The organism is Cobetia sp. 5-25-4-2 (genome assembly GCF_013374075.1).
GTDB classification, from domain to species: Bacteria; Pseudomonadota; Gammaproteobacteria; order Pseudomonadales; family Halomonadaceae; genus Cobetia; species Cobetia marina.
In genome coordinates this window covers 1-57671 of record NZ_BLWK01000011.1, presented here as the reverse complement: position 1 = coordinate 57671, position 57671 = coordinate 1, and the positions used below count along the sequence as shown (strand labels likewise).

The following is a 57671-nucleotide window of genomic DNA, read 5'->3' as shown; positions in this document are numbered from 1 at the left end:
TGGGATGACCCGAGGAAATGCAATGGTGAGGGCGCAAGGCACAAGTGGCACACGGCGTTGCGTGCGGCGTAGCATGACCCTGTGGCACCCGAGCCACTCCGCCTGATCACGCCGCGCGGCGTGCACAGGCGGAGTGAACAGGCAGAGTTGTCCATGCAGAGCAGAGCGCAGTGCTGGAGAGAGCGATACTGAAGAGAGCAATGCCAGAGAGAGCAATGCTGGAAAGAGCGCAATACTGGATGGGGCAATACTGGAGAGCGCGCAATGCTGGGGAGAACGAAAATGCTGAAGAGGATGGGGATGCAATGGCCGATCATTCAGGCCCCGATGGCAGGCGTCTCTACGCCTCGTCTGGCAGCCGAGGTCTCGAAGGCAGGCGGGCTGGGCTCGATCGGCGTCGGTGCCACGGATGCCGACGGCGCCCGCAGGATGATCACAGAACTGCAAGCGATGACCGACAGGCCCTTCAACGTCAATGTCTTCGTGCACCCGGCCCCGACACATGACGCTGCTCGCGAGAGCGCCTGGCGGGAGTGGCTGACGCCGCACTTCCAGGCCTTCGAGGCAACGCCCCCCGCCAGACTCGACACGCTCTATACCAGCGTCGCCGATGACCCCGACATGCAGGCGATGTTGCTGGAGACTCGCCCACCCGTCGTCAGCTTTCACTTCGGCCTGCCCTCACGCGATTTCATCCGCGCCTTGAAGGAGGCAGGCATCTGGCTCATGGCGACAGCGACCCACCAGGGGGAAGCCCGCGCCATCGAGCGGGCCGGCCCGGACGCCATCGTGGCGCAGGGATTCGAAGCGGGAGGCCATCGCGGAATGTTTGATCCAAAAGCCGCGGATACCCAGCTGAGCACTGCCGCCCTGACCAGGCAGCTGGTAGACGCCACGCACCTGCCGATCATTGCCGCAGGAGGCATCATGAATGGTGAGGCCATTGCCGCCGCTCTCGCGAATGGCGCCGTGGCAGCCCAACTCGGAACCGCCTTCATCGCCTGCCCGGAATCCAGCGCCGATGCCGCCTATCGAGACGCACTCGCAGGACCGGCAGCGCATGACACCCGCATGACCTCGATCGTCTCGGGCCGCCCCGCACGCATTCTCGCCAATCGATTCGTCAGCCTGATGGAAGACCCATCATGCCCCACACCACCGGACTACCCCCTCACCTACGACGCCGGCAAGGCGCTCAACGCCGCCGCCAGATCGCAGGGCGACACCGGTTTCGGGGCACAGTGGGCGGGCCAGGGCGCCCCGCTGGCCAGAGCGATGCCAGCGGGAGAGCTGATGGCAATATTGGGAAAGGAATATCGAATGGCATGTAGGGCAATGTCGTTGCGGAGATAACGGGGCAGAGCAAGGCGCTGCACCTTCCGTGCAGTGCCACTCCTGACAGGCTGCCTCACTCTTCACTCTTCACTCTTCACTCCCCCTCACCTCCTCTTTCCTATCCCGTTCCTCCCCCTACCTCTGTTTGCCCGCCTTCGACCCTCGAACCAACCTGCGCAGTGCACCCAATTGATTCTTTATTTCAAGACGTTAGCGCTAGAAGCCTACCAATTCACATATAAATGAAAAAATACTTAAAAATTTCACTTGCGTGATTTATACCGCCGTCTATTTTCATTTTGACGCGAGAAGATTCATCGAGTGCTGCATCAGCTGCAGCGCATTCACTGACGATGGATGGGGACCTTGCCGCTTCGATGAATGGCGAAGTCCCAGCCCCCGCTCCCATGACAACAATAAAATCTGCTCTCGATATTCCTGTCGGCTTGTCAGGTGTCTGACGAGATCTGGCTGGAGCATCAGGGCCCCTTCCTGGAGGCATCCCAGTGACAGCAACACGCAATCCCGCAGCGGCTGAGCGCGCTGGCAGCAACGGCGTTCCGCGCTCGTCCGGTCTGCTTGGCGACTACGACAAGGGGCTGTTCTGGCCCGTTCTCAGCATCTACACCCTGATCATGATCTACGCCCTGGCGGCACCGGAGCAGACCGGCGCGGCGCTGTCCGGCATACGCGACTTCCTGATCTTCAACTTCGGCTGGAGCTTCGTGCTTGGTGTCGCCGCGACACTGATCTTCAGCTTCTATCTGTTGCTCAGCCCCTTTGGCGGCATCCGGCTGGGGCCGGACGACTCACGCCCTGAATTCAGCTATGTGGCGTGGATCTCGATGATCTTCAGCTGCGGACTGGGCATCGGCTTCGTATTCTTCAGCGTCGCCGAGCCATTGACGCATCTCTACACCTCCTCGCATGTGCAGGACCTCAATCAAGTCGGCCAGCAGGCCGGGGTATCGACCGCGATTCTCGACACCTTGATGGACTGGGGCATGAATGGCTGGGCACTGTTTGCCGTGGCCGCCTGGGCCATCGCCTTTCCGGCCTATCGCCTGGGACAGCCGCTGACAGTCGCCACCGGCCTCTACGATCTTCTGGGAGAGCGTTGCAACAGCAGCCTGTGGGGCAAGCTTGCCAACGGGCTGGGGGTGATCGGCACCATCGGCGGCAATGCCACCATGATCGGCCTGGGCGTCACCTCCATCAGCTATGCCTTGAAGGTGCTGTTCGGGCTCGAGTTCGGTGCCTTCGGTCAGGCCATGGTGATGCTGGTGATCATCATCGCCTACGTGGCATCGGCAGCGACCGGCATCGAGCGCGGCATCAAGTACCTCAGCCTGCTCAACATGGTCATGGCCGGTGCCATATTGCTGGCGCTGCTGGCCTTCGGTCATGCCCCGGCGCAATACCTGCTGAACATGATCACCCAGCAGTTCGGTGACTACTTCGGCTCGGTGTTCGTCACTCAGTTCTGGACCGACGCGGGCAGCTTCGAACAGCGCGAATGGGTGGGCTGGTGGATGATCTTCTACTGGCTCTGGTACATCTCCTACATCCCCTTCTGCGGCGGTTTCATCGCGCGCATCTCCCGCGGCCGCACCCTGCGCGAATTCGTGTTCGGCGTGGTGGTGGTGCCGATGCTGCTGTCGATCGTATGGTTCAGCATCTGGGGTGGCTCGGCCGGCTATGCCGAGGTCAATCAGATCGTGCCGCTATGGGAGAGCGTACAGGGCAATCCGGAATCCGGCATCTACCTGTTGCTGCAGAGCATGCCCGGCGGCTGGTGGCTGTGCCTCGCGGTGCTGTTCAACATCATCGTCTTCGCCGTCACCACCTCGGATTCGGCCTCGTTCTTCTCGGCCATGCAGGTTTCCAATGGCAACGAGAATCCGAAGATCCTGATGCGTCTGCTGTGGGGCGTGATCATCGGTGTCACCGGCATCGTCTTCCAGCTCGCCGGAGGCTTCAACGCCATCAAGAGCCTGGCGATCGTGGTCGGTGCGCCCTTCTTCCTCGTCAGCATCGCCTACATGTTCTCGGTCTATCGCATGCTCAAGGCGACCCACGAGCAGCCTGCCACGGCCATGCAGCCGGCCCCTCAGGCCAGATCGATACCTGCCGAAGCCTCTGAGCCTGAAGCCCCGAGCGCTGCCACACCCGCCACGCCAGCTACCACGTCCAGTACCTCGCCAATTACCACGCCAGGCACCACTGCCACGCCAACCCCGCACGCCCTCCCGGGATCGAGAAGCCAACCCATTCCAGGCGCGACCTGAGCGGCATGATGCGCCTCACGTCGACTCGGGCAGGCAGAGTCCCCAGAGCGCAGCGCGCCTGGACAAGTACCGCCATTGATCACCGACAACAACGATCACCAATGACAACGATCGCCAACAACAACACGGATGGTGACCCACGATGACTGTCAAGCAGCCTTACAACCCTCACTACGACCCTCTCAAGGACACATCACCGGGTGAAGGAGTGGATTATGCGCCGAGCTACTGGCGCTACCACGCCGGCCCGCCTCCCGAGGATGATGGCCCGGTCACTGACGACATGGAGGCAGACGTGGTGCTGATCGGCGCCGGCTTTACCGGCCTTGCCACGGCGATGTTCCTGGCGCGCGAGCACGGCATCAAGGCGGTGGTGCTGGAGGCCAATCAGATCGGCTGGGGCTGCACCAGCCGCAATGGCGGCCAGGGCCATCTGGCCTGGGGACGCCTGAGTCGCAGCCAGTGGGTCAGGAAATGGGGGGTCGACATGGCGCGCCAGCTGCACGCCAACAGTCTCGAGGGTTTCGAGGTCTTCAAGTCCCTGACCCAGGACCCGGAAGTGGACTGCGAGCCTCAACCGCTGGGCAATCTGCTGATCGCCCACAGTCCACAGGCCATGCAGCATCTCGAGGCCGAATCACGCCTGTGCAACAACATCCTCGGTTACCGGACCCGGACACTGGACCGTGCGACGGTCCATCGGGACTTCATGGGCGATCAGGAAAGTCACGGCGCGATGCTGGAGCCCGAGGGCATCGCCGTGCAGCCGCTCAAGCTGGCCTACAGCTATGCGCGTATCGCGCGCCGCCATGGCGCCAGAATCCACACCAGCAGCCCGGTGCAACACTGGACGACAGAGAACGGCATCCACTATCTGCAGACACCGGGAGGCACGGTAAAGGCACGCGCGGCAGGCATCGCCACGGCGGGCTATACCAGCCCCAACCTCCACTCACTGACCGCCTATCGCAACATGCCGATCATGGCCAATTCGGTGTGGACGCGCACGCTGACCGACGATGAGATCGAGGCTTGCGGCCTGCGTTCGACCGTCCTGACCACGGATACCCGCAAGCTGCGCCATTACTATCGGCTGCTGCCCGAGAAACGCCTGCAGATCGGCACGCGCAGCGCCATCAGTGGTGCGGATGCGCAGAATGCTCGTCATCTGGATGTGGTGCATGCCGCCATTGCACGCAAGTTCCCGGCGCTGGCCGGCATCGAGACACCGTGGTTCTCGCATGGCTGGATGGATATCTCCCACGACATGATGCCGCGCATCGTGCAGCCGGACCCCAAGCAGCAGATCTTCTACTCCCAGGGTTACAGCGGCAACGGCGTGTCGTTCTCGGCCTATGCCTCCAGACAACTCGCCGCGCTGATCGCCGGTCAGTCACTGCCCGAGCGCCACCTGCCGATCTTCAACTCCCCGCTGCCCGCCCATCCGCTCAGGCCGATCCGGCGCATGGGGCAGCATCTGCTCTACAAGTATTTCCAGGTGCTGGACAAGGTGAGTTGAGCCACGACTCGCTCTCTACGCTCACCGACCACCGTCTTTCATGTTGCTCAACACGCCGCGGCGCTCCCGAATGACGTCGCGGCACCTCCCACTGGCATGCCACTCGCGGCATGCATGCACCAGAGACCCGTACCATGAACCGTGAACAGATGACCGCCATGTTCGATGCCTTCAATCGCCACGCCATCGATGACGTCATGGAGTACTTCGCCGATGATGTGGTCTTCGACACCGTGTCCGGCGATGAGGCGCACGGCACGCGTATCGTCGGCAAGGCCGCCGTGCGCGATGCCTTCGTGAACACCTGGGCGACCATGCCCGATGTGCAGTGGGCCAAGGGCGAGTTCTTCTTCGCCGATCAGCGCGTCGTCTCCGAATGCACCTTCATGGCGACCCAGCCCGATGGCCTGCGTGTCGAGGCCGATAGCGTGGATCTCTTCACCATCGAGAAGGGCAAGATCACCCGCAAGCAGGCCTTCCGCAAGCAGCGACCGGCCTTTACCCCAGCCGGGTGATTTTCACGCCCAGCGCACACGTAAAAGGCCAGTCATCATGACTGGCCTTTTGCGTCTCAAGCGTTATCTCTAAAGCCGCTATCTCAGAAGCCGTTATCTCATAAACCGCTATCTCAAGCCCTGAACCAACACCAGTCCCGACACGACGATTTGATAACGGCACTGACTTATCTCTCCACGCCGCATGCTGATAATCTTGCTGATGAAAACCACTTCACGCATTTCATCTACATGAAATGGCCCTCATTGCCTGACAGCCCCCATTGCCAAGAGGAAACCGGATGATCACGGAGACAGACTCCTCACAGGCATCAGCCGGCAGCACCGCACTCAGCAATGCAGAACAGGAAGACCGTCGTATCGGCAGACAGCTGCGCGACCTGCGCAAGTCCCGTCAGATGACACTCAGCCAACTGGCGAAGCGCGTCGGAAAATCCGTCGGCTATCTGAGCCAGGTGGAGCGCGGCGTCTCCTCCCTCCCCATCGGGGTACTACAGGCCCTGAGTGATGCCCTCGGTGTGCGCGTCAGCTGGTTCTTCCAGCCGGGCGGGAGTGACTCGGCGGCCGAACAGGAAACTATCGTGCGCGCGGATCAACGCCGTGCCATGAATCTCAGCGCCATCGGTGCACGGGAAGAACTGCTCTCTCCCCGCCTGAGCGGTCAGCTCATCCTGATCATGACACGCCTGCAGCCCGGCGGCAGCGGCGGTGAGACGCCTCGTGAGCGGCGCGGTGAGGAAGCGGGCTATGTGGAAAGTGGCCAATTGGAGCTGACCATCGGCGAGCAGGTATTCCTGCTCAACCCGGGCGACAGCTTCTCGCTGACCGGGGAGGAACCTCACTGGATTCGCAACCCCGGCGAGACCGAGACCCGCATCGTCTGGGTGATGACGGGCGTGGAGTACTGAGCCCCTCATTTCCATGAGGTACCTTCAACGAGGCATCTTGTCCCGCGTCGTGTAATAGACGCTGTCGATATGCGAGAGCATGGCACGTTCGGCGGCGTCAGGGTCACCGGCGCGCAGCGCTTCGACGATACGTACGTGCTCTTCATAGCTGCGCTTGATCGAGCCATGCTCGGCCATGACCTGGCGACGAATGTTGAGCGCATAGGTATAGAGCTCGTGGGCGTAGCGGATCAGGATCTCGTTGCGCGAATACTCCGCGATCACCTGATGGAAATTCTGATCCGAGAGCTGGAAGTTCACCGGCGAGTCGAAGTGCTGGGACTGGGCGTCCAGCAAGGCATCCAGCTTCTTGAGGCCCGCGGCATCGATGTGCCGTGCTGCGCGGCGGGCGATGGCCGACTCCACCACGATACGGCTCTCGAAGACGCTCTCGATGTCCAGATTGTTGAGCTCGTCGCCCTGCTGACGTGCAGGATGATTGCGGAAGCTGTCGATCACCGCCTCACTGGCACACACCCGTGACTTGCTGCCATGCGAGACATTGAGCAGGCCATAGCCCGTCAACAGCGCCAGCCCCCCGCGCACGGTCTCACGACTCACTTCAAACAACTGCGCCAGCTCACGCTCGCTGGGCAGTTCATCTCCATCGCGCAACAGGCCGGTCAGGATCATCTCGATGAGCTTGTCGGCGAGAATTTCCTTCTTGGTCTGATTCTTCAGCGCTTTCTCGAAGGCGAAAGGCGTCTGGTTCATGCGGCCCCCACTGGTATAGATTTCATACCAGAATAACTGACAACCGAATCAGACGCACCAGAAAACCGACCATAGTCGCAATTTTCGAGAAATCCTTGACCAATCATCGTGCGCTCGGCTAGTTTTCATCTCAACTGGTCCGGTAAACCAACCAGCAGTCCAATAAAGTCGTGATATTTCACAGTCCTGAACCGTCCTGAACTGTCTTGAGAAGGCCCTCACGCCAGAGGCCGGACTGCTGAGCACGCCCGACATCGATATGATCGACAACGGTCGACGACAACGATCTACCACATCGATCGACAACGACAACAACGACGACACCACCAAGAGGCTGACCCCATGTCCGCAACACGCCCTGTCATTGCCCTGACCCTCGGTGATCCCGCCGGTATCGGCCCGGAGCTGATCGCTCGCCTGATCGCGGAACCCGAGCAGTTCGCCGAGACCCACAGCGTGCTGGTCGGGGATCAGTGGCTTTGGGAGCAGGGCCAACGCCAGGCCGGGCTCTTCACCGAGCTGCCACGCGTCACAAGCTTCGCGGAAGCCCGTGAACATGAAGGCCTGTCATTGATGCTGGTGGAGAGCGTGGCACAGCAGGAAGTGACGCTGGCCGAGGAAAGCGCCGCCTGTGGCGCCTCGACCCTCGCGGTGCTATCTCGTTGCCTGGAAGCGGCCCAGAACGAGGAAGTCGACGCCATCTGCTTCGCGCCCCTCAACAAGCTGTCGATGAAGAAAGGCGGCCTGGGTCATGAGGACGAGCTGCACTTCTTCGCCGAGACACTGGGCGTCAAGGGCTACTTCTGCGAGTTCAACACCCTGGGGACGCTGTGGACCTCGCGCATCTCCTCGCATATCCCGCTCAAGGATGCCGCCGAGTACGTCACTCAGGAGCGCATCATCGCCGCCAGCCAGCTGATTCATGACTCGCTGACACTGGCCGGTGTCGAGCGCCCGCGCATCGCCGTGGCCGCCTTCAACCCCCATGGTGGCGAGGGCGGCACCTGCGGGCGTGAGGAGATCGATGTCATCGCGCCGGCCGTGGCCGAGTGCCGCGCCCAGGGCTATCCCGTGGAAGGCCCCTTCCCGGCTGACACCATCTTCCTCAAGGCACGCGACGGCGAGTACGACGCCATCGTGACCATGTACCACGACCAGGGGCAGATCGCGATCAAGCTGCTGGGCTTCAAGTCCGGCGTCACCGTCCAGGGCGGCCTGCCGATCCCCATCACCACGCCGGCCCACGGCACCGCCTTCGATATCGCAGGCCAGGGCAAGGCAGACGTGAACCCGACCCGCAATGCCTTCGCGATCGCCAAGCGCATGGGCACCAACCTGCGCGCGCTGCGCCTCGAGACCGCCTCGGCCTGACGCCTTGCCACTCTTGCTCACCTATCTGCGCCAACGTCATCCACAACAAGGATAATCCGATGAAAATCACCAAGGTCAGAACTCGCGTCTTCGAATGGAAAGGCCACACCGTCCCCCCCACGGCCCACTTCTGCTCCAACGCCATGGATGAACTGTGGGACAAGGGAGACTCGATGGGCACCTTCCGCTTCCACGGCTGGACGGTGGTGGAAATCGAGACCGACAACGGGCTGGTGGGGCTTGGCAACGTGGCACTCGCCCCGCGCATCGCCAAGGCGATCATCGATCAGTACCTCGCGCCGCTGATCATCGGCCAGGACCCCTTCGACTACGAATACCTGTGGCAGCGCATGTATCGCTCCACCCACGCCTGGGGTCGCAAGGGCATCGGCATGGCCGCCATTTCCGGCGTGGATATCGCCATCTGGGACATCATGGGCAAGGCGGTCGGCAAGCCGGTCTTCAAGCTGCTGGGTGGACGCACCAAGGACAAGATCCCCTGCTACGCCTCCAAGCTCTATCGCACCGACCTCAAGGGCATGCAGGAAGAGGCCCAGTCCTATCTGGATCAAGGCTTCACCGCCATGAAGATGCGCTTCGGCTACGGCCCGCGTGACGGCGTCGAGGGCGTGCGTGCCAACCTGGATAGCGTCGCCGCCGTGCGCGAAGTCATCGGCGAGGATGTCGACCTGATGCTCGAGTGCTACATGGGCTGGAACCTGGACTACGCCAAGCGCATGTTGCCGAAGCTCGAGCGCTTCCAGCCGCGCTGGCTGGAAGAGCCGGTGATCGCCGATGACATCGATGGTTACGCCGAACTCAATCAGCTGACCAGCATTCCCATCTCCGGTGGCGAGCACGAATTCACCCACTACGGCTTCCGCCAGCTGCTGGAAAAGCGTGCCGTCTCCGTCATCCAGTACGACACCAACCGGGTCGGTGGCATCACCGCGGCGCGCAAGATCAACGCCCTGGCCGAATCCTTCAGCGTGCCGGTCATCCCGCATGCCGGCCAGATGCACAACTACCACCTGACCATGGCCTCACTGGCCTCCCCGATGAGCGAATACTTCCCGGTGCATGACGTCGAGATCGGCAACGAGCTCTTCTACTACATCTTCAAGGGCGACCCGGAGCCGGTGAACGGCTTCATCGACCTCGACGAAGAGACCCCGGGGCTGGGCCTTGAGCTGAACAGCGACTACTTCGATCAGTTCAACATCATCGAGTGAGGAAGCCATCATGAGACTCGTCCAACTTCGCACCGCCAACGGCCCGCGGGTCGCCGTGGTCGAAAGCCGCGACCAGCTGCGCCTGCTCGACTTCCCGGGCGGCACCTATGAGCTGGCCTCTCGCGCCATCGAGCTGGGCATCGGGCTCAGCGCACTGATCGAGCAGCACTACTCCCACACGCTGGTCGACTACAAGCAGGCGATCGATCTCCGCGAACTGCTGCCGCCGGTCACCCACCCGGATCGCGCGCGCTGCACCGTCACCGGTACCGGCCTGACTCACCTGGGCAGCGCCGATACCCGCGACGCCATGCATGCCGCCGCACAGGCGCAGGATGACGCAAGCCTCACCGACTCGATGCGCATGTTCCGCCTGGGGCTCGAGGGCGGCAAGCCCGCCGAGGGGCAGGTCGGCGCGCAGCCGGAATGGTTCTACAAGGGTGACGGCAGCATCGTGGTGGCACCGGAAACCGCGATCAGCGTGCCGGCCTTCGCCGAAGACGCCGGCGAAGAGCCCGAGCTGGTCGGCCTGTACTTGAACGATGCCAACGGTCAGCCGCATCGCATCGGCTACGCGGTGGGCAACGAGTTCTCCGACCACATCACCGAGCGCGCCAACTACCTGTGGCTGGCCCACTCCAAGCTGCGCGCCTGCAGCTACGGCCCTGAACTGCTGATCGGCGAGCTGCCCCAGCACCTGGAAGGCACCAGCCGCATCACCCGCGACGGCCAGACCCTGTGGGAGAAGCCCTTCCTGACCGGTGAGGCCAACATGGCCCATAGCCTGGCCAATCTGGAACACCACCACTTCAAGTACGCCCAGTTCCGCGCGCCGGGAGATCTGCACGTGCACTTCTTCGGCACCGCCACCCTGAGCTTCGCCGATCAGATCAAGGTGCAGGAAGGCGATCGCTTCGAGATCGAACTACCCGCCTTCGGTCGCGCGCTACGCAACCCGGTCGCGTTCGAGTCCCACGCCAACGACGCTGAGCAGCCATCCGCCATGGCAGTGCTATGAACACTGCCGATCAGCACAAGAAGTAGAGCAAGGATCAGGGTCCTGAGATTTCCGCCATCACACGGCCCTGATCCCGGCAGCACCAGCATCACCAGTAGCAGCAGCAACCACTGCGTCAATAACGTCTGTACGCACAAGAAGCATCACGACAATAACGAGAAAAGGGCTTCGCCATGACACTCTCGACCCGCCACGCCACCGCCTCACTCATCACCGCTGCACTGGCAAGCCTTGCGCTGTCAGGTACGGCCAGTGCGGCAACCTCACTGACCTTCGCCCATGCGCATCCGGTCACCGACTCACAACACCTGGCCGCCGAACGCTTCGCTGAACGTCTGGCAGAACGCAGTGACGGTGAACTGACCGTCAAGATCTTCCCCAACGGCCAGTTGGGCAATGACCAGGCCATGATCTCGGGCGTGCGCAGCGGCACCATCGATATCGAGCTCTCAGGCAACCCCTACTTCAGCGGGCTGGTCGGCGAGCTGAACGTGCTCGACCTGCCCTTCCTGTTCGACACCCGTGAGCAGGCCTATCAGGTGCTGGATGGCGATATCGGCCAGGAGCTGCTGACCGCCATGCAGCCGCAACAGATCGAAGGCCTGGCCTTCTGGGAAATCGGCTTTCGCAACCTGACCAACTCGCGACGTGCGGTCGAGAACGCCGATGACGTCAGCGGTCTGACCCTGCGCACCACCCCGAATCCGGCGCATATCGCCGCCTTTCAGGCACTGGGCGCCAATCCGACCCCGATGCCCTTCGCGGAGCTCTATACCGCGCTGGAAACCCGCACCGTGGATGGCCAGGAGAATCCGGTCAGCCTGATCCGCTCCGCCAACCTGTACTCCGTGCAGGAGCACCTGTCGCTCACCGCACACGCCTACACCGCCGCCCCCTTGATCATGAACAAGCAGACGTTCGACAGCCTCGCGCCCGAACTACAGACGCTGATCAAGGAAGAAGCTCAGGAAGCGGCCCGCTATCAGCGTCAGCTCAATCATGACAATGAGCAGGGCGATCTGGCCTTCCTCGAAGAGCAAGGCATGCAGGTCGTACGTGAGCCCGATACCGCCAGCATGCGTGCCAAGGTCGCCGAGCCGGTGCGCGCCGAGTTCACCGAGAAGCACGGCAGTGAGCTGCTGGATCGCATCGACACCGCCCTCGCGCGCTGATCACGCTCGCCTGACTCGCCCATGCAAGGAGGCACGCCATGCTCTCTGACTCACTCCAATCCCCGGTAAAGCCTGTGCCTCTGGCGGAACTCGGCGAGCAGCGCGCACGTTATCTGGCCACTCGCGAGGAGGAAGATCTGCCGATCATCGATGCCCACATGCATGTCTGGGATCCGACGCAGAACTACCACCCCTGGCTGTGTGATGAGCCGATGATCCCCTTCCGCTACGGCGACTACTCCGCGATCCGTCGCCCCTACCTCCCCGCCGAGCATCTCCAGGCGGCGGGCGAGGCGCACCGGCTGCTGGGGTGTGTCTACATGGAGGCGGAATGGGCGCGGGGCGATGCGCTCAAGGAAGTGCGCTGGATCGAGGAGACTGCCCGCGAGAGCGGCTGGCCCGATGCCATGATCGCCCAGGCCTGGCTGGATCAGGATGACATCGGCGAGCAGCTCGAGAGGCTTTGCATGTCAGGGATGGTCAAGGGTGTCCGTCACAAGCCGGCCGCACTGGAGCGTCACGATCCGAGGCTTGCCACCCACGCCTTGCCCGGCTCGCTGCGCTGCCCGCGTTATCAGTACGGCGTCAGTGAAGTCGCGCGCCGTGGCCTGATCTTCGAGCTGCAGGTGCCTTGGTGGCACCTCGAGGAACTGCTGCCCTTGCTGCAACGCCATCCTGAGATGCCGGTGGTCATCAATCACGCCGGCGTGCCCGGAGATCGTGATCCCGACACTCTGCGCGAATGGTCGCGTGCCCTCGCCAGGGTCGCTGCCTGGCCGCAGGTGATGATCAAGTTCTCCGGTCTCGGCATTGCGGGCCAGCCCTGGCGACAGGAAGACAACCGTGAGGTCTTTGCCATCGTGCTGCGCCATTTCGGGGTCCACCGCGTGATGTTCGCCAGCAACTTCCCGGTCGATGGGCTGGTGACCTCACTCGATACGCTGTTTCAGGGCTTCAAGACACTCAGTCGTTCGCTCAGTCCCGAGCAGCGACTCGCGCTGTTCTGCGACAACGCCGTGCGCTGCTACTCGCTGGACACCAGCGTCCAGTGACCGATCGACACCGCAGCGGTCAACTCAGCAACGATCGCCATCACCACGATTGCCATAACAACAACTCGCAAGGAATTCGCCATGTCCATCCGCCACGCTCTGCTCAACAAAACGCTGCTCAACAAAGCCCAGTCCAACAAAGCGCTGCTCAACAAAGCCCAGCACACGAACGTCCTGCTCAAGACGGTCTCCACCCTGGGGCTGATGCTGACCTTCGCGACCACCGCCCACGCTGAGATCACCGCGCGCATGGGCACCAGCCTGCCGGAGGCACATCCCCAGACACTGGGCGCCAAGAAGTTTGCGGAGCTCGTCGAGGAGAAGTCGGATGGCGAGATCACCATCACGGTGTTCTCCAACGGCATTCTGGGCAATGACGTCAACATGACCTCGATGCTGCAGTCCAACACCCTGGACTTCACCGCGCCCTCCACTGCCACCCTGAGCAGCCTCAACCGTGACTTCAACATCGTCAGCCTGCCCTTCCAGTTCGATGACAGTGAACACGCCGATGCGGTGCTGGATGGCGAGGCCGGCCGTGCCCTGCTCGCAAGCCTCGATGACAAGAAGCTGGTGGCACTCGAGTACTGGGAGAACGGCTTCCGTCACATGACCAACAGCCGCCGTCCCATCGAGACGCTCGAGGACATCGAGGGCCTCAAGATTCGCACCATGCAGAACGCCCTCTACATCGACCTCTTCAACGGACTGAATGCCAACGCCGTGCCCATGTCGGTCAATGAACTGTTCACCGCCATGGAAACCCGCACGGTGGATGGTCAGGAAAACCCTTACACCGTGATCGACGCCAAGCGCTTCTTCGAGGTCCAGACGTACCTGTCGCGTACCGCGCATGCCTATGACGCCCAGGTGCTGGTCGCCTCGGCGGGCTTCATGCAGTCACTCGATGACGCCCAACGCCAGCTGGTCCGCGAGGCCGCTCGTGAAGCCACGCTGTATCAGCGTGAGCAGAGCCGCGCCATGAACGAGGAACTGCTGAGCGAGCTGCAGGACAAGATGACCGTCAACGTGGTGGCGGACAGTGAACGTCAGCGCATGCGCGAGGCACTGGCACCGGTGATCCAGCAGCACACCCAGGCGCTGGACCCGGCGGTGGTGACGCAATTCCAGGCAGCGCTGGCCGACGCCCGTTAGTCAACACAACCAGTCCCGGCGACCAGTCTGAGCAATCCGTTCCGGTGACCAGTCCCAGAAAACGACCCGCGGCAGTGCTGCCACGGCTCGCCACAGCGTCGCACTGTCGCGCCGTCATCGAGATGCTTCCTTCGGGGATAACACCATGAACAAACTGACCCAAGAGATGCCGTTATCCATGTCGATCAAACCGCCCATCGCGCCATCCTCCGAGTCACGGGGAAGCCACGCCACCCCGCTGGCGTCAGCGGCGCCTACCCGCACTGCCACCGGCATCACGACGATCTTCAAGGGACTGGAGAAGGCCCTCACCCTGCTGATGGTGCTGGCACTGGTGGCGATGATCGCGCTGGTCTTCGTCAATGTCGTGCTGCGTTACGGCTTCAACAGCGGCATCTCGATCAGCGTCGAGCTGTCCCGCTTCCTGTTCGTCTGGGTCACCTTCATGGGCGCCGTGACGGCATTGATCCGCCAGGAGCACCTGAGCGTCAACACCTTCGCCGACAAGCTGCCGGCGGCATGTCGCAGGGTGCTGGATCGCATTGTCACCCTGGTGATGCTCGGCTGCTGCCTGATGCTGCTCAAGGGCAGCTTCGACCAGACGGTGCTCAATTGGCGCAATCTCTCTCCCATCAGCGGCATTCCCGTCGGCGTCTTCTATCTCGCCGGCCTGATGGCAGGCGTATTGATGTCGCTGATCCTGCTGTGGCGACTGCTGACGCCCCTTGCCCTGCATGGCATCACGCCACCGAATGCCGCCAGCCCCTCACCTGATCAGCAAGGAGACACGCCATGACCATCGGGCTCTTCCTCGGCTCCCTGCTGGCCGCCATCGGCCTGAGCCTCCCCATCGCCTTTGCCCTGCTGGTCAGTGCCATCGTGCTGATGCTGCACCTGGATCTGTTCAACTCGCAGATCCTGGCCCAGAACCTCGTCAACGGCGCCGACAGCTACACCCTGCTGGCCATTCCCTTCTTCCTGACCGCCGGGGAAGTGATGTCGCGTGGCGGGCTCTCCCAGCGCATCGTCACGCTGGCGATGTCGCTGGTGGGTCACCGCAAGGGCGGACTGGGTTTCGTGGCCATCTTCGCCGCCATCGTCATGGCCAGTCTGTCCGGCTCCGCGGTCGCGGATACCGCTGCGCTGGCCAGCATGCTGCTGCCGATGATGCGCAAGGCAGGCTATCCGCTGGGCCGCTCCTCCGGCCTGATGGCCGCCGGCGGGATCATCGCGCCGATCATCCCGCCCTCGATTCCGTTGATCATCATCGGGGTCGCCGGTGGCATCTCGATCGGCAAGCTGTTCCTCGCCGGGATCGTGCCGGGGCTGATCATGGGCGTGACCCTGGTGGTGATGTGGCTGTTCATGACCCGCAAGGAAGATCTGGTCGTCACCAAGAAGGCCAGCGGGCGTGAGCGCCTCAAGGCACTCAAGGACAGCTTCTGGGCCATGATGCTGCCGGTCATCATCATCGGCGGCATCAAGAGCGGCATCTTCACCCCGACCGAAGCCGGCGTGGTCGCCGCGGTCTACGCCATCTTCGTCGCCACCGTGGTCTACCGCGAACTGGACTTGAGCCAGCTCTACGCCGTCCTCGCCCAGGCCGCGCGCAGCACCGCCATCGTGATGTTCCTGGTGGCCGCCGCGATGGTCGCCTCCTGGCTGATCAGCATCGCCCAGCTGCCGCTGATGGTCGCCGGTCTGCTGCAGCCGCTGGCCGATGATCCGCGCATCCTGATGCTCGCCATCATGGGCATCGTGCTGGTAGTCGGCATGGTGATGGACCTGACCCCGACCATTCTGGTGCTCACGCCGATCCTGATGCCCATCGTCAAGCTGGCCGGTATCGATCCCGTCTACTTCGGGATCATGTTCGTCCTCAACTGCGCCATCGGCCTGATCACCCCGCCGGTCGGCAACGTGCTCAACGTGATCACCAGCGTCGGCAACCTCAAGTTCGAGAAGGCGGTCAGTGGCGTCGCGCCCTTCGCCCTCGCCTATGTGGTGATCCTGCTGCTGTTCGTGGCCTTCCCGCAGATCATCACCGTGCCCCTGTACTGGATGACCGACTGACCCGCAGTTCAGCAGGTCGCCAGCGCCACTCACGACAACCGAGCCATTCACGACAACAGCGCCACTCACGACAACAACGACAAGAGAGCCTTTCCATGACGCCAATGCTCAAGACCTCCCTCGCCAGTCTGCTTCTCCTTGCGCCAATGAGCGCCGCGCATGCAGCCACCGTGCTCAAGCTGGCCCACGCGGCCCCGACCACCGATACCCAGCAACAGGCGGCCGAGCGCTTCGCCGAGCTGGTCAAGGAAGGCACGGATGGCGAGATCACCGTCAACATCTTCGGCAACGGCGTGCTCGGCGGTGACCAGCAGATGATCGCCGGCGTGCGCAGCGGCACCATCGATATCGAGCTGTCCGGCAACCCCAACTTCGCGGGCCTGCAGCCGGCGCTGGGCGCCTTCGATCTGCCCTACATCTTCCCGGACCGCAAGACGGCCTATCAGGTGCTGGACGGCAAGGTCGGCGACGATGCCCTGGCACTGCTCAAGCAGGACAACCTCAAGGGCCTGGCCTTCTGGGAGGTCGGCTTTCGCGCGATGACCAACTCCAAGCACCCGATCAAGACACCCGCCGATGTCGATGGCCTGGTGATGCGCACCAACTCCAACAAGTCACTGATCGAGGCCTTCTCCCTGCTCGGCGCGAACCCGGTACCGATGCCGCTGGGTGAGCTCTACACCGCGATGGAGACCGGCACGGTCGATGCGCAGGACCACCCGATCAGCATCGTCTGGTCGGCAGGCTTCTACGAAGTGCAGGACTACCTGTCGCTGACCAATCAGGCCTATACCTCGCTGTTGATGGTGATGAACGACGACACCTTCGAGAGCCTGTCACCGGAGTATCAGCAGGTGCTGGTGAGCGCAGCACGCGAGGCGGGTGATTATCAGCGCGAACTGAACGCGAAGAACGAGCAGAAGATTCTCACTGAACTGGCCGCCAAGGGCATGAAGATCGAGGCCGACGTCGATACCGCCGCCTTCCAGCAGGTCGTGCTACCCACCTGGGACAGCTATATCGCCGCCAATGGCCGTGACTGGATCGATGCCATTCAGGTCGCCAGTCAGGCCGGTGCCGATGTCGCGACCAACGCCCAGCCGCAAGGCACGCAGAAGACCACGGCCGCCGTGACTCAGTAACGCACAAGCGCTTTTTCGTTTTCCCTATCTGTCACTCCAGCGAGGGCACGGGCCCTTGATAACCAGAGCCTGATATCCAGGCTCTGACAAACAGGCCCTCGCTGATTGGAGAAATGTCATGTCCCGAGATGCTCTGCTGCTCAACCAGAAATGCGCACACACCCTGAGCCTTTACGACGCCACCAGCGGCGAGGAGCTCAACCATCTGCGCCTGCCGGACTACCCGCATGAGTTCGTGGTGGATTCCACCGGCCGCTACGCCTTCGTGGGCCACTACGGCATCCTCGGTGCCGACTGCATCGGCGATCAGGGCGGCTGCTCGGTGTTCGTGGTCGATCTCGAGACCTTCACGCTGGTCAACACGCTCAGCACCTGGCCGTACTACCGCATCCATGGGCTGGGCATCGATGAGCAGGATCGTCTGTATGCGATGAGCGAGGGCCACAACACCCTCCTGATGTTCAACACGCCCCTGACCCAGTCCACGCCGGACCTGGCCGTGTCCTCCGGGGGCTACAAGACCCACCTGTTCGCGCTCACCAAGGCAGGCGACTGGGCCTACGGCATCAACCTGCTCAGCAACACCATCACCAAGTTCAAGCCGCACGATGCCACCTTCGCGCCCATCGCGATGATTCCGGGCCGCAAGCCGGAGGGCAACAGCCTGTCCGCCGATGGCCGCACCCTGTTCATCAGCAATCGCGATGATGACAGCATCGTGGCGGTGGATACCGAATCGATGACCGTGCGCGCCTCGGCGACCACGGGACGTGACCCCAATCGCATCTACCGTGACCCCAGGGGCCGCCTGATCACCACCAACTACGGCGAAAGCTCGCTGTCATTGTTCGATGAAACGCTGGCACCGCTGGGCACCATCCAGCTTGAGGCGATTCCCATCGCGATGAGCTTCCATCCGGATGGCGAGCAGGCCTTTGTCTCGCTCAAGGGGGATCGCATCGCGGTGCTGGATCTGGAGAGCGGTCAGGTACACCGAAGCTTCGCGACGCGCGCCGAGCCGGACGTGTCTTGCTTGCTGGTGCGTGACCACTGAATCAGTGGGCACTTGATACTTCTTGCCAGGACACGAGCCAGTCATGACAGATACCCCAATACAGCGCGAACCTTCACAAAGCCAGCCGCTGATCGATGCGCACCACCATCTCTGGGCGCTGGATGGCCAGGTGGCGTATCCCTGGCTGGAAGACTCGCCGGTGGAGAACTTCTTTCTCGGCGACTATGCCGCGATTCGCCAGCCCTTTCAGGTCACGGATCTCAAGCGTCTGGTGCCTGAGGGCTTCGAGCTGGTCGGCAGCGTGCATTGTGAAGCCGAAGCGTCACGCCCACAGGCTGAGAAAGAGACGCGCTGGATTACCGAGCAAGCAGCCATTCATGGCCTGCCGAGTGCGCATGTCGGCTGGGCGGCCTTTGGTACTCCTGCGTGCGCCGCACAGCTGGACGCGCAATGTGACTCAGCGCTGTTTCGTGGCGTGCGTGCCAAGCCGGTCACCGCCGCCACACCTCAGACCCGCCAGTCGGTAACGGGAGCCAGCGGCAGTCTGCAGGACCCACGCTGGTGCGAGGGACTGGCGCTGCTCAAAGCGCGTGACCTGAGCTGGGACCTGCGCGTGCCCGCCTGGCATCTCGAAGAGGCAGCCACGACGCTTCAGGACTACCCCGGCTTGCGCGTCATTCTCAATCACAGCGGCCTGCCGTGGGATCGCACGCCGGAAGGCCTCGCCCAGTGGCGCGCAGGCATGCGGGCGCTTTCTGAGAACCCGAATGTCGCCGTCAAGCTCTCGGAACTGGGCACACCCTGGCATGCCTGGGATACCAGCGCCAATCACGAACTGCTCTGCAATGTATTGGACATCTTCGGCCCACGTCGTTGTCTGTTCGCCAGCAACTTCCCGGTCTCCGGACTCAAGGTCAGCTATGGCGACTGGCTATCACTGGTGACCGGTGCCATTGCGCAGACGGCGTCTCACGACCAACGCCAGATCGCGTTCGACCAGGTTCTGCACGACAACGCCATTCACTGGTATCGGCTGCCAATTGCCGCTATCACCCACGATGCCAGACCCACCCAACATGCCAGACAGGAGGCACCATGACACTCAACGGCCATCAGCTCATCGGACAGCGCAGCTTTGCCGCCAAGGGCGAGGCGATCCACGCCATCAATCCGGCCACCGGAGAGCGCCTGGCGCCCGGCTACCCGGGGGCCAATGCAGGGGATGTGGAAGACGCCTGCCGACTGGCCGGCCAGGCCTTTGATGCCTATCGCGCCACGACGCCTGAAGAAAGAGCCCTCTTCCTCGAGACCATCGCCGAGGAGATCGAGGCACTCGGTGAGATCCTGACCCAGCGCGGAATGCAGGAAACCGGCCTGCCTGAGGCACGCCTTAACGGTGAACGCGGTCGCACCTGCGGCCAGCTCAAGCTGTTCGCCAGGGTGCTGCGTCGCGGTGAGTGGCAGGATGTGCGCGTCGATCCTGCACTGCCGGAGCGCACTCCCCTGCCGCGGGCAGACCTGCGCCAGCGTCAGATCCCGCTTGGCCCGGTCGCCGTCTTCGGTGCCAGCAACTTCCCATTGGCCTTCTCGGTGGCCGGCGGCGATACCGCCTCCGCACTGGCCGCAGGCTGTCCGGTCGTGGTCAAGGGACACTCGGCCCACCCGGGCACCTCGGAACTGGTCGGTCAGGCCGTCGCGCGCGCCGCCCGGCGTTGTCAGATGCCGGAAGGCGTCTTCTCGTTGCTGTTCGGCCCGGGCAATGAGGTCGGTCAGGCACTGGTCAAGCATCCCGAGATCCAGGCGGTCGGCTTTACCGGCTCGCGCAGTGGGGGCACCGCCCTGCTGACGCTTGCCCAATCGCGTCCGCAGCCGATTCCGGTCTACGCCGAGATGAGCAGCATCAATCCGGTCATCCTGATGCCAGCGGCCCTGGAAGCCCGCGCCGAATTGCTGGGTGAGGCCTTCGTCGGCTCGCTCAACATGGGCGCCGGGCAGTTCTGCACCAACCCGGGACTGGTATTGGCAGTGAAAGGCGCAGCGCTGGAACGCTTCAAGCAGGCGGCCATCCCTGCCATCCAGGCAAGCCCAGTGCAGACCATGCTGACACCCGGCATCCACAAGGCCTATGCCCAAGGCGTCGCGAGCCTGTCCGAACAGCCAGGCATCACCTGTCTGGCCAGCGGTGAAAGCGACTCCCCCGTCGCCAGCCCGTGTCAGACACAGCTGTTCAGCACCCAGGCGAGTGACTTTCTTGCCAATGAGGCCATGCAGGCGGAAGTCTTCGGCTCAAGTTCGCTGATCGTCGAATGCGAGGATCTCGCTCAGCTCAAGCAGGTCTGCAGTGCACTCGAAGGCCAGCTGACCGCCACGCTGCATCTCGATGAAGCAGATCACACCGCGGCCTGCCACTTGCTACCAGTGCTGGAGCGTCGTGCAGGCCGCATCCTGGTGAATGGCTGGCCGACAGGGGTCGAAGTCTGTGACGCCATGGTGCATGGCGGCCCCTGGCCCGCCACCTCCGACAGCCGCACCACCTCGGTCGGCACCGCCGCCATTCACCGCTTCCTGCGTCCGGTCTGCTATCAGGACCTGCCGGATGCCCTGCTCCCGCCGGAGCTCAAGCACGATGCGCCCTCCGACATCAGCCGCTTGGTGGATGGGATGCGCCAGGTCATGAGATGACAAACAAAAAAGCCCGCCAATTTGGCGGGCTTCTGTCATTCATATCCTTGATACCGTCAGCATTCCCACGATGCGAGAAGCCGAATCTTCGCGATCCTCTAACAATAACGATAGACACCGTCTTGCTTGAGGATCATCCCATCGCTTTCCAGTGCAGAGAGGTATTGACGTGCCTTCTCGACATCACCGTCAAGCAGATAGCGATAAATGACCTTGCTCAAGTACGTGATTGAACGCGCAGTTCGAGAATAACGGATATTGGGAGGATCAATACTACAATCGAAACGCGTCACGGGGGTACGCCAATCGCCATAGTTCTCAGTCAAGTAACGATCAGCATCCGCGGCACCTTTGACTACCTGACTGCCCAAGGTGTAGTCAGTCAACGAAAACTCCGAGTTGTCCCACCGGTGGATAGCGGAGCCATGCCAGACGACGCTCCCCTCTTGCACATGAACAAAAAGGTCAGCGACAAGGCCGGTATGGTGCACGAGCTTGACAAGTATCGGCTGAGTCAATCTGGAATATCGCACGGCACGCTCGGATACGACTTCCCGGAAAGTACAATAACTTTCTGACTTTATGAACCAGGTATTGTTGGATCCAGCAACAGCATCTCGAAGTTGCTTGATATCAAAGTCCTTGGCGTCGACACCGATATCAATATCGTAGTCATGTCCCAGGAAATCCTGTTCTCTCACGGCTCCAAGAAGCGTGCCACTGATGACATACCAGGGCCACTCAAGGCTACCCATCAAACTATCGCAATCCTTGATCGTGCGATAGGCATCATTCTTGTCAAACGACTGCGCTGACTTCTGGAACTTATGCGCCACGACAGGCGCTGCTGTCGGATTGTCCATGTCAGCGCTGATGATCGACAATGCATGATTGACGCTGGCGCAGAAAGATTTGTCATATTGCCAGAGTGAGTCTTGCGGAGAGATGACCAGACTGCTGGTAGACGTATCACGATCATTATCACACTCTGAGAAATCGGCTTTTTCCAGCTTCCCACCATGCAGATCAGCCTGCCAGATATGGCGTTCAAAGTCAGTGATGCGCCGGTTGTCAGCCAACCAGGCAATGAGGCAGTCGGCCGCCTTGGTAGACATTTCTTCAGAAATATCGAAAAAGAAATCAGACCTGGTCGACACTGGCAGCCACCCGGTATGCGCAAACCAGATGCCTCGCCGCACGACGATTTTCAGTCCATTGCTTCGCGATGCGAGCTTGATACTGTCTGCCGCTACGGCCAGAGGCGCACCCAGCATCCACACACCAATGCCGGATAACAAGGCCAAAGGATAACGAAGTAATGGGTGGCGTGGTTTATTCAAAAACCGTAGAAGCCGATAGGATTTTTCGACTTCGATATTCATTTCACTTTCACCAATGTTTCAGTACGCATGTTTATGGATCAAACCCTTGAAGAGAGTCAGCATGATGATACGTAAGTCCAGCCATAATGACCAATGCTCTACATACCACAGGTCGCATTCAATTCGCTTGGCCAGGTCCGTATCGCCTCGCCAACCATTGATCTGTGCCCAGCCCGTGATACCGGCCTTGACCATGTGCTTTTGCATATAACCAGGAATTTCGTGACGAAGTTTTTCGACGAAGATCGTGCGTTCCGGACGCGGCCCCACGATTGACATGTCACCTTTGAGCACGTTGAGGAACTGCGGCAACTCATCCAGGCTGGTCTTGCGAAGGAACCTGCCCACAAGGGTAGTTCGTTTCGCCTGGGCATTTCCCCACTGCACCCCACCCTTTTCACTGTCGACTGGCATCGAGCGGAATTTCAGCATCTTGAAAGGCTTTCCGTTCAGCCCGACCCTTTCTTGGGTATAGAACACCGGGCCCGCAGAGGTACATTTCACCAATAGCGCGATAAGCGCCAATAAAGGTGACAGCAGAATCACGATGATCAATGACAGCAGGCGATCCTCGATCCACTTGAGAAGCTTTGCGCCCAGCGACATGCGACTGCAACTCAGATCAAGCATGAACAGACCGGCAACATCTGATACATCATGGTTGATAAGGCGGAAATCACGCATATCGGGCATATAACGCACATTGCAGGTCGTCAGGCTCAACTCTGACTGGATATCACGAACCAGGTTACCTTGCGTCAATGGGAGACAGATCCAGACTTCCTGCTCCTGATGGACGATCTGTTGGTCAGGCTGGTAGCGCTCTGGCTCGATCGCGCTCCACCCCCAATACTCAATCCCCCCAGTCAAGATGACTCGTTCTACATCAAATCCTGCTGTCGGGATCTTGGCTAGCTGACGCACAGCACCAACACAGGTCAAGGCATCACCAATCAAGAGGACACTTTTGCGATTCTTGCCCTTGGCTCGCAAATGATTGAGAACAGGATAAGCAATCGCACGTATCAGGATGGAGTAGGTCGTAGCACTTACCATCCAGTAACCAACCCACAGCCGGGAGAACTTGTCGCCTGTCTTGGTCATGAACATGACCAGCGCCAACAGCCCTCCCAACATCATGTATCCGGCCATGATCTGGAATACCAGACGGAAGCGGACTTGTCCTCTCCAGGAACGATAGATATTGAAATGCGGCAATACCAGAAGAGCTAATATCCCCCCCAGCAACATGCCCCAACCATATCTCTCGGAAACATCCAGTCCCCCAAAATGGAACCAGTGTGCACTGAACCCTGCCAGAAAGATAATACAGAAATCGACCAGGCGTACCAATTCAGTGGTATACATGGTATAGCCACTCAAGACGCGATTTTGAACTTTCATAGCGTTTGTAACATCATCATTATTCAAGATCTCTACGGAGCAATTCCAAGACTTCGAAAGCCTTGATGAGATCTTCATGAGGAATTGACAAGAACCGCTTCAGTGAGCGTTTCAGATCCGTCGTGGATATATCCTTGGTGCGCTCCATATACAGCACTTCACAATATTCCTGCAGGAAGTCGAACTCCCCTTTCCAATCTTCCCCTATTGCGAAAGTATCGACATTATATTCCTTGACGTCGCGTACTTTTTGCTCCCAGTCGTTTTCAGGAATCACGAGATCTACACAATCGATCGCTTCCACGATCTTGGCACGCTGATCGTAGGGAATCAGTGTCTTCTTGCCTTTCAGCAAGTTGAACTCATCAGTTGACACACCGACTATCAGACGATCACCTCTCTCACTGAGACGCTTCAGGAGATTGAGATGCCCGATATGGAACATATCAAACGTGCCATAGGTAATAACCGTTTTCACACTCTCATGTGAAATATCTATTGGGTTATGCTTCATCTAATATAACCTCATCATAGCTTAACCCTATTCAGGCATTATCAAGGTGGAAGCTAATATCCATTCACCCTTATCACATCTGCTTGATATCAAATAATCTTGAGTGAAGTAAGGGCACTAAACAGCCTATCGATATTGTTGCCATCGCTAAACTGATTGATCTCTTTATATCTAAACTCGTGTTCAGTAGTTCGTACATAGGAAAGGTTTATTTTATTGTTAGATATCGCACTATCGATAATTTCATTAAGCCCCTCAATAGAATAACTTCTATAACCGATATATTCATGTTCCTGCGGTACCAAAGGGCCTGTTTCGCGTTCATAATCTACAATATCTGGTTGAAAGAAAATTACACCTGCGCCGCGGTAAAATGAATTATAGCAGACTGAGGAATAGTCAGTGATTAGTAGCTTAGTATCTTTCAGGGCATCAGAAATTTTACCCACCCATAGCTGATCCTTTAAATCTGTGCGACATAAAGCATCATATACTTTCGGATGAGCAACTACTCGAATATTGAGTGCAGGTAACTTTGCTTTTAGCAGATGAGCGACTGCAACAGTATTACGGTAATAACTTGTCGCCGTGAAATCATTCAAATGCTCTTCATATGGTTTCCAAGTCAACATGATAGTCACAACATCATCAGTAAGATCGTTGATACTTGAATACTCAACATCATCAAATGCAGGCATACCAACATTCAATAATCTATCTTCAGGAAGGCGCAACATTTCTGAGACGACTTTTTTTTCTTTTTCACTACTCACTACCATATAAGCTGGCTCTGCTTCTCTATTTTTCGCGTAAACCCCCTTTCTATCGTGGTTCTTCAAATATGTAATTCCATGCTGCAAGAAGACAAACGGTGTTGTTATCAACTTTCTTCTTACATACTTGTTATTACTTCTCAATAAATTTACGTGAGCCGGAGCTTCAGTAGAGATAAAATAATTTGCTCTAAACAAGTGCCAGTAATAGCTATAAGAATACTTCTTCAATACCTTGTCATTATGTTTGATATCAGCATAATCATCTGACTCTTCGTCAATGACATAGTAATTCTTGGAATTTTTACTGTTTGTTGTTTTGCAGAAAAGATTATAAGCACCCTCCTCTGCTTTACAAGCATATTTCTCAAAGTAGATATTATGATTCACATCACTAATGGACCTGGAAAATCTGCCCATATGATACAGCAAGAAGCTAATTGGTCTCGATTCGAATAACCTGAATTTGAAATCATCCTCAATTGCATTTTTTTGGCGTCTTACCAGGGTCGGTGTCCCATTATAAGTACGTCTAAAGTGGACTGCAAAATTTTCAGTGTAGCATGTTGAAACAGGCACACTGTACAATCTTCTGTTTTTTTGTTTATGTATCTTTAGGGTCTGTGAAGGATAGACTGCAGTGTCACCGTCAATATCGAGTGCCATTTTAACTTGGCTATTGATAGGTGGCTCTCCACCTTTCAATAAACTTGGCATTCCAAATTTGGCTATCTTCACCAAACTCAACAATTTAAGCTTGGATTTTACAAATGACTTCCCAACCGGAATCTCCACAGGAAGTACATTATTATCGTCAAGATAGATTCTTGTATTCGAAATATTCAAATTGTATGGGTTTGAAATAAATGCAACGTAAGTCAACGCGACCTTATTCTTACTTACATATAGATTTAGAATCTTAAACTTGACCTTCACAAACTGCTTTAATGGGTGATTACCTTTATTGGCTTTTCTCAGGCAACTCAATGAGTGCTTGTTGGAATAAACGATCAAGATCTCATCAGTAGCAGGCAGCTCCTGTACCAATAATATCTTATTCATCTCATTTTGCTTCAGTCGAACCTTGAATGCTATCTTATCAACCCCCAACAGTTTATCTATATTCAAGGATATAAACCTTGAGTGAGTTCGATCGCTTATGACCAAAACATTACTGTCATAGGTCGCAACAATAATGTCTTCAATATCGTCCATTGCAGAAGCGGGAGAGGATACAGTATACGATACCTGGTTCATTACTTATTCCAGTATGTGAAACTTGACGCTAGAAATGACGTTGCCATCTTATAAAAGATGGTGGCACAATTCGGCTTAACCACTTGCGTTTTTTGATTTAGTTTAGTCGAGATATAATCGCCGATATGAATTATTCATCTCATATTTGAACCTAATAAATCAACATCGATATACATCAACTCTATACAGTAACGCTGAAGTGCTTGGAATAGCATTCGTGATATCAGTAATACGTAAATTGCTACGATTACTCCCATCCCCAAGTACATCACCTGAGTTAGGATGACAACAAATACCAATATAAAATTTGCAGAAGTAGCATATTCTATACATTGCTTCCGATGCAATTTGAAGTAATGAGTCCTGTCAGTATCTTTCATGAATATCGCTATCTTGAACATAGCAGCTATCGTGATTATCATCATCAATAGCAGTATTAATGCAGTAGAGATACTTACCATTAACACCAGCAACATGGATAACGAAATCAAAATGAATTCAGATGCTGCTTTTCCGATGTGTCCATGCATTTTTTTAAGTTTGTTAGCTTTTTTATCTTTAAATGGAATAGCACTATTTTCAATGAAGATAGATTGACTATAGTCGAGGCTTCTTCGACTTATTACCCCACATACTATATACATGATATAGACAATAGGAACAAGGCAGGAAAAAATTACAACAGCTTCGTTCAAACCAAAGTCAAATGGCAATATTTGTATGTAGCTTGGCTTAACATCCGATGAGACCAAGATTAGTATCTTCAATGGTAGGAAAAAAGCAGCCAGTTGAAACAGCCTGGATGTTGCTAAAAAGAATGCACCACCGATAAAGGAAGGAGACTCTTTATTTATTAACGACCATGTTGCAAGCATTATCTTGAAATGAGTAAAAAAATTCATCGCGACAACATCCATACTATAGTAGTGACTTGAACATACTCAAAGGATCATCTGTCCGATCACCCAAGGAAGAAACTCTCAACCTCTGTCTTGATGCTTGGAGTGGATCTTCTCTTTCAATCAGTTGTATGACATCTACAATATTACTTTCAACATTCACAAGGCTAGCTGCCGCAGCAGAAGGATACTCTGAATGCAATTGTTCAAAATCAAGTGATTGGGTATTACAAAGAATGATAGGTTTCCCTGTAACAAGATATTCATTCAATACGCTTGAAATATCACACACCAATATATCGCTTGAGTTCATTGCACAATGCAGTGAGTTATTTTCATCCAGCACTTCAACACCATGATCTTCGCACAACTTCAGGATCTTGCTTAACCAATACTTATGAGTACTGCTTATACTACCAGTATAAGGATGAGGCTTGAATATCAGTGAAAAACCATCATGCTCTATAATTTCTTTACATAACTTGTAACCTAATTCTCCAATGGAGCTGTAATCAACTTTCTTGACATGCCCTTCCCAAGTAGGAGCATACAGAATAGTGTTTATTCTATTTATCTCCTTTTGATATTTCAGTGCCATTTCCGCTTGAGGACGTCCAACATGTAACACCTGCCCTTCTCTCAGCGGAAGCCCTGCAGCTCTCAAACGCTCTTCCGAGAGAGGGCCAGCCACAAACAGATAATCATAGGCCATCAGCAATTTGCTTTGGTTAACGGCTTTATCACTCTCACCATGGTTGATGAAAATATGATCCAGGTGGTGATAACGCAAGGCTTGTACGTTTTTCATTGTATTGGCGGGATATAATACTTTCTTTACGGAGGTAGCCCCCCTCAATATGGCCTCAAGATCGATCTGTGTTCTAGCTGTTACTGTAAGAATATTCGTAGGCAGCATCCCTGAGAAAATATCAGCCTCACGAAGTATGATAATCACTGGCTGATCCAGCTTTTCCAATACAGGAAGCCATTGGTTGATTTGATATGCGACCCCCTTCATTCCAGTTACGTACACGGCGACGGTCGGACGCTCTGTCTCGAGCACCTTCACGGCATGCGCTCTTATCTTTTTTCTATTGAATAATTTGAGGATGATCGGCCATGCGGCAATCAGCGAAGTCACGATATATAGTAGTACTATAGGGAGTACATATAAACCCAGTTGACTTGTCAATAACGGTACAAGTGAGGCAGCAAAATTGATTTTCTGCCCGTATTTACCAACAGGGTTTTCATTGGAAGTCACTTTGACTTCCAAGCCAGACAGATAATACTCTAGCTTTGCTGATTTTCCCGTCAGGAATTGCAATCCGCATACTAGTGCAAATACGGCTATCGTGAATGAAGTAACAGAACCGATTACCATACTACCAACCAGAAGCGAAATAACGGAAAATACGACTGGCAATAATTTATGCTTACCTATCTTGCGCAAGATGCCTTTCATAACGTCTCGGGTCTCTGTTTATTTAGGCACGCTACCGCCCCAGGATTTTGGGGCAATTCCTGAGGCCAGACGACAAACAGGGCGCCGTAGTGAGAGCACGGTGCCCTGTTGGATAAAATAGCGAGGTTTTTATTGAAATCTTCATGGATTATACATATTTTCGTCATATTTGGCTAGATTCAGGGCAATGAAGCCCATCTTCCTGCAGGTGCTAGATCAAGAAAACATCGGATAATCATCACCTTAGTGTGCATCGTAGGCATGAAGCGACCAAGGGATCGACAGAAACGGTGCTGTTCTTGTGAAATGCACCCGACACCGGATGGGACAGAGCAGACTCGCAAGCATCAGATCATGTTAATTATTTATCATGAGAGCGGCTCTCAATACGATAGTAATGCGTCTCAGTCGTCAGATATTTTCTGGCTTTCATCTCCCACCTTCTATCTTGGTCAGTAATTGATCGCTTCCATCGAATGCCACTCCCCAGCTCCTGTTTTCACTGAATTGTTCATTTGCATTACTCCAACACTCACTGTATTTATCTATCGATGCAACAGTGGAGGAAAGTCGAAAGTCTAGAGGATATCACCAGATGGTGATGCATAGCAGATCGTGTCTATCTGATGACCGCTTGAGATACCTCAAATCAGAAACCCGGAGCATTATTCATAAATATTTCAATGATGCACCGTATCAGAAACATGGACTCACTCGTCCCCTTTCAGCTTACTGGCACCTCTTGCTCATATTAGGTGACATTCAATAATCTTGTATTCAAAAATAAAGCGCGCCAGAATTTTCTGACACGCTTTATTCATACTTCTTTACAGATTCGATTACGCAGTCTGGTGACTCAAACGCCAACGCCAATAATGCGTGATCAAACCACCGACAATCAGATTATGGACAAACAGGCCTGTCGGGAATGAATTATAGGATTCAAAGTTACTGATTATCATCCAATAGATGAAGAACATCAGGCCGAAGCAGGCAATGTCATCAGGCATCGCATTACCCCGCCACGCGAGCCAGGTGGCACGGCCAATCCAGAATGCCAATAGAGACATCGCGACAAGTCCAACAATTCCATATTCGACCCAGGTTTCAAGGAAGTAATTATGCAGGTGGCCATATTTTGCCAGTACCCAATCTGGCAGCCAGGTCGTTTCCGACATGACCAACTGACGCCCTTCAGGTCCCCACCCTGTCATCGGGCGTTCCGCAATCCACTGGCTCGCCGCGATCCAGCTATTGATACGAATGCCGATGCTTGTATAAGGAACTTCCGTGATTTCGCCATCTACCAACTGAGATATCACACTGCTCTCTTTATGGAAGCGATGATTGAGAGAGTCTCCCAGTGTAGAGACCAGTACCCCTGCCCCGATTACGATGGATAATGAAATTGTGACGAGATACTTTGTCAAATGTCTGGTTCTACCCTCCAGTACGGACTTGATAACCCAGAGTATCAGACCGATGCCACTTGCAATCGTTGCACTGAGCCAGACGGCTCTTGTCTGACCAACGGCGATGCCAGTCACCACCATCACCATCGCCAGGCACCAAAGCGCTATTCTCAAATACCGCGCGTTACCGTCGCTCCAAAAGCGACGAGCAAAACAGAGCAAACCCAATAGCGAAACCCCAAACAACATGGATGCATGCTGGTTATTACGGATTCCGAATCCCACTCTTTCCCCAGTAAACCCGGTGAGCCATCCGTCGTCACCTGGTGCAAACAGCGTCGTGATCAAGACCCCGCCGACTGCCAGTCCCCATACGATGAGAGTATTTCGTGTACTTCCGTTCAACCACCAGGCCACACTGATGAAGATAAACAATTTAGCCAGATCCTGGAGTCTGGGATCATCTATCGCCCATTTCGGGTACTGCCATAATCCCAGGCTCCAGGAAAACAATTGTACGCAGAGAAACCCCAGCAATAATAAGAGGGGGGCCTTGCGCAAGCCTTTACCGTATACGCAGAATGCGACAAGCCCCGAAAATGCCAGGACCCGTTCCATCACTTCTTGAGTATTCGGCAAGACAAATTGTAAAGCGGCATATAATAATAACGATATGACGCCTATATAAGCCAGCCAACGAGCTCCGAGACGATCATCAATCGAATACCAACACTTTACAGGTTGCATAATGACTCTACTTATCCAAGGTGTCTTTATCACACTGGGGTTTATCTTGGGGATATCAAAGAGTCTTGTCTCTATGCGATCTAGATAGACTCTATTCAAGCTGAGTTATCGAATGACGAACTCTGGACGCGAAATTTTACACAGTCTTTCCTGCCACCACAATGAAGACCGCTCAAAGGAGGAGACGCCACCCACTTTTTGAGTAGTGAAACAGGAGGTTGCCATTAGTCAAGCCATCGCAAGGCCCTGCTTGCCCATCATCGGGTCAGCCTCCCCGGAATCTGTCAACATAGTTGGCAAAATGAAGCAGGCCTACAGACTCGACGACGCCACGCACAATATTATCTGTGTCATGACTACGCTGGGGGTCCACATGACAAAGATAACTTATGATCACTGGGATGATACGTTAAATCACTCTCTGTTACAGAAGGCTCATCTCATCTGTTGAGCGATAACAGGTCAAGGATTGAGCTCATCCCTGAGACAAGAACTCCAGGGAGCGATGATGTCTGAATGCGTCACCACTGCGACGACACTTCGGCAACTAATCCGATGTCCGTCATTCGACTTTGCGTCTTGAGCTCTGATTCTGACCTTGGTTGTCAGTATCCGCCATCCACTGACTTGATATTGCCCACCCTGGCGATCAGCCAATCCCTGAACAGTCGCGCGGAGGCCGGTAACGGTCGATGAGGGCCGTGGGCAAGATGCTCAGCGAGGCCAATGATCGCGCGATGGTCTGTGACGCGCACCAGCTCGCCCTTTGCGATGGCGTCTCCTGCCATGAAATCCCAGGCCAGACCGGTGCCGGCGCCTCGCTGAATGGCGGCATGCATTGCCAGCACGCTGACGGTGTCAGGGTGCTGTCGCGCGCAGGCGTCGCCGTCTTATAGCCGCGAATACTGCCGCTGGTGCTGTCATCAGAGCGCTGGTGGGCTTTCGGTTCCGCAGTCGTCTTCATGTCGGTGGGCGGTTCGTGGATTGCCAATGCCTTGTGAAACTCCTCCGCCCAGCGGTTGCCGGTCTCCGTGGGTGGGCAGATGACCGTCTTCGAGACCTGCTGTGTGTTGCTCTACGGATACCTGCTGGCATGGCAATGGCCGCAGACCAACGAAGTATTGGGCATGCTGCTGATGCCTGGAGGTGCCACCTGGATTCTCCGTGCCGAACAGCATGTGTCCGGCCCCCGCCAGATAGCACAAGGCGTGCCGGTTGCTGGACCGGAAAAGTGAAATCCCCCGCTTGATGCAGCGTGGATTGCCTGAGGGGCATGCACCTCGGGGTTCGCTTGCTGGCTTCAGACACGCCAAGACCGCCTCAAAGGGCGGCCTTGGCGTGTCTGGTGAGCAGTCTCCATCACTGCCCTACTTATCTACCTACCTCTCTACCTATCAATCAAACACTCACCCATAGAAGTGCTCGACAAGGCTCATGGGAATCGCCGGCACGTAGGTGACCAGCATCAGCACCAGGAAGAGCACGAAGATCATCGGCAGATTGACCTTGGTGGTTTCCCACATGTCCGTTCTGGCAATCGAGCAGGAGGTCGCCAGCACCGAGGCGACGGGGGGTGTCTGCTGACCGATGGCGAGGTTGAGCGTCAGAATCAGGCCGAAGTGGATGGGATCGATCCCGATCTGCTGGATCAGCGGCATCACGATCGGCACGACCAGGATGATGGCCGCTGCACCATGCAGGAACATCCCCAGCAACAGCAGCAGGATATTGAGCAACGCCAGCACCGCCACCGGGTCCGTGGTCAGTGAAGTGATTTCCTGCGCCAGTTGCTGCGGCAGCTGCATCTCGGTCAAAAACAGTCCCAGGACGGCTGAGGTCGCGACCAGCAGCATGACGACGGACGTCTGGATCACGCCATCAATCACCGCCCGATACAGCACCTGCAGATTCAACTCGCGATAGACCAGTCCACCGATGACCAGCGCCGCCAGCACGGCGATGCCCGCCCCTTCCGTGGCGGTCACGAAGCCGCCGAAGATTCCGCCCAGGATGATGACCGGCAACGTCAGCGCCCAGAAGGCTTCCCGGAACGCCTTGCCAAGCGCCGACAGCGAGAAGGCAGCCTCACGCGGCATGTCGTACTTGCGGGCATAGTAGTAGCAGAGCACTGCCAGGCCGAATCCCCCCAACAGGCCCGGAATGATTCCCGCCACGAACAGTTTGACGATGGAGGTATCCGCGATGGCGCCATACAGGATCATCGACAGCGACGGCGGAATGATGATCGCCAATGATGCGGAGGATGACGTGATGGCCGCCGAGAACTCTGGCGTGTACTTGCGCTTCTTCATCTCTGGAATCAACACCGACCCCGTGGCTGCCACGTCCGCGACAGCTGAGCCGGAAATCTCGGCAAAGAACAGTGACACCCCGACATTGACCATGGCCAGGCCACCGCGCACGAACCCCACCATCGCCGTGACGAGATTGATCAGCCGCATGGAGATGCCTGACGTGTTCATCAGCGCACCGGCGAGGATGAACAGCGGAATCGCGATCAGTGGAAACTTGGTCGCGCCATTGAAGAGCGTCAGCGGCACGTTCACCAGCGCGTCCACGCCCATGAAGATCACCACACCCACGACCCCCACCGTGCCGATGGCAACCGCGATGGGAACGTTGATCAGCACCAGTGCGAACAGGGCCGCGATAATGATCAGTAGCGTCATGAGCGGTGCTCCTTGAGGTCTTCCTCGGCCAGGCGGATGGCTTCCGCGATCTCTTCCTCTTCGCTGTTGACGCCTTCACACATCTTGCGCCATGCGTGGGGCAGGCTCAGCAGCTCACACACGATGAAGAGTGCCGCACTGAGCGGGATCACCGACTGGGTGACATCCAGGCCAATGCTCGGCAAGGCGATCAAGGCATCCCAGGCCAGCACGTCCAGCACCTGATACCCGAACCAGCCCACCACGGCAAAGAATCCGATCACGATTAGCTCAGAGGTAATGAACAGCGTGCTGCGCAGTGCGATGGGCGCCTTGGTGATCAAGCCGGGAAAGCCCATGTGCGAACGCTTCAAGGCCGCGAGACAAGCGCCATAGAAGCTGAGCCAGGCCAGATTGATCGAGGCGACCTCGTCATACCACGGCAAGGAGCCACCGAAGGTACGCAAGGCCACTGCCGCCAGCACGATCACCGTCAGCGACAACAGCAGGCTGACGGTAAATACCTCAAGGCAGCGTTCTACCACACGGTTGATCCTGTCCAGCACTGTCAAGTCAGCCTTGGGCGTCAGTCCTTCCCCACTCTCGGTGGGGAAGGTTGCCTTGGCCGCATGGGAATGCGAGCTCATGACTTACTCCTTGGCCAGTGCCATGGCCCGGTCAACCAGCGCCTGGCCGCCATCGACCTTGTCGGAGAACGCCTGATAGACCGGCGCACTTGCGGTGACGAAGGCATCCCGGTCCACCTCGTTGACGGCCATGCCACCCGCCTTGAGGCTTGCCAGCAGCTTGTCATCAAGCTCCGCACCCTTGGCTAAGGCCCAGCTCTGAGTCTCGGCGGAGACTTCGGCAATCGCTGCCTTCACGTCCTCGGGCATCTTGTTCCAGCCGGCCTGACTGCTGGTCAACCAGATGGGCGAATAGACATGATTGGAGAGTGACAGGTACTTCTGCACCTCCTGGAACTTGGCGCCATCGATGTTGGACAGCGGGTTCTCCTGACCATCGACGACCCCGGTCTGCAGCGCCACAAAGACTTCCGAGAAGGCCATCGGTGTCGGGTTGGCGCCCCAGGCGTTGAACATGCCGGTCCGCCACTCGCTCTGTGGGGTACGCAGCTTCAGCCCGTCCAGGTCTTCTGGCGCAACGATCGGATGCTCGTTGTTGGTGATCTGACGGAAGCCGTTCTCCCAGGTGGAGACCAGCTTGAGGCCCTTGGACTTGGCATCCTCGGCCAGATCCGTCATCACGATCGCGTCATCGATGCGCTTGAGGTGCTCGCGGTCCTTGACCATGAACGGCATGTCGAACAGGGCGAAGCTTGGTGACACGGACGACATCACCGAGGAAATCGCGGCCAGGTCGACCGTACCCAGGCGCAGCTTCTGGATCAGCTGGCGCTCATCCCCCAGCTGCCCACTGTGGTAGTACTCGACCTGATGCTCATCGCCGAGCCGGGCTTGCAGGCTATCGGCGAAGTACTGTGCGGTCTGGCCCTGCAGACTGTTGGGACTTCCCCCGATGGCAAACACGATCTTCTCGGCATGCGCGGTCGTGGTACACAAGGCGGCGGCTAACAGCGTGGCGGCAAGCATGACTCGCTTCATTGTCGAATCCCTTTGATTGTTCTGATTATGGGTATGGACGTATCGCGTCTGGCATGACGCTTGAGGACGGTGAGCGTGTGCTGGCGACGGAGCTTCGAGCGCTTCACGCGCAAGAGCCGCCTCCCTCAAGTGGACTGCAAACCATACCAGATAGAGCAGAACTTAGACGCCTTCCGACTCAAGGGTCAATCCAATTGGCGCAGAAATAGACCTTTGTCTAGACAAATACGCAATATATCGCTCTACACCATAACATCTGGCCTGTTTTGCAAACCACATGATGCCTGATGGCGGCGCCCCAGACGCGAAGGCCCCACCGGCATCGCCGGCAGGGCCTGGACAGATCAGGACATCAACCTCGATGTCTCTTCAGCGGGGCCATTAGCTGGCACTCACCATGGCGCAGGGGGTTTCTTACGCACCACCTCCCCAGGCCACGGCATCATGGGGGTGAAGGCTCTCGATATGCCGCACATGGACATGCGCCTCACCCTGTGAGACCGCCAGGCCATTGATCAAGCGGCGCGCGGCGTCCTCGACGAACATCAGATTCTGACCATTGAGCGCGGCAAACGCCTGCTCATCGGCGCGTTTCACGGCCGTCTGGACGGGCGTCGCCACGGCCTGCTCGATGGCATCGATCAGCGCGATCAGTCCCAGATCTTCGGCTTCAGGCTTGAGCGTGACCCGGACAATCGCTTCACTGCGCTGGCTGTGGGGCGTGGCCAGGGTGGCATGGTGGGTGAGCCACTCGGCGACCTGCTCAGGCGGCAGCGCGGCGTCATTGCGGTGAGCCTCCAGGAATGCCTGCTCGATCAGCTGACGCGACAGGGCCGCCGAGCAGGGACAGGTGGAGGAATAGCCCACCGTGACACTGGCCTGCAGCGTGAACCTGCCCTCGTGCAGACTGGCCTCCAGCGTGACGGGATACGACTTCCATCCGTAGAGTGCCGGCGTGACTAGCGCCGGACGCTTCACCAGCAGTGCGAACGCCATCTTCACGCGGGCATTGCGCGAGGCGCAGTCATGATGGCTCTCCACCATTGCAGCGAGCACATTCCGCAGACTGCCGGGGGTCAGCGCCTTGCCCTCCGCCAGCCCATCCAGCAGACGGTAGAGGCGCGACATGTGAATGCCCTTGGTGTGCGACATCGGCAGGTCGACCTGCGCATCCACGCGGGCATGCAATTCACGGCGGTAATCGCCCTCCTCGATGAGCACGGGCAGATCAATGCCCTGCATGCCCACCCATTCCAGGGGGCTCAGGGAACGGGAGCGCTCGGTCAGGGAAACGTCGGGGAGTATTGCGGTCATTCGTCAGATATCCAGAGCGGCTCTCATCAGTGCCGCCTCCCTCACGCCGGTGGGAGGCAGGCACTGAGTTCCGCCGAAGTGTGGGGGAGTGTCAGGAGAGGTGATGAACAGAGCGCGGACGGCTCGCCGTCAGCGCAGGATCATCCCGCCAGTCGCGAGGAGTGATGGCCGGTGATCCTCCATTCGCCGCGGATCTCCTCGAAGGTGAACAGAAAGCGGGCCGGAATCGTGACCGTCTCGTCAGCGACGCGATACTCGAAGGTGTAATGCCCGCCGATCACCACGGTGCCCAGCTTGCGACTGACCCGTGGCGAGTACTCACCCAGCTCGCAGGCCAGCGCCTCATTGGCGAGAAAACCATCGAAATAGGCCTGCCGCTGCTGGCGATTCTCACGCACATCATCGGCGACCGTCGGCACCAGAATCGCATCCTCGGCATACAGCGAGAGAAGCGTTTCCTTTTCCCCACGCGTGACGGCGATCGCCCAGCGTTCGAGCGTGCGCGTTGCGGCATTGATGCAGAATTCAGCGTCACGTTCCGTCAATGGAGGGGACGTCGGATGGGGCATGCAGTGGCTCTCCCTTGAGGATGGTGCTCTTGAGGATATGGAAGGAAAGACGGGGATCTGCCGGCCTCCCCGTCCTGATGTCACGTGATCGCTCAGGCGTCGGCGCACCGCAGGATGCCCTGCCCCAGGCGCTCGATCAGCTGCGGATAGAGTGTCTCGCCCAGCGGCAGCCCGACCCCCAGCGGCTCGAAGACGATGGAGGTCTTGACGCCGGTCCCCTCGAAGACACTCTCGATCAACGCCGGGTTGTACTGTGGCTCACGGAAGACGCACTGGATGTTGTCCCGCGCCACACGCGCCTGGATCTCCTTGACGCGCGCCGGGCTGGGCGTGGAGGCATCCCCCAGCGAGATGGCACCGGACGCGGGGGCATCGAAGCGGTGCTCGAAGTACTGGTAGGCATCATGGAAGACGATGTAGCGAGTGCCCTGCACCTGTGCCAGACGCGCTGACAGTGACTCTGTCATGGCGTCGAGCTCCCGCTGGCCCGTCTGGGCATTCCTGCGATAGGTCGCAGCATGCTCCGGGTCCTGCGCTGCCAGCGATTCCGCGATCGCCGCCAGCCAGAGACGCGCATTCATCGGGTCCAGCCAGCCATGCGGGTTCATGCCAGCGTGGGCATGCTCATGGTGCTCGTCATGGCCGTCGTGATGCTCGTCGTGCTCCGCATGGGCTTCGTGACCGCCATCATGATGCTCGTCATGGTCACCGTGCTCTTCATGATCACCATCGTGATGCTCTTCGTGATCGCCATGCACTTCATCATGTTCAAAAGACACCTCATCATCATGATGATGCGCTTCGAAGGTGGCGCCCTCGCGATAGCGCAGATGAAGGGTGCCGGGCACTTCCATCAGCTCGAGGGTGTCGGCATCCGCGGCCAGCGACGCACGCGCCTTGGAAAGCCAGGGCGTCAGCTCATCACTGACGAAGAACACGATATCCGCGTCGGCCAGTGACCTGGCCTCCGAGATCCGCATGGAATAGCCATGCGGCGAGGCTCCAGGCTGGATGACAAGCTCGGGACTGCCCAGCTCCCCCATGACGCGCGAGACCAGTGAATGCACCGGCGGGATGTCCACCGCGACGGAGGGCACCTCCGCCATGGCCACGGCGGGCAGCATCAATACTGGCAGCGAGAGGAAAGGCAGCAACCGATTGCACATGACGGTTCTCCAGAAGATGCGATGACACGGAAGGAAGTTCGGAGACGCTACCGCCTCGACTAAATATGTTATAACATAACACTTACGACCACTGAACCGTCAACATTGTCATTCTTCAAGGGCCCGCTCCCCATGCCGCTGTTATCGATCGAGAACCTCTGCGTCACCCTCGGCAAGCACCGCATTCTCGAGGAGATCGAGCTACAGGTGGAACGCGGTGAAATCGTTACCCTCGTAGGCCCCAATGGGTCCGGCAAGTCCACGCTGCTTCGCAGCATCATCGGGTCCATTGCTCCGTCGCACGGTCGGATACAACGAGAGCCGGGGCTCAAGATCGGCTATGTCCCTCAACGTCTGAGCCTTGACCCGACGCTGCCGATGACGGTGGAACGCTTCCTGAACCTGCCACATCGACACTCGCTGGATGCCGTGGCGCATGCCCTCCTGCAGGCCGGCATTCCCGGTGCCGAGGTTCAGCAGATCGCCAGTCTCTCCGGTGGTCAGTTCCAGCGAATTCTGCTGGCCCGTGCACTGCTGGATTCGCCTGATCTCCTGCTGCTGGATGAGGCGACCCAAGGCCTGGATCACCGAGGCATCGCGGATTTCTATCGTCAGATCGACCGTGTCCGTCACACCCTCGGCTGCGGAGTGCTGATGGTCAGCCACGAACTGCATGTGGTGATGCGCGCCTCGGACCGCGTCGTCTGCCTGCATGGGCACGTCTGCTGCCAGGGCACGCCAGAGCGCGTCATGGCCTCACCGGCCTATCAGGATCTGTTCGGACTCGACACTGCTGACGCCCTCGCCTTCTACCGACATGACCATCGACACAGCCACACGGCGCCGCCAATGGATGACAGGGTGCCGCCAGCACAGCCCCTCACGACACCCGCGACACCGATCACAGAGAGATTGCACTGATGCTGGACAATGTCATGGACGATTTCATGGTCCGCGCCGCTCTGGCTGGCATTGCCGTCGCGCTTGCGGCAGCGCCCCTGGGCTGTTTCGTCGTCTGGCGGCGCATGGCCTATTTCGGTGATGCCACGGCCCACGCCGCGATTCTCGGGGTGGCGCTGTCACTGTTGATGTCCACCTCGATACTGGCAGGCGTGCTCGCCGTCTCACTGATCATGGCGACATTGGTGACCCTGCTGAGCGGACGCGGCTATGCCATGGACACCCTGCTTGGCGTCATGGCGCACTCCGCGCTCGCCTTCGGGCTGGTCGCCGTCTCCTTCCTGCCTGGCGTACGGATCGACCTGATGGCCTATCTGTTCGGCGATATCCTGGCCGTCAGCAAGACGGATCTTGCGATCATCGCCACTGGCGGCCTGCTGGTCCTCGGGCTGCTTCGCTGGCGCTGGTCAGCCCTGCTCACTGCGACACTCAATGAAGACCTGGCGCGCGCCAGCGGCATCAACCCGCGACGCGAGCAGCTGGTGCTGACACTGTCGCTGGCCGTGGTGGTCGCGGTCGCCCTGAAGGTGGTCGGGGCGCTTCTGATCACCGCGCTGCTGATCATTCCAGCGGCCACGGCACGCCGCTTCTGCCACACCCCAGAACTCATGGCGGTTACCGCTGCCATCATCGGCGGGATTTCCACCACGGGCGGTCTGCAGGCAGCCTACTGGCTGGATACGCCCACCGGCCCGACCATCGTGTGTCTCGCCGCCCTGCTGTTTGCCCTGAGCAGCGTATCGGCCCGTCTTGTCCGCCATGGCTCACAGGCCGGCAGCGAAACCTCTGCGCGCGTCAAGTAATGACAACGCCCCACTGACCAATGATCAGTGGGGCGTTGTCATGGGGCGCGAGAGTCATCGGTCACTATCTGCCCATCACTCATTCCCAGGCGGGGAACGGGTCCGGCAGGTCACGCCAGGCTTCCTTGCCCGCCAGCAGCGTAGCGTCATCGAGCAGACAGTCATCCAGCGCCTGACGGATACGGGCTTCCTCCAGGTTCTGGCCGATGAACACCAGCTCCTGGCGCATGTCGCCGAAGGGCTCCTGCCATTTCTCCTGAATCGACGCCAGATACTCGGGGTCTTCAGGCCATTCGACCTTCGGTACCGCCTTCCAGAACATGCCGCCGAATCCGTAGTGGGCGATGCCACCGGCCTGGTTCCACTGCCCCGCGAACTGCGGGCGCGTGGCCAGCCAGAAGAAGCCCTTGGAGCGCAGCAGCTTGCCACCGAACCAGTCCCCGTGGAGCAGCTGATGGAATTTCTCGGGATGGAACGGCACGCGCGCATGGTAGGAGAAGCTCGAGATGCCGTACTCCTCGGTCTCCGGCACGTGCTCGCCGCGCATCTCCTTCAGCCAGCCCGGTGCCTGCTGTGCACGATCAAAACTGAAGCGACCGGTATCCAGCACCTTGGAAAGCGGCACGGCGCCCTGCGCCATGGGCAGAATCTCGGCCTCCGGGTTGAGCGAGCGCAGCACGGCCGTCAGCTCATCCAGCTGGGTTGCCTCGATCATGTCCGTCTTGCTGATCAGCAGCACATCACAGAATTCGATCTGGTCAACCAGCAGGTCGGCGACATTGCGCTCATCGTCCTCGCCGAGGCTTTCCCCGGCTTCGGCCAGTGACTGCGCCTCGCGATACTGAGCAAGGAAATTGGCACCATCCACGACGGTCACCATGGTGTCGAGACGCGCGACATCCGAGAGGCACTGGCCGTCTTCATCCTCGAAGGTGAAGGTTTCCGCCACTGGCAGCGGCTCGGAAATGCCGGTGGATTCGATCACCAGGCAATCAAAGCGCCCTTCCTCGGCCAATCGTCGTACCTCGATGAGCAGGTCCTCGCGCAGCGTGCAGCAGATGCAGCCATTGCTCATCTCCACCAGCTGCTCCTCGGCGCGATTGAGCGCCACCTCGCTGCCTGTGCCGGGTGCGCCACGCAACATGGCGGCGTCGATGTTGACCTCGCTCATGTCATTGACGATCACCGCCACCCGCCGCCCTTCACGGTTGGTCAGGATGTGGTTGAGCAGCGTCGTCTTGCCAGCGCCCAGGAAGCCGGAAAGTACGGTTACAGGCAGCGCCGGCGGCAAGTCAGGAGAGCGAGCCGGTGTCAGGGTTGTCATCAGTCATAGCCTCGAATTCAGGGTGGTTACCACGCCGCATCCAAGGGGGTCATGATCCCGATGACAGCCTTGTCGTCATGAGACCTTGTCGTCATGAGTCAATGATTGCGTGGCAAGCCGATAGATGCGCCATCATCCATTGGCCCACAAATGATACGTTATAACATTTCTAGATGGCAATCTTTCGAGCAAGGCAAGCATCAGGGTCGAGAAGCCTTCATCTACAGAACTCTCGACTTTCCCCTGGTACTGATGCCCTCTCTACAAGAACGCCCCGCTGACAGGCAGCGAGGCGCAATATGAACAGACACACTTGAGGGAGAGTCACACGGTCAGGCATGTGATCCGCGTGGTTTCGATGAAGCCGATGTCATTGCCTAGACCGCCATCATGACAGCGGACGCCATCACGGTTCCTCCGATCAGGCGTGAAGCAATGGTCGGGAAGCTGACGAGCCGCTTGCCCATTTCTCGACCAACCATCGCCAGTACCACTGTGGCGACCGCAAAACCTGCCATATAGAGCGTAACGCTACCTGACGCTGGCATCTCCATGGCGTGGGCGAAACCATGAAACGTCATGAAGCCGGCCACCATGACAGCCCCCGCCAGCGTGGGGAGGCGCATCAGCAATGCCACCAGAGCACCGGACACCAGCACCGAGAGCAGGATGCCCTGTTCCGCGATCAGCGCATGCAGCGCCTGTCCACCGCTGAGAAGCGCAATGCCCGCTCCCGCCAGCATGCCGATGACCATCAGCAGCGGCGTGCCAAGCCTCAAGGCCCGTGACTGGCGTGCACTCCAGATGCCGATGGCCAGCATGGCCAGCAGGTGATCCAGCCCGGTGAAGGGATGCGTCAGGCCGGCCATCAGTCCGTGGGCATCATGGCCGGGGTGTGCGGAGGCCGAGGTCGCCACCAGCAGCAGTGAGGTGGCCAGCAGTGCGGAGTGAGAACGCTTCATGTGTCATTCCTGAACAAGATGATGATGAATTCACCCGATATCCGTCATGTGTCGACTACCGGGAGACAATGGATTCCTGGCAAGCGGCAGAAACCGCTGCGCCGTCAGGCCTGTGCGGCCAGCTTTTCCGGGCGGCGCTCCGGCAGCATGCCGCGATCCAGAATGAAGGCGATGATCTCTTCCAGGCCGACGCCGTCATACAGGTTGGCGAACACGAAGGGCCGCTCGCCACGCATCTTGCGCGAGTCGCGGTCCATCACCTCAAGCGAGGCATGCACCTGCTCGGCGATGTCGATCTTGTTGATGATCAGAAGGTCGGACTTGGTGATGCCCGGCCCGCCCTTGCGCGGAATCTTGTCGCCTGCCGAGACGTCGATCACATAGAGCGTGAGATCGGAAAGTTCGGGGCTGAAGGTCGCGGACAGGTTGTCACCGCCGGATTCCACCAGCACCAGCTCCATGTTCGGATGACGCGCCTGGAGATCATCGATGGCCGCCAGATTCATCGAGGCGTCTTCGCGGATCGCGGTATGCGGGCAGCCGCCGGTCTCGACGCCGAGAATGCGGTCCGCCTCCAGTGCTTCATGACGCAGCAGGAAATCGGCATCTTCGCGGGTGTAGATGTCATTGGTGACCACCCCGATGTCGTAGTGATCGCGCAGGGCCAGACACAGCTGACGCAACAGCGCCGTCTTGCCGGAGCCTACCGGCCCACCCACTCCTACGCGTAGACAATGCTTCATGACAGCTTCCTTTCTCGTGAGATATCAGGCGTTCGTGTCGGTCGGTTCAGGCGCCGCCGCCTCAGGACAGGCGGCGTTCGCTCAACTCCTGAACAGACGGGAATATTGGGTTTCGTGCTGGGCGGAGGCGAGTGCCAGCCCCGGCAGTATCGGGCCAAGCGCTGCATCCGGGCGCTCAAGCGCCTGTGCGACGACCTCCACCACGCGGAGGCGCAGTTGCTCGGTCAGGCGCTGCGCGGCGGTATGCCCCAGCGGCATGGCCTTGCAGGCCACCGCCAGCTGGTTTTCCAGCCAGGCCCAGGCAAAGCCGATCAAGGTCTGGCGCAGTGGCACCCCACGCTGATGCGCCACCCAGGCGAACACCGTGACGTAGCCCGGTGTCTCGGGCATCAGCGCCGCTGGCGGTTCAAGCGCGAGGCTTCTGAGCAGACGCAGCAGCGCCGCCCCGAGACGCGCGTCCTCATCGCTGAGTTCGGCGGTTTCGCGTGTCGCCTTGAGCCAGCCATCCCACTCATTGAGCGCCGCCACATCCTCCACGGCCCATGCCTGCTGCAGGCGCACCAGCAACGGCAGTTCGCAACGGCCGAGCCCGTCTTCCAGCACGCCGTCGATCCACTCGCCAAGCTCCTGCTCCTGAGTGACCCACCCCAGTTCGAAGGCACTTTCCAGCCCCTGGGACCAGGCAAAGGCACCGATGGGCAAGGCCGGACTCACCAGCTGCAGGAGCCCCAGCAGTGCCAGGTCCTCCTGAGCCGGCAGGCCCGCCATGGCATCAATGCTCATGCGTGTGCTCATGGGCGTGGCTGTGAGAATGACCGTGGCTGTGCTCATGCCCGTGCGAATGACCATGATCGTGAGAATGAGCCCCCTGTCCCGCCTGGGCATAGGCGCCCGGCTCAGGATCAAAGGGCGCCTCGTGATGAGTGAGGGTCGCGCCAAGGCGCTCGGCCAGCGCTTCCAGCACGTGGTCCGGCGGGAAGCGCACCCAGCCGGTCTGAATCGCGGCTCCGGTCTCGGCTTCCTGCATGCCGATCGCCAGCTGCACATGGCGATTGCCCAGGTGATAGCAGAGCGCCGCCATCGGACGCCCGGCGGCGATGTGGGCAGTCACTACCGGCTCATCCGCGGCGCGGATGCGGATCACCTCGCCCTCGCGCGAGGCCAGCCGATCGCCGTCACGCAGCACCGGTCCGCGATCCAGAAACAGGCCGACCTCGCGCCCGCCGTCCGTGGTGGCACGCAGCCGCCCACGGATGCGCAGCTCCAGCGGCAGAGTCAAGGTATCCAGAGGCTCCGCCTCGGTGTGAGCGCTCGCTGGGTCGCCTGATCCACTGGCGTCTGGCAGGCGATGTATCAGTTCCATCATGGCGTCAATCTCGAATAGGGAATCAGAACAGGCACTTGAAACAGGCCCTCAGAACAGGTCTTCAGAACAGGTGATAGCGCTGGGCCAGGGGCAGCTCGGTGGCAGGCTCACAGGTCAGAAGTTCACCGTCGGCGAAGACTTCGTAGGTCTCGGGGTCGACCTTGAGCTCCGGGCAGGCATCGTTGAGCTTCATGTCACGCTTGCGCACCTGGCGTACGTCGCGACAGGCGGACAACGGGCTGTCGAGTCCGAGGGCCTCGCCGACACCGGCCTTGAGTGCCGCCTGAGAGACGAAGGTCAGGCGCGTGGCGCTGGCCGCCTTGCCGAAGGCGCCGAACATCGGGCGGTAATGCACTGGCTGCGGCGTGGGAATCGAGGCATTCGGGTCGCCCATCGGCGCGGCGGCAATCATGCCGCCCTTGAGAATGCAGGCCGGTTTGACGCCGAAGAACGCCGGTGACCACAGCACCAGATCCGCCAGCTTGCCGACCTCGATGGAGCCGACCTCATGGGCGATACCGTGGGTGATGGCCGAGTTGATGGTGTACTTGGCGATATAACGGCGGGCACGGAAGTTGTCGGTGCCACGCTCGGCATCCTCCGCCAGCAGGCCGCGCTGCTCGCGCATCTTGTGCGCGGTCTGCCAGGTGCGGCAGATCACCTCGCCCACACGGCCCATCGCCTGGGAATCCGAGGACATCATCGAGATGACACCCAGGTCATGCAGGATGTCCTCGGCGGCGATGGTCTCGCGGCGAATGCGCGAATCGGCGAAGGCCACATCCTCGGGAATGCTCGGGTCCAGGTGGTGGCAGACCATCAGCATGTCGAGATGCTCATCCACCGTGTTGACGGTGTAGGGACGCGTCGGGTTGGTGGAGGACGGCAGCACGTTGGGCCGCGAACAGGCGGTGATGATGTCCGGCGCATGGCCGCCCCCGGCGCCTTCGGTGTGGAAGGTGTGGATGCAACGGTCCTTGAAGGCCGCCAGCGTATCCTCGACGAAGCCTGATTCATTCAGGGTGTCGGTATGGATCGCCACCTGCACGTCGTAGGCATCGGCGACGGTCAGACAGTTGTCGATGGAGGCCGGCGACGTGCCCCAGTCTTCATGCAGCTTGAGGCCGATCACGCCGGCCTCGATCTGCTGCTCCAGCCCCTCGGGCAACGAGGCATTGCCCTTGCCGAGCAAGCCGATGTTCATCGGCAGGCTGTCCACCGCCTGCAGCATCTTGCCGATATGCCAGGGCCCCGGCGTACAGGTGGTGGCATTGGTGCCGGTGGCAGGCCCTGTCCCACCGCCCAGCATGGTGGTGATGCCGCTCATCAGCGCCTCTTCCACCTGCTGGGGGCAGATGAAGTGGATATGCGGGTCGACACCGCCGGCAGTCAGGATCTTGCCCTCGCCGGCGATGATCTCGGTGCCCGGGCCGATCACGATATCCACGTCAGGCTGGGTGTCGGGATTGCCGGCCTTGCCGATGGCCGCGATGCGCCCAGCCTTGAGACCGACATCCGCCTTGACGATGCCCCACCAGTCCAGAATCAGCGCATTGGTGATCACGGTATCCATCACGCTTTCATCAGCGCGCTGACTCTGGCCCATGCCATCGCGAATCACCTTGCCACCGCCGAACTTCACTTCTTCCCCGTAATGGGTGAAATCCTTCTCCACCTCGATCCACAGTGCCGTGTCGCCCAGACGTACGCGGTCACCAGTGGTCGGGCCGTACATGTCGGCATAGGCCTGTCGCGTTATCTTCATGGGTTGCCTCTTGATCCCGGAGTCTCTATCTCTGAGCTGCAGTTGCTGAGCGAGCTCCGAGCTGAATGCCTGTCAGTGCCATTGCCTGACACATTGAGCTAAAGGGCGTCGCTCGCTCAGCGCTCGACACTGCCGTCATCCTTGAGCTGTCCCATCACCTCGCCACGGAAGCCATAGATATGGCGACTGCCGGCGAAGGGGATCAGCGTGACGTCACGCGTCTGCCCGGGCTCGAAGCGAATCGCCGTGCCCGCGGCGATGTCCAGGCGCTGCCCGAGAGCGGCCTCGCGATCGAACACCAACGCCGGATTGGCCTCGGCAAAGTGATAGTGCGAGCCGATCTGGATCGGTCGGTCACCGCGATTGCCGACCGAGAGCGTGGTGCGCAGGCGGTCCTCGCAGAGAGAGATCTCGCCGTCCGCCACCTGATATTCACCGGGAATCATCATTGCTCACCTCACACGATGGGGTTGTGAACGGTCACCAGCTTGGTGCCATCCGGGAAGGTCGCCTCGACCTGCACCTCGGGAATCATCTCGGCGATGCCTTCCATCACGTCATCACGGGTCAGCACCTCTGCCCCGCGTCCCATCAGCTCAGCCACGCTCAATCCTTCGCGTGCGCCTTCCAGAATCTCGGCGCTGATCAACGCGATGGATTCCGGATAGTTGAGCTTGAGGCCCTTGGCCTTGCGGCGCTCGGCCAGCAGTGCTGCGGTAAACAGCAACAGCTTGTCCTTGTCTCTTGGCGTCAGTTCCATGTCGTGGCTCTTGTGGTCGTCATTGCGTGGGGGCTCTCGAGGTCAGGTCAGCCAGATTCGCGGCACCTGTGCCTCGCGCCCGGTCATCAAGGGGCGCAGGATCTGCCATGCCTGCTGGCACAGTGCCCAGGCCTCGTTGCGTTCATGGCCGAGATAGCGCAGCAGTAGCACGCCCTCGCGGCGTGTCACCGCCCATCGTGGAGAGGCAGGCATCGCCTCGCGCAGGGCCTCGATGGCCTCCGGCTCATCTGCAAGCCCGACCGCCCACAGCGTGGCCTGGACACTGCAGCCACCCTGCCCCCAGCGCCCCATGAAGCGCGGATGCAGCGGGTCCAGCGACTGGCGCTCGATCCACACTGGCTTACCGTCACGCGTCAGGCGGAAGCGTTGTTCCAGATGGCCGCTGACAAAGGGCAGCTCACCGACGGGCCGGCCGAGTGCCAGCACTTCCCAGCCCAGACAGCGAGCATTGCCCTCAAGCTCGAGAGTGGTGGTCTGCTCGCCGCGCGAGCCATTGAAGGCCAGCGTTTCCTGAGGCAGCCATTCCAGAATGGCGCCGTTGGCGACCTTGAGATGGGTATGCTGGCCCCAGGCCACGCCATTGCGATCCGCCTTGTAGAGCTTGGCGGCCGCAGGCGTGGTCAACAGCACCTGCGCACCTTCCTCGACCTCTGCCGAGATATGCAGCGCATCACCACTGACCAGCCCACCGGGGGGATGCAGCAGATAGACATGGCAGCATCCGTGGCGGCCTTCCGGATAGAACGGCCGCTGCACGCGCAGCGGGCCGTGATGACGCCGACGCGTCAGGCGCGTGATGGGGCCTGCGCCATCGCGGGTGTCGGTCTCGAAGCGCAGCGCCAGCGAGGCCTGCCACTGACGCTGATCATCGAAGCGATGGCCGGACGCGACATCCGTCGCGCCGTCTGCGGAAATCATGCGCTGGATCGTCATACGGTCAGGTGCTGCTTGATCAATTCATCGGACAGCGCCGCGATCTCGCCTTCGGCCACCCGCCGGCCGCGATCCATGATCACGAAGCGATCGGCGTACTTGCGCGCGAAGGGCAGCTTCTGCTCGACCAGCAGCACCGTCAGGCCGTCTTCCTTGATAAGCCGGCGGATGACCTCGCCTATCTGGGCGACGATATTGGGCTGGATGCCTTCGCCGGGCTCATCGAGGATCAGCAGCCGCGGCTCGATCACCAGCGCGCGGCCGATGGCGAGCTGTTGCTGCTGGCCGCCGGACAGGTCGCCCCCGCGCCGGTGACGCATCTCCTTGAGCACGGGAAACAGCTCATAGATGCGCTCGGGAATCTGACGCAGCCCATCACGACGTACGGCCAGCCCGGTGCGCAGGTTCTCTTCCACCGTCATCATCGGGAAGATCTGACGCCCCTGGGGGACATAGCCGACGCCCAGGCGGGCGCGCTCCTCGAGCTTGCGGCGTGTCAGATCAAGCGGCTCGAGGCCACTGGCATCGCCACTGCTGCTCTCACCACTACCGCCCTCGGCGCGATACAGAAGCTTGCCGTCGCGGACGCTCTCCTCACCCATGATGCATTTCATCAAGGTGGTCTTGCCGACGCCGTTGCGGCCCATTACGCAGGTGCATTGGCCGGCGGGAATCTCCAGCGTGAGATCCCACAGCGTATGACTCTCGCCGTAGAACTGATTGAGCGACTCGATGCTCAACAGCGGCGCCACGTCATTCGTCGCCGGGTCATGGGTCGGCGATGCGTGGGGCATCGGGGTATCGGTCATCTGCGCTTGCGTCATCCGTCACTCTCTCCCAGGTAGACCTCGACGACCTTGGGGTCGCTCGATACCGCATCCATGCTGCCTTCCGCCAGTACCGAGCCCTGATGCAGCACCGTGACCTTGCGCGCGATGGAGCGCACGAAGCCCATGTCGTGCTCGACCACCACCACCGACTGGCGTCCCGCCAGGCTGGTCAGCAGCTCCGCGGTGCGTTCCATCTCCTGCTCGGTCATGCCGGCCACCGGCTCATCGACCAGCAGCAGACGCGGTTTCTGCATCAACAGCATGCCGATCTCCAGCCACTGCTTCTGGCCGTGGGACAGGATGCCCGCCTCGCGCGCATGCCATTCCTTGAGATGAATCGTCTGCAGCACTTCCTCGATCCGATCCCGAGTCTCGCCGGTCATGCGCGCGGTCAGGGTCGGGAAGATGCGCTTGTCGGTGGCCATCGCGAGTTCGAGATTCTCGAACACGCTGAGCGCCTCGAAGACGGTGGGCTTCTGGAACTTGCGACCGATGCCCAGGGTGGCGATCTCGGGCTCACTCATGTGCAGCAGATCGTGGCGGCTGCCGAACCACACCGAGCCACTGTCGGGGCGCGTCTTGCCGGTGATGATGTCCATCATCGTGGTCTTGCCGGCGCCGTTGGGGCCGATGATGCAGCGCAGCTCACCATCGTCGATGGTCAGGTTGAGGTCGTTGATCGCCTTGAAGCCATCGAAGCTGACACTGACATCCTCCAGATAGAGGATCGGCCCGTGGGTCACATCCACCGGCGAGACACGTGGGGTCAGGAAGTCGAACACGCGATCCCGCGTGGCCATCTCTTTCAACAGGCTCATGCCGTGGCCTCCTGCTCGGTGGGACGAGTCGCGTTCGTCGGATCAATCTTCGCCTTGGACGACGAGCGCCTGCCCCAGCCACGCTGGGCGAACAGGCCGGCGATGCCCTTGGGCAACAGCACGGTGACCAGCACGAACAGACCGCCGAGAGCGAACAGCCAGGCGTCCGGCATGATGCCGGTGAACACCGTCTTGGCGTAATTGACGATCAGCGCGCCCAGCACGGCGCCGTAGAGCGTCGCGCGGCCGCCGAGCGCCACCCACACCACCACCTCGATGGAGAACAGCGGCGAGAACTCGCCGGGATTGATGATGCCGACCTGCGGCACGTACAGCGCCCCCGCGACCCCGGCCAGCATCGCCGAGACCACGAAGATGAACAGCTGCACACGTTCGACGCGATAGCCCAGAAAGCGCGTGCGCGCCTCGGCGTCGCGACAGGCGATGCTCAAACGCCCGAGCTTGGAGCCGACGATGCCACGACACAGCAGATAGCCGAGCCCCAGCGCCACACCACTGGCGATGAACAGCGCGACGCGCATGGCATCCGTGCGCAGATCGAAGCCCAGCATGTCCTTGAAGTCAGTCAGGCCGTTGTTGCCGCCAAAGCCCATCTCGTTGCGGAAGAACGCCAGCATCAAGGCGAAGGTCAGCGCCTGGGTAATGATGGAGAGATAGACACCGGTGACGCGGGAGCGGAAGGCGAGGAAGCCGAACACCAGCGCCAGCAGCCCCGGCGCCAGCAGCACCATCAGGAAGGCGAAGGCCGGCATGTCGAAGCCCTGCCAGAACCACGGCAGCTCCTGCCAGTTGAGGAAGACCATGAAGTCCGGCAGCTCCGGATTGCCATACACGCCGCGGTCGCCCACCTGGCGCATCAGGTACATGCCCATGGCGTAACCGCCCAGCGCGAAGAAGGCCCCGTGGCCCAGGCTGAGGATGCCCAGGTAGCCCCAGACGAGATCCACCGCCACCGCCAGCAGCGCATAGCACAGGTACTTGCCCAGCAAGGTGACGGTGAAGGTGCTGACATGCAACGGGTTACTCTCGGGCAGCAGCAAATGCAGCAGCGTGACCGCGAGTACCGACAGTGTCAGGACTGCCAGGAATATCTGGGTGGAGCGCTCCGTGAAGGGGCGCGCCAGCCAGGAACGTGAATCAGGCATGGATCAACCCTCCGCGGCGCGGCCCTTCTGCGGGAAGAGTCCCCGCGGGCGCTTTTGAATGAACAGGATGATGAACACCAGCACCACGATCTTGGCGAGGACCGCACCCGCCCAGGGCTCGAGGAACTGATTGAGCAGTCCCAGCGACATGCCGGCCACCAGCGTGCCCCACAAATTGCCGACCCCGCCGAACACCACCACCATGAAGGAGTCGATGATGTAGTTCTGGCCCAGGTTCGGCCCGACGTTGGTGATCTGCGAGAGCGCGACTCCGGCCAGGCCGGCAACGCCGGAGCCGAGTGCGAAGGTCATGATGTCGACACGCGTCGCCTTGATGCCCATCGAGCGTGCCATGGCGCGATTCTGGGTCACCGCCCGCACCTCGAGTCCGAGACGGGTGCGGCGCATGATCAGCATCAGGCCGGCGAACACGAACAGCGCGAAGCCGATGATGTAGAGGCGATTGAGCGTCAATGACAGCGCCTCGTTGATCATCAGCGAGCCGCTCATCCACTCCGGCGTGACCACGATGCGATTCAGGGGCGAGATGGTGGTACGCACCAGCTGCTGCAGGATCAGGCTGATGCCGAAGGTGGCCAGCAAGGTCTCCAGCGGACGCCCCTTGAGGTGCTGGATGACGCTGCGCTCGATGATGACGCCCACCGCCGCCGCGACCAGAAAGCCTGCGGGAATGGAAAGCAGCAGTGCCAGTCCCGGCTGCCCGGGCAGCAGCTGCTGCATGCCCCAGGTGGTGTAGGCGCCCAGCATGATCAGTTCGCCATGCGCCATGTTGATCACGCCCATGACACCGAAGGTGATGGCAAGCCCGATGGCAGCCAGCACCAGTACCGAGCCCAGCGAGAGGCCGAAGTAGAGCGTCTCGAGCCCGCTGTTGAGCTTGAGCTTCTGCTCGATACCGGCCAGTGCTACCCGGGCGGCCTTGGCCAGCTGCGGGTCATCACTGGCCGCGGCACCATTGATGGCGGCGATCGCGGCGGCATTCAGGCTGCCGGATAGCGTCTCCAGCGCCGCAGGGTCGCCATTGGCTTCCAGCTGCTGGATGGCGAGCGCCTCCGCCAGGGTGGCGCGGATATCAGCATCGGCTTCCTGCTCGATCAGGCTTGGCAGCCGCTCGGCCATGGTCTCATCGACACTGCCGCGCAGGCCGCGCGCCGCCGCGAGCCGGACCTCGGCCTCCGGGGACAACAGGTCGATCATCGACAGCACGCCATCGATGTGGCCGCGCAGCGAGTTGTTGCTGCGCAGTGTCTCGAGCTCACGCCGCGAGACCTTGCCGGCGGAGTCGCCGGACAGGGCGTCGGAAACGGCCCATTCGCGGCCGCGATTGTTGTCGATGATCAGGAAGCGCTCGCCGCTCTTGAGGCGAGCCAGCTTGCTTGAGGAGAAGGCTTCCAGCCAGCCACGCGCGCGCTCATCGCCGCTCACGGCGATCTCATCGATCACGGCCGGCTTGGCGGGGTTGCGCGCCTCGGCAAGTCGGGTCAGCAAGGTCTGGGCAGCGCTGTCAGACAGACGCGCTGACTGCCCAGTCGCGGATTCGGACTGGGCAGCGGCAAACAGGGGGAATGACAGAAGACAGATCAGCAGCATCCTCTGCCAGCACCAGCGGAACATCGTTGAAACGGAGATAGACATCAAGAAGGCCATCCATGGTGAACGCGCGAAGGCGTCATCAGTCTCCGAGGGCGTCGCGACCTCGGAGCCGACACTCAGTGAGGCGGCACGCAGGTTCACATGCGCGCCGCCTCACTCTCAGAACGTGCTACGCATCATTGCGTGGCGACGTTCTGTTGAGCCCCACAGGAATGGGTCACGACGTTGTAGTTGCCGCACTCCATCGGTTTGCGCCAGTCACTGATCAGGTCCTTGGAACCTTCCAGATAGTCCGACCAGGCATCGCCTGCCACGGTGGAGGGGGTCTGCCAGACGACGGAGAACTGACCGTTGTCCTGGATCTCGCCGATCAGCACCGGTTTGGTGATGTGATGGTTGGGCATCATGGTGGCGTAGCCGCCGGTCAGGTTGGGGACGGATACGCCGATGATGGCGTCCTTGACCGCATCAACCTCGACACTGCCCGCCTTGCGAGCGGCTTCCATCCACATGTTGAAGCCGATGTAGTGGGCTTCCATCGGGTCATTGGTGACGGCATCTTCCTTGCCGGTGTAGGCGATCCACTCATCGATGAAGTCGTAGTTGGTATCGCTGTCCACGCTCATGAAGTAGTTCCAGGCCGCGAGATGCCCGACCAGCGGCGCGGTATCGATGCCCGAGAGCTCCTGCTCGCCCACCGAGAAGGCCACCACCGGAATGTCCTCGGCATCGATGCCCTGGTTGGCCAGCTCACGATAGAACGGCACGTTGGCATCGCCGTTGATGGTGGACACCACGGCCGTCTTCTTGCCCGCGCTGCCGAAGGACTTGATGTCCGAGACGATGGACTGCCAGTTGGAATGACCGAAGGGCGTGTAATTGACCATCACATCCTCGTCGGCCACACCGTGAGACTTGAGGTAGGCGGCCAGGATCTTGTTGGTGGTACGCGGATAGACATAGTCCGTGCCTGCCAGCACCCAGCGCTCCACGCCCACATCGTTCATCAGATAATCCACTGCCGGAATCGCCTGCTGATTGGGCGCCGCCCCGGTATAGAAGACATTCTCCGAGGACTCCTCGCCCTCATACTGCACCGGATAGAACAACAGGCCGTTGAGCTCCTCGACCACCGGCAGCACCGACTTGCGCGAGACGGACGTCCAGTTGCCGAAGATCACGTCGACCTTGTCCTGCGCCAGCAGTTCACGTGCCTTCTCGGCGAACAGTGGCCAGTTGGAGGCCGGATCGACCACGACGGGCTCCAGCTTGCGCCCCAGCAGCCCGCCCTTCTCGTTCTGTTTCTCGATCAGCATCAACATGGTGTCTTTCAGTGTCGATTCACTGATCGCCATGGTGCCGGACAGTGAATGCAGGATGCCGACCTTGATCGGCCCCTCTTCCGCCTGAGCGACATTGGCCAGTGAGAAACCGACACAGGCGGACAGCATTGCGGCAGCGATTTTCTTGTTCACGACATTCCCTCGTGTCTTGTTGTACTTGTTATCCCGACTGAGGTAGTGCAATTGATGTGCCAGTCATAAGCAGGGGCGAACTGATGGAGGGAAACAGGGTGTCAGGAATCGGGCGCGCAAAGAGCGCACCAGTGCAGTGCATAATCATGAGGCACGCCAAGCACACCGCACCAAAATAGGCCGATCCACGACAATGCAGAGTCAACAAGGAATACCAAAGCCACTCGAGGCGAGTGAATGACCATTTTCTAGAATGGTTATGCAAGAAGGTCACTAGAGGGAACAGGAGGTGTAACAGGCTTCTCAGACAGTGGCAGCATGCCCGAGAAGACCATGATCTTCTCGGACTCATCCCTCAGGATGACTACCCTGAAACGTTTCTGAAGGAGGTGGCAAGCGCTGATGGATTTCCTTTCGGTATTTTCGCAATGTCACCAGGCTGATGGATTTACCATGCTCAACCTCGAAGTAGAACTGCACCTTGCAGAGATCTCCTGAGTATCTCTCAAGCAGATGCTTTATCGCAGCTCTATCTACTGCAGAGAATTTTGGAGGACGACCAGGTCTGGGCCTGTCCTCCAACATCGCCCACCGAGTCACTTTCCACCTATCAATCCAATTGACAATCGATTCTTTTGTCACCCCCAATCGAATTGCCACCACCTTGGCACTGATGCCCTCATCCACAAGTAGAAGTGCCGTGGCTCTCAATGCCTTCTGCTTACCTCTATGGGTATTCCTGAACGCCTCAAGACAAGTTCTTTCATACTGACTCAGCATTGATGAAATTCCCCTTTCAGCATAATACTCATGCCATTTACCACCTATCACCATATGGCAGAACAGTATCTATTTTTGGATTCTACTAACCCATAAACCTCTGTCTTTCCTCTTCACTGTGTCGCCACCTCGGCGGAACAGTTGGACATGGATAATACCCACCAGGCACCAGCCACAGGCTATACAAGGTGTAAATATCTGTAAAACGTTTTATTATCGTTTAACTATAGAGCAGAAAGATTAATCTTCAAGTACTACGCATCTCATGCTTTTGGCCAAAAATCATCACCAGCCAATTCATCAAAAATCGAATGAATGAAACACAAAATACAAAATCAGTTACTAAAAAGATACGTTATGGAAAACACATACACATCATCGCGACATTTTGCGGCACGAGATTCTCAACATTACAAACACGAGGCAATAGATAAATAAAACCTACTACTCATTAAACGGTAGATAAACAATCGCTTCTGAACAAATGATCCTCACCCTATCGCTTTGTGCAATAACTGCGATAACCCTCAGTAGATTTGACGCAGATCAATATTTAAGATCACCCCTAACAAAGGAATCAAAAAGAAAAACTGCAAGGGAGAATCATCTATGCCGGTCAATGCCAAGGTCGCAGGACACAGCGGTCTGTCCTTACAGGACACTGTTCTTCGTCAAGTGCGTGAAGTCAGACTCAACGAAGCATCCGATGTGTCATTGGATATATCACCCGACGAAATCGCAGGTCTGTCTCGCTCGGGTGATGACCTTGTCCTGACACTGCAGAATGGTGAAGTCATTACCCTGGACGGCTTCTATATCGATCCACAGGAAGAAAGCCACCTGTATCTTCAGGGTGATGACTTCGCTGGCGATATCTACCGCATCGACATGGCCGGCACGTCTCCCGGCAATATCCCCTACGAAGCCATACCAGTAGAAAATACGATTGAGTCCGCTTTTCTGGCCACAACATTGGGCGCATCAGGAACGACTCTGGCGGCACTCGGCGTGATAGGTGCTACGGGCCTGATGATCGGTGGCACCAATTCAGGTGGTGGTAGCCAGGATGATGATACGCCCAGCCCGTCCAATGCCCCGGACGCTCCCGAGATTGTGTCAATCGTGGATGACGTGGACCCTGTCACAGGCGAGCTGGCTTCTGGCGACAGCACCGATGACACGACTCCGACCCTGACAGGTACTGCCGAAGCCGGTAGCTCAGTCGCCATCTACGACGGCGAGACCTTGCTCGACACCGTCACCGCGGATGCCGACGGCAACTGGAGCGTAACGCTCAGCGACCCGCTGGCCGAAGGCGATCACAGCCTCACCGCGGTGGCGACCGATGCCGCCGGCAATGAGAGTGATCCGTCAGAGGTCATTGAACTGGCCGTCGATACCACCGCCCCCGAAGCTCCGGTACTCGAAGAGACCGACGGCGAGACGCTGACCGGTACCGGCGAGCCGGGCTCCACCATTACCGTCACCAATGGGGACGGCGATGTGCTTGGTGAAACGACCGTCGATGCCAACGGAGACTTCAGCCTCGAGCTGACGCCAGAACAGGAAGACGGCACCGAGCTGACAGCAACTGCCACCGATGATGCCGGTAATGAAAGCGACGCTTCTGCCATTGTCACCGTGCCGACCNCAGCGACCCGCTGGCCGAAGGCGATCACAGCCTCACCGCGGTGGCGACCGATGCCGCCGGCAATGAGAGTGATCCGTCAGAGGTCATTGAACTGACCGTCGATACCACCGCCCCCGAAGCTCCGGTACTCGAAGAGACCGACGGCGAGACGCTGACCGGTACCGGCGAGCCAGGCGCGACCATTACCGTCACCAATGGGGACGGCGATGTGCTTGGTGAAACGACCGTCGATGCCAACGGAGACTTCAGCCTCGAGCTGACGCCAGAACAGGAAGACGGCACCGAGCTGACAGCAACTGCCACCGATGATGCCGGCAATGAAAGCGACACCTCTGCCATTGTCACGGTGCCGACCGCCGGTGACATCACGGCTCCTGCCGCGCCTGTCATTACTTCTGTTGACGACAATGTGGGCAGCGTCACAGGCGAGCTGGCTTCTGGCGACAGCACCGATGACACGACTCCGACCCTGACAGGTACTGCCGAAGCCGGTAGCTCAGTCGCCATCTACGACGGCGAGACCCTGCTCGACACCGTCACCGCGGATGCCGACGGCAACTGGAGCGTAACGCTCAGCGACCCGCTGGCCGAAGGCGATCACAGCCTCACCGCGGTGGCGACCGATGCCGCCGGCAATGAGAGTGATCCGTCAGAGGTCATTGAACTGACCGTCGATACCACCGCCCCCGAAGCTCCGGTACTCGAAGAGACCGACGGCACCACCCTCTCCGGCACCGGTGAGCCCGGCGCGACCATCAGCATCACCGATGGCAATGGTGACGAGGTGGCGACAACCGAAGTGGGTGATGACGGAAACTTCGAAATCACCCTCGACCCGATGCCGGAAGACGGTACCGAGCTGACCGCCACCGCGACCGATCCAGCCGGCAACACCAGTGCGCCGTCCAACCCCGTCACCGTCGATAGCAATACCGACACCACCCCGCCGACGGAAGGCGACAACAGCATCGCCTTCGGCGATGGTGGCGATGGCTTCCTGAATGCCGACGAGATCGGCAACGTGACGCTGACCGGCACCCTCGAAGACGGCTTGGACAGCGGCAACGTTCAGCTGGTCATCACCGACGGCGAAGGTGGCTCCGTCACCGTCGATCCCGCCGACATCACGGTCGATGGCACCACCCTGACTGTCGCTGGCCAGAATCTCTCCGACCTGGCCGAGGGCGAACTGACCGCGACGTTGACCGTCACTGACGACGCCGGTAATGCGGCCGAGTTCACGGATGCCGCGACCAAGGACACCGTCACCGACA

At 59.1% G+C, this 57671-nt stretch carries 52 protein-coding genes; 22 read left to right on the top strand and 30 right to left on the bottom strand.

The features are described 5' to 3' along the window. The first annotated feature begins 264 nt into the window (after positions 1-264). The 5 genes from HXS65_RS16865 to HXS65_RS16845 all read left to right on the top strand — a co-directional run bounded on the left by HXS65_RS16865 (position 265) and on the right by HXS65_RS16845 (position 6565). A complete protein-coding gene (locus HXS65_RS16865; RefSeq protein ID WP_218015107.1) occupies positions 265-1353 on the top strand; it encodes a nitronate monooxygenase family protein in 1089 nt (362 codons plus the stop codon). Positions 1354-1841: 488 nt separating this feature from the next. After that, a complete protein-coding gene (locus tag HXS65_RS16860; RefSeq protein WP_176494459.1) occupies positions 1842-3623 on the top strand; it encodes a BCCT family transporter in 1782 nt (593 codons plus the stop codon). Between the two features lie 142 nt (positions 3624-3765). Beyond that, a complete protein-coding gene (locus HXS65_RS16855; RefSeq protein ID WP_176494458.1) occupies positions 3766-5142 on the top strand; it encodes an FAD-binding oxidoreductase in 1377 nt (458 codons plus the stop codon). Positions 5143-5276: 134 nt separating this feature from the next. Then, positions 5277-5657 (top strand): nuclear transport factor 2 family protein, encoded by a 381-nt coding sequence (locus HXS65_RS16850; RefSeq protein WP_218015106.1) that lies wholly within the window; start codon positions 5277-5279, stop codon positions 5655-5657. A gap of 281 nt (positions 5658-5938) precedes the next feature. Further along, positions 5939-6565, top strand: coding sequence for a helix-turn-helix domain-containing protein (locus HXS65_RS16845; protein ID WP_136938521.1), 627 nt, complete (start codon positions 5939-5941; stop codon positions 6563-6565). A 24-nt stretch (positions 6566-6589) separates the two neighbouring features. Here HXS65_RS16845 and HXS65_RS16840 read toward each other — a convergent pair whose 3' ends face one another. Then, positions 6590-7318, bottom strand: a complete 729-nt coding sequence (locus HXS65_RS16840; protein WP_084208310.1) for a FadR/GntR family transcriptional regulator — start codon at positions 7316-7318, stop codon at positions 6590-6592. Between the two features lie 342 nt (positions 7319-7660). Here HXS65_RS16840 and HXS65_RS16835 point away from each other — a divergent pair, with 342 nt between their 5' ends. From HXS65_RS16835 to HXS65_RS16780, 12 genes are all read left to right on the top strand, one after another. Then, positions 7661-8689: a 4-hydroxythreonine-4-phosphate dehydrogenase PdxA gene (locus HXS65_RS16835; protein ID WP_176494456.1), complete on the top strand. Its 1029-nt coding sequence runs from the start codon at positions 7661-7663 to the stop codon at positions 8687-8689. Positions 8690-8748: 59 nt separating this feature from the next. Continuing rightward, positions 8749-9921 (top strand): L-rhamnonate dehydratase, encoded by a 1173-nt coding sequence (locus HXS65_RS16830; protein WP_077373800.1) that lies wholly within the window; start codon positions 8749-8751, stop codon positions 9919-9921. Positions 9922-9931: 10 nt separating this feature from the next. Continuing rightward, the gene (gene araD1, locus HXS65_RS16825) at positions 9932-10939 is read left to right on the top strand and encodes an AraD1 family protein (RefSeq protein WP_176494455.1); all 1008 of its coding nucleotides are present in this window, start codon (positions 9932-9934) and stop codon (positions 10937-10939) included. Between the two features lie 173 nt (positions 10940-11112). Continuing rightward, positions 11113-12111, top strand: coding sequence for a TRAP transporter substrate-binding protein (locus HXS65_RS16820; RefSeq protein ID WP_176494454.1), 999 nt, complete (start codon positions 11113-11115; stop codon positions 12109-12111). A gap of 38 nt (positions 12112-12149) precedes the next feature. Next, positions 12150-13163, top strand: a complete 1014-nt coding sequence (locus HXS65_RS16815; protein WP_176494453.1) for an amidohydrolase — start codon at positions 12150-12152, stop codon at positions 13161-13163. A gap of 81 nt (positions 13164-13244) precedes the next feature. Then, complete coding sequence (locus HXS65_RS16810) at positions 13245-14318, top strand: TRAP transporter substrate-binding protein (RefSeq protein WP_176494452.1); 1074 nt, start codon at positions 13245-13247, stop codon at positions 14316-14318. Between the two features lie 145 nt (positions 14319-14463). Further along, on the top strand, positions 14464-15114 hold the full coding sequence (locus HXS65_RS16805; protein WP_218015105.1) for a TRAP transporter small permease: 651 nt from the start codon (positions 14464-14466) through the stop codon (positions 15112-15114). Beyond that, the gene (locus tag HXS65_RS16800) at positions 15111-16391 is read left to right on the top strand and encodes a TRAP transporter large permease subunit (protein ID WP_176494451.1); all 1281 of its coding nucleotides are present in this window, start codon (positions 15111-15113) and stop codon (positions 16389-16391) included. The genes HXS65_RS16805 and HXS65_RS16800 overlap by 4 nt, the downstream gene beginning before the upstream one ends. A 95-nt stretch (positions 16392-16486) precedes the next feature. Further along, entirely contained in the window at positions 16487-17533 is a 1047-nt protein-coding gene (locus HXS65_RS16795) for a DctP family TRAP transporter solute-binding subunit (RefSeq protein WP_176494450.1), read from the top strand. A 118-nt stretch (positions 17534-17651) separates the two neighbouring features. Continuing rightward, entirely contained in the window at positions 17652-18587 is a 936-nt protein-coding gene (locus HXS65_RS16790) for a YncE family protein (RefSeq protein WP_176494449.1), read from the top strand. A gap of 43 nt (positions 18588-18630) precedes the next feature. Next, positions 18631-19647, top strand: coding sequence for an amidohydrolase (locus HXS65_RS16785; RefSeq protein WP_176494448.1), 1017 nt, complete (start codon positions 18631-18633; stop codon positions 19645-19647). Next, complete coding sequence (locus tag HXS65_RS16780) at positions 19644-21230, top strand: aldehyde dehydrogenase (NADP(+)) (RefSeq protein WP_176494447.1); 1587 nt, start codon at positions 19644-19646, stop codon at positions 21228-21230. The genes HXS65_RS16785 and HXS65_RS16780 overlap by 4 nt, the downstream gene beginning before the upstream one ends. Positions 21231-21328: 98 nt before the next feature. On the opposite strand, the gene HXS65_RS16775 is transcribed toward HXS65_RS16780, so the two are convergent. The 8 genes from HXS65_RS16775 to HXS65_RS16740 all read right to left on the bottom strand — a co-directional run bounded on the left by HXS65_RS16775 (position 21329) and on the right by HXS65_RS16740 (position 31931). Beyond that, positions 21329-22612: a hypothetical protein gene (locus HXS65_RS16775; protein ID WP_176494446.1), complete on the bottom strand. Its 1284-nt coding sequence runs from the start codon at positions 22610-22612 to the stop codon at positions 21329-21331. A gap of 18 nt (positions 22613-22630) precedes the next feature. Then, on the bottom strand, positions 22631-23980 hold the full coding sequence (locus tag HXS65_RS16770) for an undecaprenyl-phosphate glucose phosphotransferase (protein WP_176494445.1): 1350 nt from the start codon (positions 23978-23980) through the stop codon (positions 22631-22633). A gap of 55 nt (positions 23981-24035) precedes the next feature. Next, positions 24036-24530 (bottom strand): adenylyltransferase/cytidyltransferase family protein, encoded by a 495-nt coding sequence (locus HXS65_RS16765; protein WP_084208297.1) that lies wholly within the window; start codon positions 24528-24530, stop codon positions 24036-24038. 89 nt (positions 24531-24619) lie between these two features. After that, a complete protein-coding gene (locus HXS65_RS16760; RefSeq protein ID WP_176494444.1) occupies positions 24620-26560 on the bottom strand; it encodes a CDP-glycerol glycerophosphotransferase family protein in 1941 nt (646 codons plus the stop codon). Positions 26561-26694: 134 nt separating this feature from the next. Further along, a complete protein-coding gene (locus tag HXS65_RS16755; protein ID WP_176494443.1) occupies positions 26695-27462 on the bottom strand; it encodes a hypothetical protein in 768 nt (255 codons plus the stop codon). A 16-nt stretch (positions 27463-27478) separates the two neighbouring features. Continuing rightward, on the bottom strand, positions 27479-28924 hold the full coding sequence (locus tag HXS65_RS16750; protein WP_176494442.1) for a CDP-glycerol glycerophosphotransferase family protein: 1446 nt from the start codon (positions 28922-28924) through the stop codon (positions 27479-27481). An 839-nt stretch (positions 28925-29763) separates the two neighbouring features. Further along, complete coding sequence (locus HXS65_RS16745) at positions 29764-31083, bottom strand: O-antigen ligase (protein WP_176494441.1); 1320 nt, start codon at positions 31081-31083, stop codon at positions 29764-29766. A 605-nt stretch (positions 31084-31688) separates the two neighbouring features. Beyond that, complete coding sequence (locus HXS65_RS16740; RefSeq protein ID WP_255304541.1) at positions 31689-31931, bottom strand: hypothetical protein; 243 nt, start codon at positions 31929-31931, stop codon at positions 31689-31691. Between the two features lie 195 nt (positions 31932-32126). Here HXS65_RS16740 and HXS65_RS16735 point away from each other — a divergent pair, with 195 nt between their 5' ends. Beyond that, complete coding sequence (locus HXS65_RS16735) at positions 32127-32318, top strand: hypothetical protein (protein ID WP_176494439.1); 192 nt, start codon at positions 32127-32129, stop codon at positions 32316-32318. Between the two features lie 171 nt (positions 32319-32489). Here the strand turns inward: HXS65_RS16735 and HXS65_RS16730 are convergent, their stop codons facing one another. From HXS65_RS16730 to HXS65_RS16705, 6 genes are all read right to left on the bottom strand, one after another. Then, the gene (locus HXS65_RS16730) at positions 32490-33773 is read right to left on the bottom strand and encodes a TRAP transporter large permease (protein ID WP_084208291.1); all 1284 of its coding nucleotides are present in this window, start codon (positions 33771-33773) and stop codon (positions 32490-32492) included. Further along, positions 33770-34399, bottom strand: a complete 630-nt coding sequence (locus tag HXS65_RS16725; protein ID WP_084208290.1) for a TRAP transporter small permease — start codon at positions 34397-34399, stop codon at positions 33770-33772. Before HXS65_RS16725 ends, HXS65_RS16730 begins: the two co-directional genes overlap by 4 nt. Before the next feature lie 3 nt (positions 34400-34402). Beyond that, on the bottom strand, positions 34403-35377 hold the full coding sequence (locus HXS65_RS16720; RefSeq protein ID WP_176494438.1) for a TRAP transporter substrate-binding protein: 975 nt from the start codon (positions 35375-35377) through the stop codon (positions 34403-34405). Between the two features lie 414 nt (positions 35378-35791). Next, the gene (folE2, locus tag HXS65_RS16715) at positions 35792-36691 is read right to left on the bottom strand and encodes a GTP cyclohydrolase FolE2 (protein ID WP_176494437.1); all 900 of its coding nucleotides are present in this window, start codon (positions 36689-36691) and stop codon (positions 35792-35794) included. Between the two features lie 140 nt (positions 36692-36831). Beyond that, a complete protein-coding gene (locus tag HXS65_RS16710) occupies positions 36832-37260 on the bottom strand; it encodes a DUF4440 domain-containing protein (RefSeq protein WP_176494436.1) in 429 nt (142 codons plus the stop codon). Between the two features lie 92 nt (positions 37261-37352). Continuing rightward, positions 37353-38426, bottom strand: coding sequence for a zinc ABC transporter substrate-binding protein (locus HXS65_RS16705; RefSeq protein ID WP_176494435.1), 1074 nt, complete (start codon positions 38424-38426; stop codon positions 37353-37355). Between the two features lie 132 nt (positions 38427-38558). Here HXS65_RS16705 and HXS65_RS16700 point away from each other — a divergent pair, with 132 nt between their 5' ends. Then, positions 38559-39347, top strand: coding sequence for a metal ABC transporter ATP-binding protein (locus HXS65_RS16700; RefSeq protein ID WP_176494434.1), 789 nt, complete (start codon positions 38559-38561; stop codon positions 39345-39347). After that, positions 39347-40189, top strand: coding sequence for a metal ABC transporter permease (locus HXS65_RS16695; RefSeq protein ID WP_176494433.1), 843 nt, complete (start codon positions 39347-39349; stop codon positions 40187-40189). Before HXS65_RS16700 ends, HXS65_RS16695 begins: the two co-directional genes overlap by 1 nt. Before the next feature lie 79 nt (positions 40190-40268). On the opposite strand, the gene zigA is transcribed toward HXS65_RS16695, so the two are convergent. The 15 genes from zigA to HXS65_RS17700 all read right to left on the bottom strand — a co-directional run bounded on the left by zigA (position 40269) and on the right by HXS65_RS17700 (position 54746). Further along, a complete protein-coding gene (zigA, locus tag HXS65_RS16690; RefSeq protein WP_176494432.1) occupies positions 40269-41513 on the bottom strand; it encodes a zinc metallochaperone GTPase ZigA in 1245 nt (414 codons plus the stop codon). Between the two features lie 377 nt (positions 41514-41890). Next, positions 41891-42475 carry a HupE/UreJ family protein gene (locus tag HXS65_RS16685; protein ID WP_176494431.1) on the bottom strand — a complete coding sequence of 195 codons (585 nt, stop codon included), beginning with the start codon at positions 42473-42475 and terminating at the stop codon, positions 41891-41893. A 104-nt stretch (positions 42476-42579) separates the two neighbouring features. Further along, positions 42580-43218 (bottom strand): urease accessory protein UreG, encoded by a 639-nt coding sequence (gene ureG / locus HXS65_RS16680; protein ID WP_054556181.1) that lies wholly within the window; start codon positions 43216-43218, stop codon positions 42580-42582. 81 nt (positions 43219-43299) lie between these two features. Continuing rightward, on the bottom strand, positions 43300-44001 hold the full coding sequence (locus HXS65_RS16675) for an urease accessory protein UreF (protein WP_255304540.1): 702 nt from the start codon (positions 43999-44001) through the stop codon (positions 43300-43302). Further along, positions 43991-44584 (bottom strand): urease accessory protein UreE, encoded by a 594-nt coding sequence (gene ureE, locus HXS65_RS16670; RefSeq protein WP_176494430.1) that lies wholly within the window; start codon positions 44582-44584, stop codon positions 43991-43993. Before ureE ends, HXS65_RS16675 begins: the two co-directional genes overlap by 11 nt. Before the next feature lie 61 nt (positions 44585-44645). Then, on the bottom strand, positions 44646-46349 hold the full coding sequence (ureC, locus tag HXS65_RS16665; RefSeq protein ID WP_176494429.1) for an urease subunit alpha: 1704 nt from the start codon (positions 46347-46349) through the stop codon (positions 44646-44648). A gap of 116 nt (positions 46350-46465) precedes the next feature. Further along, positions 46466-46795, bottom strand: a complete 330-nt coding sequence (locus HXS65_RS16660) for an urease subunit beta (protein ID WP_054556303.1) — start codon at positions 46793-46795, stop codon at positions 46466-46468. An 11-nt stretch (positions 46796-46806) separates the two neighbouring features. After that, positions 46807-47109 carry an urease subunit gamma gene (gene ureA, locus HXS65_RS16655; RefSeq protein ID WP_024952521.1) on the bottom strand — a complete coding sequence of 101 codons (303 nt, stop codon included), beginning with the start codon at positions 47107-47109 and terminating at the stop codon, positions 46807-46809. Positions 47110-47151: 42 nt separating this feature from the next. After that, a complete protein-coding gene (locus tag HXS65_RS16650) occupies positions 47152-48048 on the bottom strand; it encodes an urease accessory protein UreD (RefSeq protein WP_176494428.1) in 897 nt (298 codons plus the stop codon). 11 nt (positions 48049-48059) lie between these two features. Beyond that, on the bottom strand, positions 48060-48806 hold the full coding sequence (gene urtE, locus HXS65_RS16645; RefSeq protein WP_176494489.1) for an urea ABC transporter ATP-binding subunit UrtE: 747 nt from the start codon (positions 48804-48806) through the stop codon (positions 48060-48062). 77 nt (positions 48807-48883) lie between these two features. Beyond that, the gene (gene urtD, locus HXS65_RS16640) at positions 48884-49711 is read right to left on the bottom strand and encodes an urea ABC transporter ATP-binding protein UrtD (RefSeq protein ID WP_088743952.1); all 828 of its coding nucleotides are present in this window, start codon (positions 49709-49711) and stop codon (positions 48884-48886) included. Beyond that, positions 49708-50877: an urea ABC transporter permease subunit UrtC gene (gene urtC, locus HXS65_RS16635; RefSeq protein WP_176494427.1), complete on the bottom strand. Its 1170-nt coding sequence runs from the start codon at positions 50875-50877 to the stop codon at positions 49708-49710. Before urtC ends, urtD begins: the two co-directional genes overlap by 4 nt. Positions 50878-50880: 3 nt before the next feature. Then, a complete protein-coding gene (gene urtB, locus HXS65_RS16630) occupies positions 50881-52533 on the bottom strand; it encodes an urea ABC transporter permease subunit UrtB (protein ID WP_375782219.1) in 1653 nt (550 codons plus the stop codon). Positions 52534-52667: 134 nt separating this feature from the next. Then, entirely contained in the window at positions 52668-53942 is a 1275-nt protein-coding gene (gene urtA, locus HXS65_RS16625; RefSeq protein WP_084208274.1) for an urea ABC transporter substrate-binding protein, read from the bottom strand. A 372-nt stretch (positions 53943-54314) separates the two neighbouring features. Next, positions 54315-54746, bottom strand: coding sequence for a helix-turn-helix domain-containing protein (locus HXS65_RS17700; RefSeq protein WP_176494426.1), 432 nt, complete (start codon positions 54744-54746; stop codon positions 54315-54317). Positions 54747-55355: 609 nt separating this feature from the next. Between HXS65_RS17700 and HXS65_RS16615 the strand changes: the two genes are divergently transcribed. Together HXS65_RS16615 and HXS65_RS16610 are read left to right on the top strand one after the other, a co-directional pair. Then, complete coding sequence (locus HXS65_RS16615; RefSeq protein ID WP_176494425.1) at positions 55356-56492, top strand: Ig-like domain-containing protein; 1137 nt, start codon at positions 55356-55358, stop codon at positions 56490-56492. Then, a partial coding sequence (locus HXS65_RS16610; RefSeq protein WP_255304539.1) for an Ig-like domain-containing protein occupies positions 56438-57671 on the top strand: 1234 nt, incomplete at its 3' end. The genes HXS65_RS16615 and HXS65_RS16610, both read left to right, overlap by 55 nt.

Bases quoted from the DNA above. Each gene is read 5' to 3' on its own strand.
- HXS65_RS16865 (WP_218015107.1), top strand. From the start codon at position 265: ATGCTGGGGAGAACGAAAATGCTGAAGAGGATGGGGATGCAATGGCCG.
- HXS65_RS16855 (WP_176494458.1), top strand. From the start codon at position 3,766: ATGACTGTCAAGCAGCCTTACAACCCTCACTACGACCCTCTCAAGGAC.
- HXS65_RS16850 (WP_218015106.1), top strand. From the start codon at position 5,277: ATGAACCGTGAACAGATGACCGCCATGTTCGATGCCTTCAATCGCCAC.
- HXS65_RS16845 (WP_136938521.1), top strand. From the start codon at position 5,939: ATGATCACGGAGACAGACTCCTCACAGGCATCAGCCGGCAGCACCGCA.
- HXS65_RS16840 (WP_084208310.1), bottom strand. From the start codon at position 7,318: ATGAACCAGACGCCTTTCGCCTTCGAGAAAGCGCTGAAGAATCAGACC.
- HXS65_RS16835 (WP_176494456.1), top strand. From the start codon at position 7,661: ATGTCCGCAACACGCCCTGTCATTGCCCTGACCCTCGGTGATCCCGCC.
- HXS65_RS16830 (WP_077373800.1), top strand. From the start codon at position 8,749: ATGAAAATCACCAAGGTCAGAACTCGCGTCTTCGAATGGAAAGGCCAC.
- araD1 (WP_176494455.1), top strand. From the start codon at position 9,932: ATGAGACTCGTCCAACTTCGCACCGCCAACGGCCCGCGGGTCGCCGTG.
- HXS65_RS16820 (WP_176494454.1), top strand. From the start codon at position 11,113: ATGACACTCTCGACCCGCCACGCCACCGCCTCACTCATCACCGCTGCA.
- HXS65_RS16815 (WP_176494453.1), top strand. From the start codon at position 12,150: ATGCTCTCTGACTCACTCCAATCCCCGGTAAAGCCTGTGCCTCTGGCG.
- HXS65_RS16810 (WP_176494452.1), top strand. From the start codon at position 13,245: ATGTCCATCCGCCACGCTCTGCTCAACAAAACGCTGCTCAACAAAGCC.
- HXS65_RS16805 (WP_218015105.1), top strand. From the start codon at position 14,464: ATGAACAAACTGACCCAAGAGATGCCGTTATCCATGTCGATCAAACCG.
- HXS65_RS16800 (WP_176494451.1), top strand. From the start codon at position 15,111: ATGACCATCGGGCTCTTCCTCGGCTCCCTGCTGGCCGCCATCGGCCTG.
- HXS65_RS16795 (WP_176494450.1), top strand. From the start codon at position 16,487: ATGACGCCAATGCTCAAGACCTCCCTCGCCAGTCTGCTTCTCCTTGCG.
- HXS65_RS16790 (WP_176494449.1), top strand. From the start codon at position 17,652: ATGTCCCGAGATGCTCTGCTGCTCAACCAGAAATGCGCACACACCCTG.
- HXS65_RS16785 (WP_176494448.1), top strand. From the start codon at position 18,631: ATGACAGATACCCCAATACAGCGCGAACCTTCACAAAGCCAGCCGCTG.
- HXS65_RS16780 (WP_176494447.1), top strand. From the start codon at position 19,644: ATGACACTCAACGGCCATCAGCTCATCGGACAGCGCAGCTTTGCCGCC.
- HXS65_RS16775 (WP_176494446.1), bottom strand. From the start codon at position 22,612: ATGAATATCGAAGTCGAAAAATCCTATCGGCTTCTACGGTTTTTGAAT.
- HXS65_RS16770 (WP_176494445.1), bottom strand. From the start codon at position 23,980: ATGTATACCACTGAATTGGTACGCCTGGTCGATTTCTGTATTATCTTT.
- HXS65_RS16765 (WP_084208297.1), bottom strand. From the start codon at position 24,530: ATGAAGCATAACCCAATAGATATTTCACATGAGAGTGTGAAAACGGTT.
- HXS65_RS16760 (WP_176494444.1), bottom strand. From the start codon at position 26,560: ATGAACCAGGTATCGTATACTGTATCCTCTCCCGCTTCTGCAATGGAC.
- HXS65_RS16755 (WP_176494443.1), bottom strand. From the start codon at position 27,462: ATGAATTTTTTTACTCATTTCAAGATAATGCTTGCAACATGGTCGTTA.
- HXS65_RS16750 (WP_176494442.1), bottom strand. From the start codon at position 28,924: ATGAAAGGCATCTTGCGCAAGATAGGTAAGCATAAATTATTGCCAGTC.
- HXS65_RS16745 (WP_176494441.1), bottom strand. From the start codon at position 31,083: ATGCAACCTGTAAAGTGTTGGTATTCGATTGATGATCGTCTCGGAGCT.
- HXS65_RS16735 (WP_176494439.1), top strand. From the start codon at position 32,127: ATGACCGTCTTCGAGACCTGCTGTGTGTTGCTCTACGGATACCTGCTG.
- HXS65_RS16730 (WP_084208291.1), bottom strand. From the start codon at position 33,773: ATGACGCTACTGATCATTATCGCGGCCCTGTTCGCACTGGTGCTGATC.
- HXS65_RS16725 (WP_084208290.1), bottom strand. From the start codon at position 34,399: ATGAGCTCGCATTCCCATGCGGCCAAGGCAACCTTCCCCACCGAGAGT.
- HXS65_RS16720 (WP_176494438.1), bottom strand. From the start codon at position 35,377: ATGAAGCGAGTCATGCTTGCCGCCACGCTGTTAGCCGCCGCCTTGTGT.
- folE2 (WP_176494437.1), bottom strand. From the start codon at position 36,691: ATGACCGCAATACTCCCCGACGTTTCCCTGACCGAGCGCTCCCGTTCC.
- HXS65_RS16710 (WP_176494436.1), bottom strand. From the start codon at position 37,260: ATGCCCCATCCGACGTCCCCTCCATTGACGGAACGTGACGCTGAATTC.
- HXS65_RS16705 (WP_176494435.1), bottom strand. From the start codon at position 38,426: ATGTGCAATCGGTTGCTGCCTTTCCTCTCGCTGCCAGTATTGATGCTG.
- HXS65_RS16700 (WP_176494434.1), top strand. From the start codon at position 38,559: ATGCCGCTGTTATCGATCGAGAACCTCTGCGTCACCCTCGGCAAGCAC.
- HXS65_RS16695 (WP_176494433.1), top strand. From the start codon at position 39,347: ATGCTGGACAATGTCATGGACGATTTCATGGTCCGCGCCGCTCTGGCT.
- zigA (WP_176494432.1), bottom strand. From the start codon at position 41,513: ATGACAACCCTGACACCGGCTCGCTCTCCTGACTTGCCGCCGGCGCTG.
- HXS65_RS16685 (WP_176494431.1), bottom strand. From the start codon at position 42,475: ATGAAGCGTTCTCACTCCGCACTGCTGGCCACCTCACTGCTGCTGGTG.
- ureG (WP_054556181.1), bottom strand. From the start codon at position 43,218: ATGAAGCATTGTCTACGCGTAGGAGTGGGTGGGCCGGTAGGCTCCGGC.
- HXS65_RS16675 (WP_255304540.1), bottom strand. From the start codon at position 44,001: ATGAGCATTGATGCCATGGCGGGCCTGCCGGCTCAGGAGGACCTGGCA.
- ureE (WP_176494430.1), bottom strand. From the start codon at position 44,584: ATGATGGAACTGATACATCGCCTGCCAGACGCCAGTGGATCAGGCGAC.
- ureC (WP_176494429.1), bottom strand. From the start codon at position 46,349: ATGAAGATAACGCGACAGGCCTATGCCGACATGTACGGCCCGACCACT.
- HXS65_RS16660 (WP_054556303.1), bottom strand. From the start codon at position 46,795: ATGATTCCCGGTGAATATCAGGTGGCGGACGGCGAGATCTCTCTCTGC.
- ureA (WP_024952521.1), bottom strand. From the start codon at position 47,109: ATGGAACTGACGCCAAGAGACAAGGACAAGCTGTTGCTGTTTACCGCA.
- HXS65_RS16650 (WP_176494428.1), bottom strand. From the start codon at position 48,048: ATGATTTCCGCAGACGGCGCGACGGATGTCGCGTCCGGCCATCGCTTC.
- urtD (WP_088743952.1), bottom strand. From the start codon at position 49,711: ATGAGCCTGTTGAAAGAGATGGCCACGCGGGATCGCGTGTTCGACTTC.
- urtC (WP_176494427.1), bottom strand. From the start codon at position 50,877: ATGCCTGATTCACGTTCCTGGCTGGCGCGCCCCTTCACGGAGCGCTCC.
- urtB (WP_375782219.1), bottom strand. From the start codon at position 52,533: ATGTCTATCTCCGTTTCAACGATGTTCCGCTGGTGCTGGCAGAGGATG.
- urtA (WP_084208274.1), bottom strand. From the start codon at position 53,942: ATGCTGTCCGCCTGTGTCGGTTTCTCACTGGCCAATGTCGCTCAGGCG.
- HXS65_RS17700 (WP_176494426.1), bottom strand. From the start codon at position 54,746: ATGCTGAGTCAGTATGAAAGAACTTGTCTTGAGGCGTTCAGGAATACC.